Origin of the sequence: Ruegeria sp. HKCCD4884 (assembly GCF_013110855.1) — a bacterium.
Taxonomy (GTDB): domain Bacteria; phylum Pseudomonadota; class Alphaproteobacteria; order Rhodobacterales; family Rhodobacteraceae; genus Ruegeria.
In genome coordinates, this window is record NZ_WVRJ01000012.1 from 115,344 (window position 1) to 166,325 (window position 50,982).

The window sequence follows — 50,982 nt, forward strand, 5'->3', positions numbered from 1 at the left end:
TGTCTTGGCAAAAAGAAGCCTTTACAATCCCGCTAAACGGATACCGCCGACCTTAGTTGTTCTTTGCCAATTTGGCTTTTGGCACCACGTAAAAAAGGGGTACCTCGCTCAAGAACCAAGAATTCATCCCCTAATGAATAAGCAAACTCAAAAAACTGTTCGACCAAGATAATGGCCATTTCGCCCTGATCGCGTAGCAGGCCGATGACTTCCCCGATCTGTTTGATGATGTTCGGTTGAATACCTTCGGTCGGTTCGTCCAACAGCAAGACTTTTGGCTGTGTGATCAACGCGCGTGCAATTGCAAGCTGTTGCTGTTGACCACCGGACAAGTCGCCCCCGCGCCGGGAAAGAAACTCTTTCAGGATCGGAAAAAGCTCGAATATATAGTCTGGGATCGTGTGATCACTGCGGGGCAGGCAGGCAAAGCCGGTTTCGAGATTTTCCTGAACAGTCAAAAACGGAAAGATCTCGCGCCCTTGCGGTACGTAGGCCACGCCTTTTCTGGCAAGCTCAAAGGACGTCGCATTGCCGATCTGTTCGCCGTTCAGCAAATAGTCTCCACCGCTGCGTGGATGCGTACCGGATATCGCCTTTAATAGGCTTGTTTTACCAACGCCGTTTGTACCCATCACGCAGGTCACCTGACCCTTACGTGCGGTTATGTCGACGCTGTTCAGTATCTGACTGCCGCCGTAGTGCAGTGTCAAATTGGAGATTTCCAGAAGGTCAACGGCCAAGATAAACCTCGATTACCTTTTCATTCTTTGTGACGTGGTCCAACGAACCTTCGGCCAGAACTGACCCCTCGTGCAGCACGGTTACTTTGCAGTTAAGGCGGCGGACGAACTCCATATCGTGCTCCACAACGACCACGGCTCGGGTTTTGGCCGCCTCAACAAGGATGTCGGTCGTATGTTCGCGCTCTGCCGGGGTCATCCCAGCCGCAGGCTCGTCCACCAGCAGCAATTGCGGGTCTTGGGCCAGTAACATCCCGATCTCGAGCCATTGTTTTTGCCCATGGCTAAGTTCACCGGCCTTGCGATCCAAGGCGCTCTGCAGTCCGATTTCCTCAGCCAGCGTTGCGACTTTCTCATGATCTTCCTGACGCGCTCGGAACCGCAATACAGCCAGCGGCCCGCGTTTGTTTTTTAGGGCGAGCATCAGGTTTTCGCGAACGCTTTGATCTTCGAACACGGTCGGGCGCTGGAACTTTCGCCCTACTCCGGCCTGAGCGATTTGACTTTCGCTCATCGACAATAGTGAGACCGACTTTTCACCCCATAGTACATGACCATCGTCAGGCTTGGTCTTGCCTGTGATGATGTCCATGAACGTCGTTTTCCCTGCCCCGTTCGGGCCGATGACCGCGCGCATTTCGGCCGGGCCGATTTGGAACGTCAGGTTGTTGATGGCCTTGAAACCGTCGAAGGACACGGAAACGCCAGAGACTTCCAGAAGCGTGCTCATTCATTCGCCTCCTTCTCGCGCAGCGATCCAAGGTCTGGCCCCAAGTCGGCACCATGGCGATCAGGCGCGCGATGTTCTGTAAACTTGTCGATCAGCCCCCCTATGCCGCGGGGTGCGAACAGCGTGACCGCAACAAACGAGAGCCCAAGCAGGATGGTCCACCAGTCGACCCATTGGATCGTGTAGAACCCCAGCGAGATGTCGGGGGCTTGCCCACCGGTGAACCATGTCGACAGCAACGAGACAAAGGCTGCACCAATCACCGCTCCATAAAGTTTTCCACGGCCGCCAATCGCAACCCAGACGGCTAGATAGATTGATGCTATCGGCGCAATCTCAGCTGGGTTTATGATGCCGGCCTGCGGGTAATACAAAGCGCCCGCGATACCGCAGATCACGGCAGTCAGGGTGAAGATGAATAGCTTGTAGGCTTCGACCGAATAGCCAAGGAACCGAACGCGGCTTTCATCATCGCGGATGGCCCGAATGACCGATCCAAACTTGCCGGACACTATCCACGCGCAAACAACGTAGCCCAAACCAAGCGCCAAGGCGGATGCCCAGAAGAACAGGATCGAAACCGTTGATTGCGGAACCGAGTCCAAGCCCGGAAGGTTTTGTAAGCCCGACAAACCGTTGTTCCCACGTAACCCGCTGTCGTTTTGGAACAGGTACAGGGACAGCGCGAGCGTCATCGCCTGCGTTAGGATCGATAGGTAAACCCCGGTCACGCGGCTACGGAAAGCCAGCCAACCAAACACAAGGGCCAGCAGCCCGGGCACCAGAACGACGGCAGACAGTTGTAGCGGCAGGGAATGTGCGAAGGCCCAGATCGGAGGGAACTCGGATGCGCCCACCACGCCGAAAATCTGAGTGGCGATGCCGTCCGAGATCTCTTGCGCCGTTGGCGGCAAAGCAGAGGCTGAGAGGCTGTCGACCACGATAATCTCGGTACGGGCATACATCAGCCACATGCCTATGGCGTAGCCCCCAATACCAAAGAAGGCCATGTGCCCCAGCGACAGGATACCCGTGTATCCCCACACCAGATCCATCGCCAGCGCAGCAAGACACAGGCACAGTGTTTTGCCCAGCGTCTTGATAAAGCTGGTGGATATCAGTCCGATGCCAAAGCCTTCGCCCAGGACGGTGACGATCGCCGTAAACAGAGACAGGATGATCAGAAAGAGGGCGACAGAGGGATGGCGCAGCACCAGCGGCTTGCGTATCGGCTCGGCTGTAGAAGTCATGTCAACCATATCATGCTTCCGCAGCCCGACCTTTGAGCGCGATGATGCCGCGCGGTCGGAATTGAATGAACAGGATGATGAACAGGATCATGTAAGTCTGCGCCGCCAGAGTGTTGGACGGATTGAACCACTCGATCCCTTTTTGCAGCGTTCCGACCATCGTCGCGCCCAACAATGTTCCCCAGATGTTGCCAACGCCACCAACGACCACCGTCATAAAGCTTTGCACGATGTAGTCAGAACCCATCTCGGACGTGACTTTGGCGTAAAGCCCGATGGCCACGCCCGCGATGCCCGCGATGCCCGAACCTAAGCCGAACGTCAGCATGTTGATCCGGTCCGGGTTGATCCCCATTGAAGATGCCATGCGGGGGTTCTGAGTCACTGCCCGCACCTCAAGCCCCAGCCGGGTTCGCTTCATGACGATGAGGAACAGTGCCAGAAACAGCAGTGCTAGAACGAAGATCGCAATGCGGATGTAGCTGATCGAGACTATGTCGTTCAGCACCATCGACCCGTCCAACCACGCCGGAGCAGTCAAGGGTCGTGCCTGTGTTCCAAAGATGTTCTTGGCCAGTTGTTGCAAGGCAATGGAAACACCAAAGGTTGCCAGCAACGTCTCTAGCGGTCGGTGATACAGCCACCGAATGACCAGTCGCTCCAACAGGACACCGGCCCCGAAGGTCACCAGAAATGCGCAGGGAATTGCCACAAGGATCGAAAGCGTAAGGTCAGGAATGAACAGCTGCACCACATAGCCGGTGTATGCACCCATCATGATGAACTCACCATGCGCCATGTTGATTACGCCCATCACCCCGAATGTGATTGCAAGGCCGATCGCCGCAAGGAAATAGATCGAGGCCAGAGACAGCGCGTCCAACACCACATCGGCAGTCTGGTTCAAAGCAACTTGTGTTTCGATATTGTCCAAAGCCGCCTGTGCAGCAAGTGCGATCGGCAACGGGGCCGAGACGAAAACTCTGAAAAATTTATGTTTTTGAACGGCTTCGGCAATGTCGTCCTGCGTCACCAGCGGGGTCGCCAGACCTTGCTGCGCCAACACCTGATACGCGGATTCACGTGCTGCGTCCTCGTCAAGGCTCGCGACTTGTACACCTGCAACAGTGTCGCCGTTTATGTTGTCGATCAGAGTTTGCCTTATGGCTCCAGCATCAACCTTTTCCGGTGCCAACCCATTCGCGACAAGTAGGCTATAGGCCTGCTCTTGCGTTAGTTCATCTGTTCCTACTTCTATGCCAACAGCGCCATCCGGGATTTCAGCTGCGACCTTGATTTCGGATGAAAGCAACGGATTGAGCGTCGCTCGAACGTCAACACCAAGGTCACCGGCGAAGCTATCGATGGCAGAAAGCCTTGCGGCCTCATCCTGATCAAACCGGATCGTCAACAAACGTTCCAACCGGTCTTTGCGCGCCTTGAGATCGGCGTCTTGCTCCGCTTCGATGGAGGCCCGCAGGGCGGACAGGTGTGACGCTTCGGCGTCTCGCTCAATTGCTGTCAATGCGGCGTCGCGGGCTTTGGGATCGGGGTCGTTCAGCTGAAACTGCACCAGGGCAGAGGCGATCAATCCTCGAATGCCAGAATTAGGCTTGAGCTGCTTGTATTCTTTTTTCTCAACAATCCCGATCGCGGCCCCGTCAGATACGTCGAAGATTTGCAATCCGCCCTCAGCTTTTGAGGCAAAGACAAAAAGACCGGTTTCTTTGTTGAACCACATGTCCTTGGCTTGCCAACGTTCCAAGACGATTTGTGCTTCTGGCAGTCCACTCTGCGCCAACGCTTCAATTGCAGGGCCAATCGTCTTTCGAGATGATTTCTGGATCACGTCCGCATGGGACTGCAAAACCTGTTGCACAGGGGCGTCTGCGGATTGCGCTTGCAGTAGCGTAGGGGCCAATAGCACCAGCAGGGCAAGCACTGCCCGCCTGAACGGAAGCGTCATTTAGGAAGACCTTTGTATTGGATCTCGGGGCACAAGTCGCGCGCCCCGAGGAGTTCAGGTTAAGACCTTAGTAGTTGGACTTGATCTGCACGCAACTCTCGGTTTCGGTGTTGTACATACCGCAACCCAGCTCTTTCCAATCCGATGCGAGTACAGCGGATTCTGGCAGATAGTCGGTCCAGGCGTCGCCCGGAACTTCTTCGGTCTGGCTGATGATATCGAACTGACCGTCTTCCTGGATTTCACCGATCAGAACCGGTTTGGCCAGATGATGGTTCGGCAGCATCACCGCTGTACCGCCTGTCAGGTTCGGGAATTCCTGACCGTACATGGCTGTCCGGACAGCATCAACATCCGTGGTTTCGGCTTCCGTTGCCGCGTTCACCCACATGTTGAAGCCGATGTAGTGGGCCTCCATCGGGTCGTTGGTCACACGCTCGTCACCCATGCGGGCTTTCCATGCTTCGACCCACACTTCGTTTGCATCGCTTTCAGCCGATTGGAAATAGTTCCATGCCGCCAGATGACCAACCAGGTTGCTGGTATCTAGACCGGCCAGTTCTTCCTCACCGACCGAGAAGGCCACAACCGGAATATCGTCAGCCGAGATGCCCGCGGCAGCGAGCTCCTTATAAAAACCAACATTCGCGTCGCCGTTGATCGTCGAAATCACGCCAACTTTCTTGCCGTCCGCGCCAAGGGCAACCACGTCGGCCACGATCTTGGACCAGTCCGAATGACCAAAGGGCGTGTAGTTGACGAAGATATCCTCTTCCGCGATGCCCTTCTGCTTTAGATAGCTTTCAAGGATGTTGTTCGTGGTCCGCGGGTACACATAATCGGTCCCCAGCAGGGCAAATTTCTCGACTTCCAGCTCGTCCAGGAAGTAGTCGGTGGCAGGGATTGCTTGCTGGTTGGGCGCCGCACCCGTGTAGAACACGTTTTTCGAACTTTCTTCACCCTCGTACTGAACCGGATAGAACAGCAGACCGTTAAGTTCTTCGATCACGGGCAGGACGGACTTACGGGAAACCGACGTCCAGTTGCCAAAGATCACGTCAACTTCGTGCACGGTCAGCAATTCACGCGCCTTCTCGGCAAATAGCGGCCAGTCAGAGGCCGGATCTACGACGACAGCCTCAAGCTCACACCCCAGAAGACCACCGGCTTCGTTTTGTTGTTCGACAAGCATTTCCATCGTGTCTTTCAGGGTGGTTTCTGAAATGGCCATGGTGCCGGACAACGAATGAAGTACGCCAACCTTAATTGGGCAATCAGCCAGTGCAGGCAGAGAACTGGCCAACAGGACTGCGGCGGTAGTGGAAATAAGTTTGGTGTGCATCAGCATTTCCTTCTATGCGATGCGCAGCAGGGTTGTTCGGGACGCCGAAACGTCCCATATACCCCCCCACGCATAATTGCGGTGTGCGAGGGCGTCTTAAGGTTCCTAGGCCGGGCACCTTCGCACATTTTTCGAACCGTCTTGCGGCACTCCACATTGCTATGACAGCTCTCGGTCGCGTTCAGAGACTCATCGCCCGACTTCTTTGATTGATTCAGAGTATTGCTTAAACTTGCGGCGGTGCAGCATGATCCGCTCAAAAATGCGGCATTGCAGCGAAGCGGTTTGTCATGCGCCTCCCAGGATCAAAAGCTTGCAGTGATCCTGATGCTTCTTGGCAGCTCGACGTTCCGCGACTTCCTCGCCGAATTTGCGGTTAAAGCCGATGCACTTCCGCCGAGCCCTTGGCGAGATCCGGGAGGCTGGGACAAAAGATGCTGTCGTTACGCTGGACATCGGCGACGCCTGTCTGCAATCCGCTGACCGACGGGCGTACTAAAAACCCTTGCCGATTACCCTACTGGAGTTTGGCCTTGCGACGACCATTCGGCTTGACCGCCCGATAGTTGCAACTGTGGGTGAGCGGTGCCCGCAAGAAACGCGCCTTACACCAGTCGCATTCCGAGTTTTGTCCGGTTTGCGCCCGAGTTCACGAGCAGGGGGATCAACGGCAAAACATACACTGATACTCAAATGAAACAGTCGGTTAGTTCCGCTCGCCACAAGGCTTTACGGCATAATGAGATTGAGGCCGACTTAGGTATGGCCTATCGTTCCGAGAGATATCAAATTGCAGATTGATGGCACGGATAGTCATTGTCCCGTTCGTGGTGTAATCGTCGATTGTGGGAGTTTTCGAAGGGTCTGGGAGCTGAATTATGGAGCGCGCGGCGAAGTCAAAGCTGACCCCTCAGAACGAGGCGACGAACGCCAATGCTGGTGTTGGCCACGAAATCCGTGGGGTGCGCCGCGCGATGGGTATGACGCTGGCCGAGTGTGCTGAGGCGGCGTCTCTGTCGGTTGGGTTTCTGAGCCTTGTTGAGAGGGGTCAGAAGCAGCCATCTTTGGATGCGTTACAGCGGATCAGTTCGGCATTGGGTATTGAGATTGGCTGGCTGTTTCCGCCTTCGCCGAATGATGATCCGATTGAAAACAGATATGTTGTGCGCAAGGGGTTTCGGCGGCGTATTGACTATTCCCGTCTCTCTGGCACGGATTATTTGGGGGAAACGGACTATTTGCTGTCGCCGTCGATTGACGGTCAGTTGGCGATGTCTTTGATGCAATTTTCGCCGGGGGGGCATTCCGGTGACAACCCGTTGAACCATGAGGGGGAGGAGGTCGGCTATGTGCTGGCCGGGCAACTCACGCTGGAGGTCGATGGGCATGTGTTTGTGCTTGAGGAAGGCGACAGTTTTGGTTTTGCCGGAGACAAGCCCCATCGCTACATCAACAACGGGTCCGTTGAGTTGCAGATCATTCACACCAACACGCCCGTTATCATGACCGCGCGCTGACGAAAAAATCCCGAAGCCGGAGAGCTGGCTTAGGGTTGTTGTTTACTGGGGGTGTCCGGGCTCAGGTTGTCAGGTCTTCGCTATCCGCCATGAGTTCGATGATTTTGCGGGAATAGGCCAGTGTTGGTCCTTCCCAATGCGGTGACAGACGGCCGCCATCATATCCATAGCAGCGGCGGCCATTTTGAAGCCCTTTGAGGACCGATATGTCCTCGACGTTCAGATCGTCCCACATCTGGATCAGGTCTTCGCGTTCTTTGCGGTATGTGTCGCCGGTTGCGGCCTCATCCCCGATGACGAAAACGTGCAGTTCCTCGCGGCATCTGTCCGGCGCTTCGGGGTAGGCCACCAACACGGTGAACTGATCGGGGTACACCTCGACCGCGAAATGCGGCATGGTCAGGAACCACTGTCCCTGCATGCGGTCTTCCTCGGACAGGCCGGGATAGTGGGGCAGGCCCTGGCCGCGGCCTTCTTCCAGTTTTGGAAACCGGTAGCCGTTGACGAAGGTCGAACCGCGCCACTCGCCCGACCAGCGCACCTCCATTGGCGCAAAGTCGATCAGGCGGGGATGCAGGGCAAAAACGTGGTAGCCCTCCATGTAATTCTCGTAGACCAGTTTCCAGTTGGCCTCGACCGTGAAGTCGCGTTTCCCGGCCCAGCGGATGGCGGACAGATCATAGCCTTTGAGCTGATCCAGAACCGGGGCCATCCACACAACCAGCGGATCTGCGTCGCCCGAGACATTGACGAAGAGACAGCCAAAAAACTCTTCGACCCGGACCGGGATCAGGTCCAGCTTGTCGCCGCCGCCCTCTTTGAACGTGCCGCTGGAATTGGGCCCGTCGAAATGCGGCCGGGACCGTAGCTTGCCGTCCAGCCCATAGGCCCATCGGTGATAGGGGCAGGTCAGCGTGGCCTTTTTGCAGGGTTTGGTGACCAGTTGCATGCCGCGATGGCGGCAGACGTTCTGGAACCCCCGGATCACGCCGTCGCGGCCATGGACCAGAACGATCGGCGTGCCAGCGATGTCGATGGGCTTCATGTCGCCGGGTTCGGGGATTTCCGCGCGCGCGCCGCCGAACACCCAGGAGCGGCGAAAGATCAGTTCCTGCTCCATCTCGAACCATTCGGGCGACCAGTATGCCGCGTTTGGCAGGCCTGCGGCTTCGTCAATGTTGCGAAACAGCTGCGCGTACCCGTCTTCGCCCAGAATGCGCCGCATGCGATCCTGGTTGGATTCTCTTACGACTGCACCGTCCATTGTGGCCCTCCGAATCAAGTTATTGGCAAAAAGATATACTGCAGGAAAAAAATGTGGACAAAATTTTTCCGATGCGGAAGTGTCTCCGGCAGGAAACGCGGAGAACTGTAATGGAATCGGCTCGGGTCGTTGTAATCGGCGGTGGCAATATGGGTGCCAGCGTCCTGTATCATCTGGCTAAGGAAGGCTGGACAGATGTTGTTCTGGTTGAAAAGGCGGAACTGACGTCCGGGGCCACTTGGCATGCGGCGGGATTGGTCAGTCGCATGACGGCGGGCCATGCGTTGGGGATCTGTCACGATTATGCGGTGGATCTGTATAAAACCATTGAGGATGAGACCGAGCAGGGCGTCAGCTGGCACAATTGCGGGTCCTTGCGCGTGGCCGCAACCGAGGATCACCGTGCCTGGCTGATGCACACGCGTGACGCGGTTCTGGCCCGCGGGCAGGAGTGTCGCTGGGTTACCCCCGAAGAAATCGCCAAGCTGAACCCGATCTATGACACGTCGCATATCATCGGCGGGATTTATACGCCCGATGATGGCCATGTTGACCCATCCGGCACCTGTCAGGCGATGGCCAAGGGCGCGCGGATGCGGGGGGCCAAAGTGGTGCGCCGCAACCGGGTGACGGATGTGCAGCAGATGCCGTCGGGCGAATGGAAGGTGGTGACCGAGCAGGGCGACATCATCTGTGAGCATGTGGTCAATGCCGGTGGATACCATGCACGCCAGATCGGGGCCTTCAGCGGGCTGGACCTGCCGATTGTCCCGATGCAGCACCACTATGTGGTCACCGATGCGGTGCCCGAGTTCGAGGCGATGGGTCATGAAATCCCCGTCACCCGCGATGATTACTTTACCGGCTATCTGCGCCGCGAACAGGGTGAGGCGCTGATCGGGCTGTATGACACCCATGACGCGCTGGCCAAATGGCGCGAGGGCTGCCCCTGGGACAGCGAGAACGAACTGTTTGAACCCGACTATGACCGTATTATGCCGTGGTTGGAGAAGTGTTTTGAACGCTATCCTTGCCTGATGGAGCGCGGCATCAAACGCATCGTCAATGGCGCAATCACCTATACGCCGGACGGGCACCCGCTGGTCGGGCCTGCGCCGGGTTTGCGCAATCACTGGCTGGCCTGCGGTGCGACCGTGGGCATTGCCTGGGGGCCCGGACTGGGCCGGGCGCTGGCGCAATGGATGGTGCATGGCACGGCCGATATCTCGATGCGCGGCTTTGATCCGCGCCGGTTCCATAGCCGTGTGGACGAGGATTATACCTATCAGCGCTGCCGCGAGAACTACATGACGCGCCTGTCGCTGCCCTATCCGCAGCTGCAATATGAAACCTGCCGCGAAATCCGAAGCTCTGGCGTGCATGACCGGACCAAGGCGTTGCATGCCGTGTTCGAAGAGGCTGGCGGCTGGGAGCGTCCCCGCGTTTACGGCAAACCCGAATGGGGTGGCAAAGAGCCCGAGTCCTGGAAACGTGGCTCATCGTGGGAGGCCGCTCTGGCCGAGGCCCGCGCGGTACATGAATGCGTTGGCATCAGCGACTTCTCGGCCTTTTCCAAGTTCGAGATCACCGGCCCCGAGGCTGAGGCGTATCTGAACCGGCTTTGCGCCAACCGGATGCCCAAAAAGGTGGGCGGCACCTGCCTGACGCTGCTGTTGAACGAACAAGGCACGATCGAGGGCGAGGCAACCATTGCGCGGCTGGCCGAAGATCGCTTCTGGTTTGTGACCGGCGGCCCGTCCGAGCGCCGCGTCTGGGACTGGATCACCGTGCATCAGCGCGGGTCCGAGGATGTGAGTATCCGCAACCTGTCCGACGATTGGGGCATTCTGACCGTGGCGGGCCCCAAAGCCCGCGAGGTGCTGGCCCCGCTCAGCGATGCGTCGCTGGAAAACGCCGACTTCGGCTGGCTCAAGGCGCGTGAAATGTCGGTTGCAGGGGTCAACCTGATTGCGTTGCGCCTGTCCTTATCGGGCGAACTGGCATGGGAGCTGCACGCGCCCATGGATCAGCTTGGCGCTGTGTGGGACGCGATCTGGGACGCGGGCCAGCCCCATGGCATGGTGCCGTTTGGGTCAAAGGCGCTGGAAATGATGCGCATGGAAAAAGCCTATCGCGGTGGGCATGAGCTGGCCAATGACGCCAGCCCCGTGCACACCGACCAGATGCGCTTTGTGAAGTTCGACAAGGCGTTTGTCGGCAAAGAGGCGCTGGCCAAGCTGGCCGAGACCGGCAGTTCTTCGGTCATCGCCTATCTGGACATCCAGATGGAGGGCACCGATGTGCTGGGCGGTGAGGCTGTTTATCTGAACGGCGAAAAGGTCGGCTCGGTCTCGTCGGGCGGCTTTGGTCCGGTCACAGGGCGCAATCTGGCCTTTGCCTTCGTCAAACCACAGGCCGCGCAGCCGGGGACCGAACTTGAGGTGATCGTGTTTGGTGAAATGCACAAGGCCATCGTGCTGCCAGATGCGGTTCTTGACCCGCAAAATCTGCGTCTGCGTGACGTCGCAGCAGCTTTGGAAACAGCCTGATGATGGACCGTGAAACGCTTGGCGAATATTCTAAGGCCGTCCTGCCTGCACCGGACATCGACTGGATCAGGCTGATCGACAGCGACGATCTGCTGGAAAACCCCGAAGGTATCGTATCGGCCTGGTGCAAAGCCGTCGGTCTGGACTTCGTGCCCGAGGCCTTGTCATGGGAACCCGGCGCGCGGCCCGAAGTGGGGTGGTATGATAACGGGTCCTGGCATGACAGCCTGAGCGCGTCCAGCGGGCTCAAGCCCATGCCGCGCACCTATGGCTCGGTTGAAGATCAACCGGATCACGTCAAAGAGATCTATGCGCAAGCACTGCCGCATTACGAGCATCTTTTTAAGCACCGGCTAAAGGCAGACGAAACGGTAAACGCCCCTGCCTGACATCCGGTTTGAACCTGCAAAATGCAGCGGAACTCTTTCCAGAATTGGCAAGAGTTCTTGCCGAAAAAGCAATAGATTTGCGGCTGCGCTTTGTTTCAGGATGCACAAGCGGAGCTGCCTCGCACAGGATAGATGACACATGAACACTTTCACCAAACCTGAACGGTGGGAAAACCCAGAGCGTAAACTGTTTCCCTATCAGGTGGGGTTCACCTGCCCGCCTTTCGACTATTGCGCGGCTCCGTCGGACTTTATCCGCATGGCACCCGATACTGTCGGCGTACATGGGCGTATGCTGCATGTTCCAGGCTATCAGCACGGTCTGGATCAGCGGAAAAAGAACTTTGGCCTGCTTGATGAGTTCGTCGAGTGCATGGCGATCAACAATGCCGATGTGTGCGGGCAGGTCGGTTCGAACTGGGTGCATGCCAGCGGTTTGGGCGTTGAAGGCATCCGCCAGCATTGCGAGATGCTCAGCGACAAATACGAAACGCCCTTCCACATGGCGGGTTACGCCATGGTCGAGGCGCTGCGCGAGATCGGTGCCGAGAAGGTGGCGCTGAACGCCTGCTATCACACCAATTCCTGGTACATGGGCACGGTCGGGTTCCTGAAAGAGGCCGGGTTTGACGTGGTCTGGGCCGGGAATTTCTTTGATCAGGGCTGGTTTGCCACGCAGGAAGAGGTCGATGATTGCGTCTGGTGCTTTGATGAAGAGCTGATCTGGAAGAGCTTCGACTACACCGCTGAACAGGCCCCGAATGTGGATGCCTACCTGATCAACGGCATGTCGAACTATCGCCGCCCCTCGGACGGAGTAGCCCGCCGCCCGGTGCACCATACGGCCGAGCTTGAAAAACGGCTGGGGAAACCGGTCATTGGTCACGACACGGCGCTCTACTGGCGCCTATTCAAGACCTTGGGCCTTGCTCCAACATCTTACCACGGTCAGTTGATGGCGACTTTGGAGACATGATCCATGCATAAAATCATCGCGCTCTGGGCCATCCCCCGGTCCACCTCAACCGCGTTCGAACACATGATGAAACAACGCGGCGATCTGGATTGCCTGCATGAACCTTTTGGTGAGGCCTGGTATCACGGGGAAAACCCGATGTGGCCGCGTTTTCCCGAAGGAGGCGAGACCCGGCCCGGTCTTTCGCTGGAAAGTGTTTGGGAAGACATCAAAGCCCGTGCCGAAAAAGGCCCGGTCTTCATCAAGGATTTCCCGAACTACATCAACCACATGTGGGATGAAGAGTTTCTGTCGTACTTCACCCACGCCTTCCTGATCCGTGATCCGGCCAAAACAATCACGTCGATGTATGACAAATGGCCTGATTTCGACGAGCTTGAGATTGGGCTTCCCGAGCAGCGCGCGCTGTTCGACCTGCTGTCCGCAATACATGGCAAACGGCCATTTGTCATCGACAGCGATGATCTGCTGGAAAACCCGGGCGACGTCACGCGTGCGTTTTGTGAGGCGGTTGATATTCCCTTCATCAAAGAAGCGCTGAGCTGGGAAGCTGGTGGAGATCCTTCCGAGCACAGCTGGTGCGAAGGCGGCAAGTTTCATGCCAATCTGGCGCAATCCACCGGGCTGGTCCCGCAAAAGCGCAAGTATGTCGATCTCAGCAACACGCCACGACGCGTGCAGCGCATCCATTATCGCATGCAGCCGCATTACTTGCATATGCATCAATACCGTGTGCGTCTCTCTGAAACCGTATAGTGGAAGACCAGAAGAACAAACACTGCAACCGAAACGGGCATCCGGTACGCACGTGGTTAAAACGTCTGTAGCTCTTAAGAGCTAACACTACGCAGGGGATGAATAGCGTCCTGCAGGTCTTAGAGATTTGGAGGAGGAACCGAGGCCGTAGTAACCGCCCCGGTATCCAATTTCATGTGTTGACCTGATCATTCCGCCGGCGTGTACCAAATCGGAGATGAATAGGCGCGTTCCTGATGCGTAAGCACTGCGTCTTCCGGAAGCTCAGCGCCAAATCGCAGCTTATCGTACAGCACCCAGCGCGGGGTCGGGATTTCGATGGCGCGAACGTAATAAAACGCCCTCTCACTCGGATCAAAATCTGGGTCAGTCCAAACAGTCACAAGTTCGGCAGTGCCGATCGTGTTGCTCCAGCTGGCAGTTTCTACATCGACCGTATTTCCAACCGCAGGGATCTTACCGTTGTCATCGGCAACTCGGTTGTCCGACCATGCTACGTCGTAAACCTTTTCCTGCATGGCTCCTTCTGAATCCAGCCACCCTTTGACCACCTGCACGCGATCAAGGTTTGCACCAACCGGGTCGCGCAGAGCGGCAATCAGGAAAGAAGGCGCACCATCACCCTCGCGAGGGCGAAGGTCTGACCCCATTGGAACACCTTTGGTGTAGCCAACATTTGCAAGGAAACGGGTTTCAACATCCGCTTGATCGAAGTTCCACCCGCCAAAGAATCGCAGGCCAATACGTGGCCCAGTGGTCGCGTAGGTTTCACGCCGTTTGAATGCATCAAAGATCGCAGCGCGCGTGTTATCTGTAGCCCATACTGCGGTGTATCCGGAAGCAACAAGTAGGTCGCCGGGAATCTCTCCTAGATCATTGGCAATGAATGGATGTTGGATGCGCGAGGCCGAAGGCTCGACACTCACCGATTTCCCAAAGAAGTTATCTTCTTCGGCTGTGGCCAAAGAGGTATGGCTGTCCGTCGCGCCACCCATTCCGAACTTGTAGGGGTTCACGCCGAACTTTTCTTCCAGCATCAAACCACGTTTCAAGGCCTCTCGGGCGTATTCGCCGGCCAGCATATCGTCAGTCTTTAGCTCGGTAATGTCCAGATTGCCGACGTCCCAGTTCTCGTAATCCGCAAATTCGTCGTCGGGACTCAGGAAGGGGTGTGCTTCGCCGTCGCCCTTGATTTGAGTGACCTCATAATGGGGTTCCCATTTCGCGCGGGCTGCCACGTATTCCTCGTCGACCTTGCCGCCGTGATACGTGTCTTCGGTTGGGAACATCCATCCATTTGACAGATTGCCGTTATGTGCAAAAGCAACAGCGCGGCCCCCTGTCTTTTCCTGATACTCTTCCAGCCATGCGTAAAGGGATTTTGGATCCGTATCACCATAAGGCGGCTGCGTGACTGGCGGTACCATTTGCAAAGCTCGGATTGGCCCATCGCGCAGCATGACGTTCCGGTGCAGGTTGAAACCCTTGGGCACCGATGTCCACTCGAACCCGATGAAAGCCGTAAAGTTGCCGGGATCGTTGTGTTTTTCGGCGGCCAGGACAATGTGTTCCCAAGTGAAAGCAAATGCGTCGGCACCGGGGCTGTAAGATTCTAACAGAACCTCGGGCAATGTCATTTGCGAGAAGTTGGTGATGATGTCGAAGGCGGTTTTCCCAGCCTCTTCACCCCCTGCCTTGTAGCCCTCGTACCATTCCAATCCCTTTGGATCAGCCAATACGCCTGGCTTGCCCGCCTGAAGATCCGGCGCAAAACCCATCAGGTCGGTGTGATCCGTCAGTACCATCCAATCCAACGGACGGGCCAGCCGTACCGGTTGCCCCGTCGAAGAAATGACCTGCTCGCCTTTTGCGAAACGCCACGCTTCATCCGGCAGCAGAGTGTTTCCAAAAGCTCCTGCATCCAATGAGAGCCCAGTATGAAGATGCGTGTCGCCCCACAACGGGCGTTCAGGAAAAGAGCGCTCGGCATATGGGGAATACGGTTGATCTGAAAATAATCCTTCCGCCGCTTCTTTGCTGGGAACCGCGTCGGCAAAGACCGTCGTTGATGCCAGTATTAGCGAGATAGAACATCCAAACGTACGAAGCATTTTTGACCTCCCAAATCAAGATTGCCCGGTTGCGTCGTTAAATTGCACTGCAAGAAATCATATTCGTATCTCTCTATATCATATTGGTTTTCTTTTTTGCGGAAATAATCAGGCTGCGAGTTTTAGGACTGCGAGGCACGCAGAAAACGCCAAGAAATTCGAACAGCTCTTGAACACGCGCAGTAGAAAACGGCCTGCGTACTGGCAGCCCGTCAGTTCTGTTTCAGACCTCTAAGGTTCTGGGCGATGTATCCGCTGAAGGTCCAAACCAGGCGATCAAGGCAGGTCCACAAAAGTTTCGTTCGATCATTCCAACAGACACAGGAAACTGCAGCGCATACAGATGGCACCTTGTCAATTTTGAACTAAAAAGCTGTACAGATGTCCAGAAAATGTGTTTCACTTTTTGCGCGTCACCCGGATTCGAAGCCGTGACGCTGAGATTTTGGGAGGAAATCGTGAAGCAAGAAAAGCTTGAAAAACTGCAAAAATCCTTCAGTGCAGGGAACCTTTCGCGCCGCGCGTTTATGCGTCAGAGCGCCGCTTTGGGTGTGGCGGTCACTGCGCCATTGGCTTTGGGGGCGCGTCATGCCAAGGCACAATCCGCAGAAATATACGACTACATTGTGATCGGAGCAGGGGCGGCTGGATGCGCATTGGCGGCGCGACTTTCCGAAGATGCAGACAAAACTGTGTTGGTGTTAGAGGCCGGTCCTGCGGATGAAAACCAGTTCATCCATATTCCGGCAGCTTTCCCCAATCTGTTCCTGAGCGATCTTGATTGGGGCTACACCACGGTCCCGCAGGAACATTCAGACGGGAAGGTTTATTACAGCCCGCGCGGCAAGGTTTTTGGCGGTTCCACTTCTATCAATGCGATGATCTATAAACGGGGCAACCCTGCCTGTTTTGATGATTGGGGCAAGGACAATCCGGGCTGGAGTTATGCAGATCTTCTTCCGATCTTCAAAAGGTCAGAAAACAATGAACGTGGCGCAGACGAAAACCACGGCGTTGGCGGCGCCTGGAACGTAGCGGACCAGCGCGATCCGAATGTGCTGAGCCAGGCGATGGTAAAAGCGGCGCTCGAAGCGGGGTATGCTGAGCGTACAGATTTCAATGAGGGCACGGAACAGGAAGGGTTTGGTCTGTATCAGGTCACCCAGCAAGGCGGTTTCCGTAATTCGACTGCAGGCGCGTTTCTGCACCCAGCGCTGGAGCGCGACAACATCGTGATCCAGGCCGAAGCGCATGTTCAGAACCTGATCATCGAAGATGATCGCTGTACGGGCGTACGTTTCAAAGCTGGTGATGAGATACTTGAAGCAAAAGCTGGTTCAGAAGTGATCTTGTCGGCAGGTGCCTATGGGTCACCGCAAATCTTGCTTCTGTCCGGTATTGGCCCCAAGGCCGAGTTAGAAGCGATCGGCATAAACGTTGTGCATGACCTGCCTGGTGTCGGTAAGAACCTGCAGGATCATTACATGGCACCAGTGGCTTACGAGTGTACTCAGCCGGTGACACTGGCCCATGCGACAGACGAAGCTCAAGGCGCTTTGCTGATGGAGAAGGGGATGGGTCTTTTGACCTCGAACATCGGTGAAGCCGGAGGCTATTTAACGGTTATGGATGATGCCCCTGTACCGGACCTTCAATTCCACTTCGCGCCCACTTGGTTCATTTCAGATGGTGCTGGAAACCCCAGCGATGGATCTGAAGGTTTCACATTGCTTCCGGGGGTTGTGGGAACCCGCTCTGTCGGCGAACTGACATTGGCTTCCAGCGATCCGACGGACAAACCCAACATCAATCCAAACGCATTTGCAGACGAGAAAGACCTCGATGTAATGGTCGAAGGTGTGAAGATCGCTCGTAAGATATTGATGTCACCTGCCATGGATGAATTCCGCGGCGCAGAGCGCTTTCCTGGGGCTGCAGTGCAATCGGACGACGACATACGTGCCTGGATCCGAGGTAATGCACAGACGATCTATCACCCGGTGGGCACCTGCAAGATGGGCTCGGATGAAATGGCAGTTGTTGATGCCGAACTGAACGTGCACGGGATTTCCGGCCTGCGTGTTGCCGACGCCTCGATCATGCCGAAAATCACAAACGGCAATACCCAAGCGCCCTGTGTGATGATTGGTGAAAAAGCCTCGGATCTGATCCGCGCATAAACGGATTGGTCCACCCCAGCGGGTGGGCCTATGCCACGGAACGGCCAAGGTGGTTTGGGATGAATAAAGTAGAACCGATAAACAAGCTTGCGGACCGCAAAACCCATAAGGTCCGAAAGCGCGATGCGAAAAAACGCGAGATTGCCGAAAGCGCGATCAACGCGCTGAAAGTCTATGGCTATGCGCGCACCACGCTGCGCGACATCGCCGCGCATTCAGATATGTCGCTGGGTAGCCTGCACTACTATTTTGAAGACAAAGACGAATTGCTTGTTTTCTGTGTCCGTCAATACAAGCTCCACTTTGTGGAGTTGATGACCTCGGCCGTTAAAGGGATCGAAGCGCCGGACAAGGCGATGAAAGCGTTTTGCCATGCTCTCGCCGAGACGATCCAGCAAGAAGCTGAACTGCACAGGCTTTGGTACGACATCCGCAATCAAGCCATGTTTGACGACACTTTTGAGCCCGTTGTGACAGAAATCGAAGAGCTTTTGATCGGGATGATGGCACCTCTGGCAGTGGATCGAACAGATCAAGAGCGACTATATATGCGTCTGGACGGAGCCTTTCGGTTCCAGTTGCAGGGATACCTGAAAGGATCCCGGCCATCTGTCAAAGACATGCGATCCGTATTTGTTTCTGTTGCCGCCGGTTCAGTATTCTGAAGCCCGTGACATATTCCGGTTCGGCAATTCAGCCAAACCAGAATTCCGTTGCAGTGCCGCCTTCAGCCATCAATAGTATACTGGCAGCCATGTACTTGCGGATAAGCGAGCATCGGATGAAAAAAACGGCCCAGTTACTTAGTGTTCTGATCGCCCTTGGATTGGTGGGTCCCGCAGCTGCGCAATCTGACCCACCGGCGCCCAGCGTGGTGGTAGCTTCTGCAAAACTGGAGGAGCTGCAGAAGCAGGATAACTTCGTGGGTCGTGTGGTTGCTGGTCAGAGTGTCGATCTTCAGGCCAGGGTGGAAGGCGTTCTGCTTGAGGTCAACTTTATCGAAGGGGGGGCCGTTACAAAGGGCGACGTTCTGTTCCGCATTGAGAAAAGGAAATATGCGGCCAGTGTTGAAGGCGCGCAGGCTGCTTTGAAAAGTGCCCAGGCTTCTGCGCTCAGCGCCAAGACGGAACTCGACCGGCAGCAGAAGCTTTTTGAGAAAGGCGATGTTCCCCAGTCCGTTCTGGACACGGCCAAGGCCGCCTATGACGAGGGTCAGGCTTCGGTGGATGAGGCGCAGGCCAATTTGAAGATCGCACAGATCGCGCTGGACCTTACGGACATCATCAGCCCTTTGGACGGGCGGATCGGTTTGTCGTCGATTGACGCAGGGAATATCGTCAATACCGACAGCGGCGTTTTGGCGACCGTCACAAGTGTTGACCCCATTCTGGTCAGCTTTTTTGTCAGTGAGCCTGTATTGCTGCGCGAACGCCGCAATGGATCAATCTCCCCCCAAGGTATCAAGCTTGCGACGCGGATCACTTTGGCCGACGGTCAGGCCTACGAGACAGAAGGTAAGGTGACGTATGTGGGCGACAGTGTCAGTCAGGACACCGATACTATTGAGTTGAGGGCCACATTCTCAAATCCCGATGGGTTTCTTATTCCTGGACAGTTTGTCAACGTCACGCTCAGCGGATCGGACGACTCCAGGGTGTTGACTGTGCCGCGCAATGCGGTTCAGTTCGATAAGCAAGGCTACTTCGTGTTCTCTGTCGATAGCAAAGACACGGTTCATCGTATTGACATCGAAATTGGCTCTCAGACGGCAACCAGAACCCAGGTAAAATCCGGCCTGAAGGACGGAGATCGCGTGGTCGTGCAGGGGTTGCAGAAAATTCATGACGGCCTTCTCGTGAAACCGGTCGATAGTCAGAGTTAGGGCTTGGCTTGGTCTCTCACTATTTCATCAATCGCCCGCATTTTGCTGCAGTCATCGCGATTTTGATGGTTCTCTTCGGCGCGGTTTGTGTGCGTCTTTTGCCTATTTCGGAATATCCGAACATTACGCCACCGCAGATCTATGTGTCTGCAAAGTACCCCGGCGCGGATGCGCAGGTGATACAGGAATCCGTGGCCACTCCCATCGAGGAACGTGTGAACGGAATCGATGGCATGTTGTACATGAAGTCCAAAAGCTCGAACGATGGCAGCTATGTTCTGAGTGTTTCGTTTCAGTTGGGAACAGATCCCAATGTTGCTGCTGTTGAGGTGCAAAACCGCATCGCGCTGGCAAGCGCAGAACTGCCGACTGTTGTTCAGCAACAGGGCATCGAGGTCACCAAACAATCCGGCAACATGATCCTTGTGATCAACCTGACCTCGCCGGACGGTTCGCGTGATGAACTATATCTGAGTAATTATGCGGCCGATTTCCTGCATGATCCCTTACAGCGTCTGCAAGGTGTGGGTGGGGTCACGCAGTTCGGTCAACTGGAATACAGTATGCGGATCTGGATCAACCCGGTTCGTATGGCCGCGCTGAACGTCACCGCGTCAGAGATCGCCGATGCGATAAAAAACCAAAACGTTGTCGCAGCGGCCGGTCAGGTTGGCGCTCCGCCATTTGGCGATGCGCGCACGGATTTCCAGTTTAAACTGCGTGCAGAGGGCCTGTTGCGAAGCGCGGAAGAGTTCGGCCGGATCATCATTTCCACTGGCGATGACGGGTCGATAACCCGACTGGAGGACATAGCGCGGATCGAGCTCGGTTCGGCCACCTATAGCGGCTCTTCGCAACTCAATGGCAAGGACACGGCGGCCATTGCTGTGCATCAGGAGAGTACCGCCAACGCGCTTGAGATTTCAGACAGCGTCCACAACCTGATGGGTGAACTGTCAAAAAAGTTTCCCGAAGGAGTCTCGCATGAGATCACGTATGACGTCACTGACGCCGTGCGTGTTTCAATCGAAGATATTCTTAAAACTCTGGCGCTGACCGCAGGATTGGTGATCGCGGTCACGTTTCTCTTTTTGGCCAGTATCCGGGCGACCATTGTTCCCGCAATTGCAATTCCGGTCTCTCTGCTGGGCGCAATCGCTTTGATTTATGCGATCGGGTTCAGTGCAAACATGATCACGTTGTTTGCCTTGGTCCTCGCCATCACCCTTGTGGTCGATGACGCGATAATCATCATCGAGAACGCCGAACGGATCATGACCGAAGAAAGGCTTGAACCGCGCGAAGCTACGCTTAAGGCAATGTCACAAGTCAATCGCCCGATCATTGCAACCACTTTTGTGCTGGCGGCAGTCTTTGCACCGGTCTGTTTTTTCCCCGGCTTGACCGGAACGATCTATTACCAGTTCGCGGCGACTATTATCTTCGCTTTTGTACTGTCGGCGGTGAATGCACTGACCCTGGCCCCGGTGCTGTGCGCGATGGTCCTGAAATCAGGTATGCAACCGATTGGTCCATTGCGTTTTGTGCCGTTGGCGGTTTCATGGGGTAGGCGGCAGTACATGCGTTTGGTGTCGTGGATGTTAAGATACATCGCGGTGTCACTGCTTTTCTTCGCCGCCTGTATCGGGGCGACAATTTATCTGTTCAGAACGGTGCCAACCGGCCTTATCCCTCAAGAGGACAATGGTGTTCTGCTCTCGGCCATGACGCTTCCTGATGGTGCCTCGCTACAGCGTACACAGGCCTTTATGGCCAAAGCTGGCACGGTGATCGAAAAAGCACCCGGAGTGGACACTGTCACCACTGTGTCCGGGGCGAGCATGCTGGCAGGTGGCCGGTCGAATGTCGGTATGGCGATTGTTACTCTTAAGCCGTGGGACGAACGCACCAGCCCGGATCTGCACTGGGATGCGATTATGCGAGACCTGGACCAACAGCTGGCCACCCTGCCAGAGGCGGAAAGCTATGTGTTTCCGTTCCCAACAATCCACGGGCTAGGATCGGCGGGCGGAATTTCGGTCGAGCTTTTGGAGTATGAAAAAGGGGACGGTGTGCAACTGGATGCGGTGATGAACGCATTTGTGACCGCGTTGAATGCCGCACCCGAATTTACCCGCGCACATGGTAGTTTTTCGGGTCAGACACCACAGTATCATCTGTCAGTGGATCGGGACCGGGCCGAGACACTTGGCGTAAGCGTGTCTGACATATTCACGGCGCTACAAGCCAATCTCAGCTCGTTTTTTGTCGACAACTTTATCGTGTCCGATCGGGTCTATTGGGTCGTCCTTTCAGCTGATGCGCCATTCCGTCAAACACTGGAGGATGTGGACAACATCTATGTCAAAAACAGTTCGGGCGAGTCGCTGCCGTTGCGAAATTTTCTAAGCAGTGAGCCGGTACTCGCGCCAGACACGATCCCCCGGTACAACCTGTTCACTGCGGCGTCTATCAGCGCGCAATTGGCCGAAGGGGTCAGTTCGGGTGCGGGCATCAAAGCGATTCAAGAGATTGCAGACAAAACACTACCGGACGGCTTTGGGATCGAGTGGTCCGGTGTGACGCAGCAAGAAGTAGAATCTCATGGCATGGTGCCATTTATCATGTTGTCTGCCTTGATACTGGCCTACTTGTTTCTGGTGGTTCTGTATGAAAGCTGGATATTGCCCTTGTCGATCATCACGTCGGCCGTCTTTGCATTGCTGGGCGCGCTTATTCCGTTGGCGCTGTTTCCGTTTTTGACAAGCAACATATTCGCGCAGATTGGAATGGTGTTGCTCATCGGGCTGGCGGCCAAAAAGGCCATCATGGTTGTTGAGTTCGCCAATCAGGAAAGGCGTTCCGGCACCAATATTCACGAGGCGGCGATCAAAGCTGCCGAAATCCGGTTTCGTCCTGTGACGATGACGGGTCTGTGTTTCATCGTCGGAGTTCTGCCGTTGGTATTGTCCAGCGGTGCCGGTGCAGAGGCGCGCGTGTCCATCGGTTACCCGGTACTATTTGGCATGGTGGTGGATAGCACATTGGGCCTCCTGATGATCCCCGTACTCTATGCTGCGTTTCAGACGCTAAGGGAAAGGCTGATACAGACCGTTTGGGTGCGCTAGTTTGTTCGTTTCGTTGGCGGGTGGACGCTTCGACGAGGCAGAACTCAATGTGTTCTGAGTCGAGGTTGCGGAATTGCGCATCGTGTTTTTAGAACGACAAGAGTTCACGGACACAAATTTTGAAACATGCGAAAGGCGAACAAAGTGCATTGCGAAGGCCGATCACGTCACTTTCTTAAGTGAGCTGCGGAAGCAAAAGGCAGAGTTCCGGTTCGTTTACGTACCTTCAGACATCACAATCGGCTGTATGTGTATCACGTCGGAACCGTATGGCGCTGCGTTGTCGATGACCTGGAACATGGTGTCCACCATGGCGGTGACATCCTGGCGAACCGAGAACAGGTTTTGTGCCATATATTGCGCAAATGGATCCCAGTCGAAACTTCCAAAGAGAATTGTGTCCAGCGCGGCTCTGTCATTCTGTGCCAACCACTCGAAGACACCTTCCAATGAAATCGTAGAGTTTACGAACATAGCCGTCGGCATGCGGCCCGAAGCTTTCACTTTTGCCGAAAATGCAGCTTTGGATTTCGACGCCGCGTAGCCGCAAGCCAGGATGTTGTCTTCTATCGGACGCGCGCCAGCACGATTAAACGCATCTTTAAAGCCACGTATCCGTTCACTTGTGTTGTGGTCAGTCGGACGTCCCCCAACGAACAGAAACTCATCTTGCCAGTTGAGCCCTTTCGCATCAGCGCGTTCGATCAATGCCTCGGTCAGCTTATATGCGCCGCTGTAATTGTCGGATATTATTGAAGGTGCAGCAGTTCCCGGCAGATCAAGGTTGATCGTTGGCACGTTCTGTGCACGGCAAATCTCGGCAATACCATCAGGATCGGATGCGCCGGTGCACACAATGTGATCCACGTTATAGGACAGCATTTGCCTGACGGTGGCCAATTCCAGTTCGGGTTCGCGATGCGTGCACGAGGTCATCGGTAGCAGGCCCCTGGCGCGCGAGGCTGTTTCAAAGCGCTCTGCGATAGCTCCGAAATAGCGGTTATCATACATTGGGATGATCATACCGATCATGCTTGATCTGACACTGCGCAGCGCACGCGCCTGCATATTTGGTGCATACCCCATCTCGCTTGCCAGTTTTCGGATGGTATTTGCACGCTCTTCGCTAATGCGTCGGTTGCGCCAGGATCCGTTTAATACTGCCCCGACTGTGCTTGCCGAAGTGCCTGCGCGGTCCGCGATATCATAGATCGTGACCTGCTTATTTGTATCAGTTTTCGCCAAAAATATATCCCTTTGACAAAATTAGCGGTTTCAATATAGCCTATGCACCATCGATTGCGCAACAAAGAACAACCGATGGTGCAATTATTTATAGGCCGGGTGCTGCTGTTTGGCGCTGGCCAATTAGGGAGGAAGTTATGAAGACAAAAATGATACTCGCAGCTTCTGTCTGCACACTTGCCCTAACGGCGACTTCGGCTGTCGCCGAGACCACGATGGGAATCGTGGTAAAGATCGGAGGGATTCCCTGGTTCAACGCGATGGAAGAAGGCATCAAAGAGCGCGCCGGTGAGTTGGGTGTCAGTGCCGAAATGATTGGTCCGACGTCTGCCGACCCAGCCCTTCAGGTCCGTGCAATCGAAGATCTGATCGCAAAGGGCGTTGATGTGATCGGGGTGGTGCCAAATGATGAGGCCGCGCTTGAACCCGTATTGCAAAAAGCCATGGATGCCGGGATCAAGGTGATTGCACATGAAGGTCCGGGCCTTAACAATGTGGACTGGAACTTCGAGCTGGCCTCAGCAGATGGGTTTGGAGAGGCACATGCCAAATTGCTGTGCGAGAAAACCGAAGAGCCCGGCACTTACGCGGTTTACGTTGGGTCGCTGACTGTGCCGCTTCACAATGCGTGGGCGGATGCAGGTATCGCCTGGCTGGCAGAAAACTGTTCTGACAAGTTGCAGCCGGTGGGTGATCGCTATGGCGTAGCAGAAAGTGTTGATGACAGCCGTTCCACCGCACTTGATCTGATCGCAGCCAATCCAGATCTGCGCGGGTTCCTTGCCTTTGGAAGTCAGGGTCCGATTGGGGCAGGGCGCGCGATTGAAGAACGTCGTCTGGGTGGCAAAGTCCATGTGCTTGGTCCGTTCTCGCCGGGTCAGGGTCAGAAACTGTTGAAAGATGATGTCATATCCGGCGGGTTTATGTGGAATCCAGCCGAAGCGGGCCGTGTTTTTGTCACCTTGGGTGATATGCTTGTGAGTGGAGAGGAAATCACCGAAGGCACCGAGATTGAAGGTTTGGGTGTTGTTAGCCCGGATGAAGCGACCCGCAACATCATCACGGACAACCTATTGGAGATCAACAAAAGCACAGTCGACGAGTTGGCTGCGAAAGGTCTCTGAGGTCGTGTTTCGACGGTTTGGAGACCTGCGACACGTGGGTCTCCACTAAGGCATAGAACACAATGAAAACTGATCCTGATACGGCCCCGGCGTTGAGGCTGCGAAACGTCTCGAAAACCTTCGGCGGGGTAAAAGCGCTGAAATCCGTCGATTTCGAAGTGCGGCCGGGCGAGGTGCATTGCCTTGCCGGAGAAAACGGCTGCGGAAAGTCAACGCTGATCAAGATCGTTACAGGGGTTTATACAGCTGATCCCGGTGCTGAATTGGAATTGTTCGGCCACAGTTTCACTACGATTTCTCCAACAAAAGCGCGGGCGTTGGGGATTGCCGTCATATGGCAGGATCTTGCGCTGTTTCCGCATATGACAGTGGCGGAAAACATCGCTTTTGATGAGATGGTCGGGCTGATGCCGCGCCTGACTTTTGGAAGCCACTACAGACGCCATGTCCAATCGGTTCTTGATCGATTGCATGTACCATTGAACCTTGATACCCGTCTGGGAGACCTACCGATCGCGCAACGCCAGATTGTTGCCATTGCCCGTGCATTGATGGGTGAAGCCCGGCTGGTGTTCATGGATGAACCGACGGCTTCGCTGACCCAAACCGAAACAGATGCATTGTTAGAGGTGGTGCGCACGCTATCCTCACAAGGGATCGCTGTTGTTTTTGTCAGTCACCGTCTGGCCGAAGTTATCGACGTTTCTGAGCGGGTCACAGTTCTGCGCGACGGTAAGCTCGTCGGCGTGTATTCTACGGAAAACATGACACAATCCCGTCTTGGTGAACTGATGACCGGGGCGCTGTTGGAACACACAGTCAATGCGCAGGACCGCGCACAGGCGGAACCCGTGCTGGAAGTTCAGGGGATGTGTCGGCACGGCGAATTCCAGAATGTCTCCCTGACCATCCGACGCGGAGAGGTGCTTGGCCTTACCGGCTTGATCGGAGCTGGCCGAACAGAACTTGCCCATGCACTGATCGGAATGAACCCGTTGGATGTGGGCGAAATCCGGTTGGAGGGTACTCCGGTCCGCTTTGCCTCAATTCGCGAGGCCATCGCACGCGGTGTTGCCTATGTATCCGAAGACCGCCTGTCTTTAGGACTTATCCAGCCGCAATCCATTGCGGACAATACCGCTATTTCTGTGCTTGACCGCATTCTCAATGGCCTTGGCTTGTTGTCTCCCAAACGCCAATCCGACCTTGTGGGGCACTGGATCAGAGAACTTGCCGTGAAAATTGGAAGACCAGAAGACGCGGTCTCGACACTATCAGGAGGCAACCAGCAAAGAGTTGTTTTGGCAAAATGGCTGGCAACCGAACCACGGCTTTTGATCCTGGACAGTCCGACTGTCGGTGTGGATGTCGGGGCGCGGGCCGGCATATTTAAGATCGTGCGTCAGTTGGCCGATGAGGGACTGGCGATCCTTCTGATCTCGGACGAAGTGACCGAAGCGATGTTCAATTCGGATCGTGTTCTTCACATGGCGGATGGGCAGATTGTGGGCGAATACGATCCACGCACCACCAGCGTGTCTGAACTAGAGGCACGTATCTATGCGTGACCACTTTCGAACACACCCCGTCGAAGCGCGCCTCAGCGTCGTTCTGCTTTTGATGATCTTCGGTTTGTCGCTTGGCACCGACACATTCCTGACAATGGGAAATGTCACGTCGCTGTTGAACAATAACGCAGTCAATCTGATCTGGGCGGTCGGCTTGCTGGTTGTCCTAATTGCTGGCGGTATCGATATTTCCTTCGCGGTGGCTGCTTCGGTTGTTCAATATGTGGCAGCTCAGGTTTTCATGAGCATTGGCGGCGGCAATTGGGCGATTGGTTTTTTCGTTGCAGCTCTGCTCGGGATCGGTCTCGGACTGGTCAACGCGCTTTTGATCCACGGATTTCGGGTGATTTCCATCGTTATCACCATCGCCACCTTCAATGCGTTCTTTGGATTGCTGATGTTCTTCACCAAAGGCCGAAACATCTACAACCTGCCGGATTGGTGGACCGACCGCATCTTCATCTTCGAACGGCAGGCGGCGGACGGGACCTGGTCAGAACTGAATCTCTCGGTTGCTGTCATGATTGTCTGTGTGGTCGCGACTTGGGGTCTCATTCGCCTGACTACGCTTGGTCGCCAGCTTTATGCTTTTGGCGATAATCCCGAGGGCGCTCGGCGTGCGGGTGTGAATATCTGGCAAATGCAGATCGTCGCCTTTGGATGGTGCGGAATGATGGCCGGGATCGGTGGGTTGATGCAGGTAAACATTGCGCAAGAGGTGGTGCCAAATGCGCTTTACGGTCGCGAGTTGGACGTGTTGGCCGCGGTAGTGCTTGGCGGTGCCCGGTTGGGCGGCGGTCGTGGCACCGTCTTTGGATGCATTCTGGGGGTTATGTTTGTCGCGATCACGCAAAACGGTCTGAACCTTCTGGGGATCTCTCCCTTTGCGTTCCAGATGATTATCGGCGCTGCGATCCTGTTGGCGATTTCGTCATCGAACCTGAGCTTTGGTTGGCGTCCGCGTGCTGCCACTAGTATTGCAAAGGCAGAAACGGGATGAACCTGCGCGAACGGTTACATGCGGCACTTGGGGCCGAAACCTTACCATTGCTTGTCTTTCTCGGCTTGGTCTTTCTGGCGTTTTCCCTGGCAACACCATTGTTTCTGACGGGCGCTAATTTACGCTCAATGGCCTTTCAAATGCCGGTATTGGGTCTGCTGACATTGGCCATGCTTGTGCCGATCCTGTCGGGCGGATTGAACCTTGCGATCATCTTTCAGGCCAACATCTCGGGGCTCGCATTGGCGTGGGTTCTCATCGCGTTCGGAGGGGCCGAAGCGGGGCCAGGGGCTTTCGTTCTTGGAGCAGCGCTTGCCTTGCTGGCTGGGGCTGCTTCTGGTGCTGTTATGGGGGTCGTGGTGGCCTATGTGGGCGCGCACCCCATTCTGGTTTCGCTGGCCATGATGATTTTCCTGCGTGGTTTGGGTGAATTTCTGACGCGCGGCGGCGATATTTCGGGTTTCCCGGAATATATGAATGTACTGGGTCACGGCAGTTTTCTGGGCATTCCGGTTCCGATGATCATCTTCCTGCTGGCCGCGTTTGTTTGGCACATCATGCTCAAACGCACGCGGCACGGGTTCTCGGTCTACATGATCGGTTCGAACATTCAGGCGTCTGAGTATTCCGGGCTGCCGACACGTCGTACCCTTGTGTTGATTTATGCCATTTCAGGCATGATCTGCGCTGTGGCGGGCATCCTGATGGCCGCGCGCTTCAATTCAGTCCGTGTCGGCCATGGTGAGGCGTTGCTTTTGGTAACTGTTCTGGCGTGTTTTCTAGGCGGGATCGATCCGTTCGGAGGGTTCGGGCGCGTGCTGCCAGTGGTTCTGGCCCTGATTATTCTGCAGGCTCTTTCATCAGGTCTGAACCTGATCGGTGCCAACCAGCATCTGTCTACGGCTGTCTGGGGTTTGTTTCTGATTGGCGTGATGGCGTTGCGGTGGGTTGGCGCGCGATGGCAATTAAAACGACGAAGAGGGACATGATCATGGAAGGTTTCGGCGTACATACCAGCATGTGGACGATGCACTGGGATCGCGATGGGGCCGAGCGGACAATACCCGCCGCGGCCGCCTATCAGATGGACTTCATCGAGATTGCCCTGCTGGATACAGGCGTTGTCGATGCAGCCCATACGCGTGACTTGCTTGAAAAACACGAGATGCGGGCCGTCTGTTCGCTGGGACTGCCCGAACAAAACTGGGCCTCGGTCAATCCCGATGGCGCAATCGGGCACCTGATCAACGCTATGGACAAAGTCAAAGAGATGGGCGCAGAAGCCCTGTCCGGTGTCACGTATGGTGGCATTGGAGAACGCACAGGTGTGCCGCCCACTCAGGCCGAGTATGACAATATCGCACGCGCCTTGGAGGGCGCCGCGAAACACGCAAAAACGCTGGGCATCGCCTTTGGTATCGAGCCCGTGAACCGCTATGAGAACCACTTGATCAATACGGGTTGGCAGGCGGTCGAGATGATCGAGAAAGTAGGTGCCGATAATATTTTCATCCATCTCGACACTTATCACATGAATATCGAAGAGAAGGGCGCAGGCAACGGTATCCTCGATGCACGCGAACACTTGCGTTACATTCATTTGTCGGAAAGCGACCGCGGCACACCGGGTGAGGGGACCTGCGATTGGGACGAGATCTACGCCACATTGGCGGCGATTGGGTTCAAGGGCGGGCTCGCAATGGAGAGTTTCATCAATATGCCGCCACAGATCGGGTACGGACTGGCGATTTGGCGACCCGTTGCCCCTTCTTTCAAGGATGTTATGGACAAGGGTTTGCCGTTCCTCAGGAACAAGGCCGCCCAATACCGGCTCATATGACTGCGGTGCAAGGTTCACCCGGACATGAGAGAGGCCGTCCCACAACCCCCGTGGTAAGACGTTGACGGGCAAGGGTGATATCGCGGTTCTTGACGTTGGTAAAACCAATGTCGAACTTTGGGTCGCCAGCGAAGATGGCACTTTGCTGGAGAATTGGTCGACCCCCAACACTGTGCTGGATGGCCAGATTTGGCGGTTTCACGACCTGGATGGTATCGCAGCCTGGCTTATCGGTACGCTTTCCGAGCTCTGCCAACGGCACCCAATTCGGACGATTGTTCCTGTTGGTCACGGTTCGGGCGGTGTGCTTGTGAGTTCCGATCCGGATAGCACCGGCGCCGGATGCGTCTTGCCCATGATCGACTATGAACAGGCATGTCCACCCGAAATTGATGTGGAATATCGCAGAAAGGCGGGAACGTTCGAGGACCGTGGCAGTCCGATAATGATGGCCTCCACTCACTCCGCCCGACAGTTGCTGTGGATGGAACGCGCCTGCCCAACTGAGTTCGGAAAGGCCCGATATTTTCTGAATATTGCGCAATTCTGGGGATGGTGGCTGACCGGTGTTGCGGCTTCGGAATACTCTGCGATGGGCGCGCAGTCGCATCTGTGGAACGTCCCACGCCGCCGCTGGACACCAATAGTTCAAGACCATGGCTGGCAGAGATTGATCCCAGAGTTTCGGGCGGCCTGGGAACCGCTTGGACCGGTTCGCAACACTCTGGTGCAGCGTTTCGGGATGCCTCAAAACATGGTTGTACTGACTGGCGCGCATGACTCTTCCGCGAATTTCTTCCGGTATCTGGCTGCTCAGATTGCTGACTTTACACTTGTTTCCACGGGTACTTGGGTGGTTGCATTGTCGCGCGAAGCAGACATCGCAAGTCTTGATCAAACGCGCGGAACAACAATCAACGCCGATATGGATGGCGACCCGGTCGGAGGTGCATTGACGATGGGTGGGCGCGAATTCTCGGCCATAGCAGGACCAGACCCCGATAAACAGGCTGCCGATCGCAAGGTCTTGGAGCGAATGATTACACGCGGGACCATGGCGATACCAAGTTTTGGAGAAAACGAAGGGCAGTTTCCCGGGTCGGCAAAGCAAGGGCACTTCGTTGGGGCGCGTCCGGCAGGCGAGGTAGAACGCAAAGCGCAGGCAGTGCTTCATTCGGCGTTGCTGACAGTGACCTGTTCTGATGTGTTGAACGGTGGGGACAGGCTTATTCTGGATGGGACCTTTCTGAATGAGCCGCTTTATGCGCCCATTGTTGCTGCTCTGCGCCCGGAACGTCGGACCGAAGCGTCACATGAAACGCATGGTGTTGTCGCCGGTGCGTTGCAACTGGCTTGCAAACACTCTGGATCTTCACCGCCACCTCTGGCGCTTGATCCGGTAACCCCTATTGTGATGCCTGGTCTGGCAGAATACGCGAAGCAGTGGCGCAAGGCTGCAAACGGACAAGGAGCCCGCCTCAATGACTGAACGAGAATTGCGCGAGCGCATGGTCGAGACATGCCTAAAGATGAATGCCACCGGAATTAATCAGGGTACGGCAGGCAATTTGTCGGCCCGTTTCGAGCGCGGGTTCCTGATCACGCCATCATCTCTGCCGTATGACAAGATGAAACCCGAAGATCTGGTCGAGATGGATTTCGAGGGCACCTATGTCGGGCGCAGGCCATCGTCGGAATGGCGGTTCCACCGTGATATTTTGCAAAAGCGCACGGATATCGATGTGGTGCTGCACTGTCACTCGGTCTACGCAACCACGCTTGCCTGTCACCATCGTCAGATTCCGGCGTTTCACTACATGGTCGGTGTGGCCGGGGGCACAACGATTCCTTGCGCAGAATACGCAACCTTTGGGACTCAGGATTTGTCTGACGCGGTGCTGACTGCGCTTGAGGACCGAACCGCGTGTCTATTGGCCCAACATGGGCAGATCGCGATTGGCAAGACTTTGGACGAAGCTCTTTGGCTGGCGACTGAAGTCGAGACCTTGTCGCGCCTTTACGTGCAGGCGTTGCCGTTGGGGGAACCACCGGTATTGTCGGACGATGAAATGTCACGTGTTATCGATCAGATGCAGCGTATGAAGTATGGTTTTGGCCCTGAGTCCGAGGGCAGCAACGATGTTGCGAGGCCACGCAACTAACAACGCCAGAGAAAGCGGAAGAGACGGGTACAATGCGATTTTTCTTGGGGGTTGATGTCGGGACCGGCAGTGCGCGCGCAGGAATATTCGATTCAGAAGGTCACCTGCAAGGCTGCGGCGTGTATGAACTTGCGCTGTTTCAAGAAGGCGCGGATATTGTCGAACAATCCTCGACGCAAGCTTGGTCCGCAGTCTGCAAGGCTGTGCAAGCAGCAGTGACCCAGAGCAACGTCGACCCGAAGGATGTTGCCGGCATCGGGTTCGATGCCACATGTTCTCTCGTCGTTGTAGGTAAAAACGGGGCACCGTTACCCGTCGGATCCAGCGGGGACGCAGCGCGGGACATCATCGTCTGGATGGATCATCGTGCCATGGCAGAGGCGGATGAAATAAACGCAACGAAGCATGCTGTTCTGGCTTATGTGGGCGGAGCTGTTTCACCCGAAATGCAGTCGCCGAAGCTTCTTTGGCTCAAACGCCACATGCCCGATACATTTACTGCTGCCGAGCATTTCTTTGACCTGACGGATTTCCTGACATGGAAGGCCACAGGATCTACGGCGCGGTCAAGTTGCACGGTGACATGCAAATGGACCTATGTCGCGCGAAGCGGCGGTTGGGATGAAAGCTTTTTCGAACAAACAGGTTTACGCGAACTGGCGGAAGAAGGCTTTCGTCGCATTGGCAATGAAATTGTCGACCCAGGGCAGCCTTTGGCGAATGGACTTACTGCCGATGCGGCCAAATCGCTTGGTCTTGTCGCGGGTACCCCTGTGGCCGCCGGGTTGATCGACGCTCATGCTGGCGGTGTCGGAACGGTGGGCGCAAAGGGGCTTGGTCCTGCGATCGAAAACATGGCGTATGTGTTCGGGACATCTTCCTGTACAATGACTACAACCGCCGATCCTACTTTTGTTCCTGGTGTCTGGGGTCCGTACTACTCGGCAATGCTGCCGGGCATGTGGCTGAATGAAGGTGGTCAGTCCGCTGCTGGCGCTGGAATAGAACGGCTGATTGCGATGCACCCCGCAGCCCAGCAAGCGGCAGATCACGCCAAAAATGCCGGCCTTTCCGTTCCCAACTGGCTGATGACGAAGGCAACGGAAATGGTCGACAGCTCTGGCCATCTTGTTGACCTCGCCCGTGACCTGCATGTTGTTCCCGAGTTCCTCGGCAACCGCGCACCGTTTGCCGACCCGCGCACACGCGCGGTGATTGCAGGGCTGGACATGGACACATCGCTGGACAGTCTTGTCAGCCTCTATATCGCAGGTCTCTGTGGGTTGGGCTACGGGCTGCGGCAGATCATCGAAACGCAGGCGGAACACAGTGCCAAAATCTCGAACATAGTTGTCTCCGGAGGGGCCAGCCGACAAGAGGCCGTGCGGCAACTTTTGGCGGATACAACGGGCATCTCAATTTCTGGCCCGGAAACTGAAGAGCCGGTTCTTTTAGGCGCGGCGATCCTTGGGGCCTGCGCAGCCGGACAGCACGGTGCGAGTTTGTCCAAATGTATGTCAGAGATGTCACGCGTTTCTGATGTTTATCGGCCCTCGGGCGGACGGATTTCAGATCTTCATCAAAGACGGTTTCAAACCCATCAAGCCTTTCAAACTGCAGCACGCGAAGCTGCTGCTTTGACGTAGGGTTTGTTTTTGCAATTTTTCCCGTTGGCCAATTGTATTGCCAAGTTCTGACCACTTTACTGATGAAATGGTGCTGAAATCGAAACCGATACCCCAAAACACGGCTGCCGGTTCGCCTTAAGTGACCGGATCAATCATGCGATGTATCGAGCTATAGCTGCCCGGCTCCCATTCTGCCAAATCGCGTTCAGCCACACGGCAAAGACTTCGGCAAATCGCGTTCCGCGCCCAAGGTCGCCGTAATACTGACGCTGTTCGAGCCATGCTTCCGGATCGGCTTTAGAGGCCAAAGCAGCTTTGTGAAGAGTGTCCCATTGCGGATCGTTGGGCTCAATCTCCGAGCCGTCTTCACGAATACCCGCACACATCCGGCACCAGAAAGCTTCTGCAAGTGCAAGCCCGTTTGCGAAAGACCCAGATGCTGTCGCATCGCGCAGCGATGGAAGCAGAAAACCCGGATGCCGAGCCGATCCGTCGAACGCAACCCTGCGCGTCGTGTCATGAACTGCGGTGTTTGCAAACCGCTTCTCAACCAACTCTAGGTATTCTTTCGGGGTCGTTCCGGGAACGGCTTGGACAAACGGCAAAATATCATCTGCTTGAACTTTCCGAAAAAATGCCAGGATGTCCGGGTCTGACATACAATCGGATATTGTCGAAACATTTAGAATTTCACCGACATTCGCAAGCAGTTGGTGACCGCCGTTCAATATGCGCAGTTTCATTGTTTCGTAGCTATGGACATCGCGGGTCAGCGTTACCCCAACCTTTTCGAGTGGCGGTCGTCCTGCGCAGAAATCATCTTCGACCACCCATTGACGGAAGTTTTCATGAGAGACCGGCGCGCGGTCGTCGACGCCAAGCGCGCGGCACTGCGATATCACTTGGTCTGTGGTTGCCGGAACGATGCAATCCACCATGGAATTGGGGAACGCGCCGTTTCGGTCAATCCACTCGGCCAGATCAGTGTCAGACAGGCGCGCCAGCCCGACAACGCATTCTCGCAGGATTGCGCCATTGCCCTGAAGGTTGTCGCAGCTTAACGCGGTGAATGGTCTGAGGCCTGTGTCCCGGCGTTTTTTCAAGGCCGAAACGATTGCGCCAAAAACCGTACGGGGTTGATCCGGGTTTTTCGCATCATACCGAATATCTTCGTGATCAAGGCCGAGCGTACCGGTGTTGGCGTTCAGAAAATACCCGCCTTCCGTTACCGTCATTGACACGATTTTCGTGGATGGCTCGGCCATGCATTGGATCAAAGTGCCATTGCCGGGTTCAATCGGCAGGTAATCAATCATCGAACCAATTACCTCTGCTGTTATCCCGTTGGGATCCAGCTCGATCAACGTTGTCAGGCAGTCCTGTTCCAGCAGGCGTTCTCGCATCTTGGCGTCATAGTTTCGTACACCGGCACCTATGATCGCCCAGTCATATGCCAGACCTTGCTGCATCAGTTGGTGAATGTACCAAGCCTGATGCGCACGATGAAAGTTACCAAGTCCGATGTGAACGATGCCCGGCGCAAGGTCAGCGCGGTCATACGCGGGCGTCCCAACGGTTTCTGGCAGGTCTGACAGGGTGTTGCGCTGTAGCCTGACCGGGAGATTTGCGTTCGCCAGAGGGTCCATCAGCTCATCCAGTTTCCGCCGTCGACGTTGTAGGTTTGTGCGACAATGTATTCGGCCTCATTCGAGGCTAGAAACACCGCCATCCCGGTCAGATCGTCGGCGCGACCCATCCGGCCGTACGGAACGGCTGCCGCCACTTCGCGTTTCTTTTGACCAAGCGGTTTGCCTTCATGTTTTGCGAAGAAAGCATCGACACCGTCCCAATGCTCGCCGTCGACGACACCTGGGGCAATGGCATTCACGTTGATCCCATGAGAGATCAGGTTCAGTCCCGCAGATTGCGTGAGGGAGATGATGGCGGCTTTGCTGGCACAGTAAACAGCGACCATAGGTTCGCCCCTGCGCCCGGCCTGCGATGCCATGTTTATGATCCGACCCTTGGTTCCATGCTCGATCATATGGCGCGCAACGGCTTGCATTGTGAACAGAACACCTGCGACGTTTATTTCGAAAACACGGTTGTAATCTGAGCGCTCGATTTCGACGATGGGTGCCGCTGAGAAGATGGCTGCGTTATTGATCAATATGTCGATGGGGCCGAGAAGTGAGGCCGTCTTGGCAACGGCTGCGTCTATGCTCTGTTGGCTGGTTACGTCCATTTCGATAGCAAAGGCGGCCTCGCCTATCCCGGCGGCTGCGTCCTGCGCACGCTTAATTTCAATGTCGGCTATAGCTACGCGGGCGCCCTCTGCCACATATGCTTTGGCAAACGCCAATCCAATGCCGCGCGCGCCCCCGGTGATCAGGGCGGTTTTGCCTGCCAGCCGTTTCATTCGATCCGCAGACCTTTCGCGTCAAACCGGTGAATGACGTCATCACGTGGTGTCAGGTGGATGCGATCTCCGTGGCGGAACCCGACCTCGCCATCCGCACGGACGGTTATCGTTTCCGCCAATCCGGTTTCGTGAACGTGGAAAAAGGTGTCTGATCCAAGGTGCTCTGAAACACTTACAACCCCAGACCATTCACCTTCGGTCTCTGAGACAGCAATATGCTCTGGCCGGATACCTATGGTTTGAGCGCCGTGTTTTGCCGCTTCTGGCCCTTCGATAAAGTTCATCTTGGGCGAGCCGATGAAGCCAGCCACGAACAGATTGCGTGGTGTGCGGTATAGCTCCAGCGGGCTGCCGACTTGCTCGATCACTCCGGCCTGTAGAACAACGATTTTGTCGGCCATGGTCATGGCTTCGACCTGATCGTGGGTCACGTAGATCATCGTGGTCGCCAACCGTTCGTGCAACTCGCTGATCTCCAGCCGCATGCCGACCCGTAGAGCCGCGTCGAGGTTCGACAACGGTTCATCGAACAGGAACGCCGCAGGCTCGCGCACAATAGCGCGGCCAATGGCCACCCGCTGGCGCTGACCACCGGACAGTTGGCCGGGGCGGCGGTCCAGATAGTCGGTCAGGTTCAAAACGCTTGCAGCGCCTTCGACGCGTTTGTCGATCTCGGCCTGATCCAGCTTGGCCATGCGCAAGGGAAAAGCGATGTTCTTGCGCACTGTCATATGCGGGTAGAGCGCGTAGGACTGGAACACCATCGCCAATCCACGTTTGGCGGGCGGCACGTCTGTGGCGTCCGAACCGTCAATGTCGATAGAGCCTGAGGTGATGTCTTCCAACCCCGCGATCAGGCGCAAAAGGGTGGACTTACCGCAGCCCGAGGGGCCGACGAAGACGGTGAACTCGCCATCTTCGATGGTTAGGTCCAGCGGCGGGATGACCTGCACGTCGCCGAAGCTTTTGGTCACGGACTTGAGTTGAATGCGTCCCATGTGTCGTGTTCCTTATTTCACAGCGCCGAAGGTCAGGCCGCGGACAAGTTGTTTCTGGCTGAACCAGCCAAGGATCAGGATCGGTGCGATTGCCATGGTCGACGCCGCGCTGAGCTTGGCGAAGAACAGGCCCTCGGGGCTGGAGTAGCTGGCGATGAAAGCCGTAAGCGGTGCCGCATCAACGGCCGTCAGATTGAGCGTCCAGAACGCCTCGTTCCACGCGAGGATGAAGTTCAGCAGCACCGTTGAGGCGATGCCGGGGATAGCCATGGGTGTCAGGACGTAGAGGATTTCTTCTTTCAGTGTCGCGCCATCCATCCGCGCGGCTTCCAGAATCTCTCCCGGAATTTCGCGGAAGTATGTGTAGAGCATCCAGACGATGATCGGGAGGTTGATCAGCATCAAGACGACGACCAACCCTCCACGCGTGTCCAGCAGGCCCAACCGGATGAACAGCAGGTAAATCGGGTACAGCACGCCGACGGCAGGCAGCATCTTGGTGGACAACATCCACAGCAGGATGTCCTTGGTGCGCTTGGACGGCACGAAGGCCATGGCCCATGCGGCGGGGACGGCGATGATCACACCCAGTATGGTCGAGCCACCCGCGATGATGACCGAATTCCACAGGAACCGCATATAATCAGATCGTTCCTGCACGATGGCATAGTTCTCAAGCGTCCAGTTGAAGTTCAGAAAAATCGGTGGGCTGGCAATTGCCTGCGCCTCGGTCTTGAAGCTGGTCAGGATGGTCCAGAGGATCGGGAAAAAGATCAGCAGTCCGACGGCCCAGGCAAGGGCAGTGTTCAGCGATTTGCGGCGGGTTGTGACGGCGCGGGCCATGGTCTTACCTCCTCACGCGTCCAGGTTTTTGCCGACGATGCGCATCAGGAAGATCGCAACGATATTGGCAAGGATGATGGCGTAGACACCTCCGGCGGATCCGAGGCCGACATTCTGGCTTTCCAGCACGCGCTGGAAGATCAGGTAGGTGAGCGTGCGGGTGCCGAATGCGCCGCCAGTGGTCACGAATATCTCGGCGAATATCGACAGCAGGAAAATCGTCTGGATCAGGATCACGATGGTGATCGCGCGACTCAGATGCGGTAGGATGATGTGGTAAAAGCGTTTCAGGACCGGTGCGCCGTCCATCTCTGCCGCTTCCAACTGCTCACTGTCCAGCGACTGGATCGCGGTCAACAGGATCAACGTTGCAAAGGGCAGCCACTGCCAAGAGACGATCATGATGATCGAGGTCATCGACGCCTCAGACAGCCATGAGATCGGCTCGGCCCCAAAGAAACGCCACAGATGCGCCAGCAGACCGTTCACCGGGTCCATGAACATGTTCTTCCAGACCAGCGCCGACACGGTGGGCATGACAAAGAAAGGTGCGATCACGAGGATGCGGACAACCCCTTGGCCCCACATCGGTTGATCCAGAAGCATCGCCAGAAGGATGCCCAGAACAACGGTGATGACCAGAACACCGCCGACGATCATCAGCGTTGCCTGAACCGCAGGCCAAAACGAACTGGACGAGACAAAGCGGACGTAGTTGTCGAACCCGACCCATCCCAGATCACCGCCACGCAGGGGCAGGTACTTCTTGAAGGAAAAATACAGCGTCATCGTCAGAGGCACCAGCATCCAGCCAAGCAGCAGGACCACTGCAGGTGCCATCATCAGGCGAGCAACGGATCGGGAATGTTGAGTAGCCATGACGCAAGACCTCTCTGTTCAGGCGTAACTTAGCCTGCGAGAAAAACGCGGGTTGTGGAAGGGTTGAGGCGGGGGGCAGAGCGCTGCCCACCCGCGGGGAGAAGACGTCAGTACCCTGCGGCTTCCATTTCTTCAGCGGTGAAGGCCTGCGCTTTTTCAAGCGCCTCGTCCACTGTCTGTTGTCCGGCATAGACTGCCGAGAACTCCTGGCTCACCTGCGTGGCGATGCCTGCGAATTCCGGGATCGCGACGAACTGGATGCCAACATAGGGCGTCGGTTGCGCACAGCAGTTGTCCGGGTCGGCCGCAAGGATCGAATCCAGCGTCATCTTGGCGAATGGAACCTTCTGGTATTCCGGATTCTCATACAGCGAGGTCCGTGCACCCGGAGGCACATTGGCCCAGCCTTCATTTTCGGCCACCAACTCTATGTAGTCTTTCGAAGTTGCCCACTCGATGAACTGCTTGGCGGCATCTTCCTGCTGCGTGCCCGCAGGGATGGCCAATGCCCAAGCCCACAGCCAGTTGGCACGTTTGTCGACACCCTCCGAGTTTGGTGCAAGCGCAAAGCCAACCTGGTCAGCAACCGTCGAGTCATTCGGGTTGGTCACAAAGGATGCCGCAACGGTGGCGTCGATCCACATGCCGCACTTGCCTTGCTGGAACAGCGAGAGGTTTTCGTTGAACCCGTTGGTCGCATATCCCGCTGGGCCAGACTCATTCATCATATCGACGAAGAAAGTCAGCGCTTCTTTCCACTCGGGCTGATCGAACTGAGGTTTCCAGTTCTCATCGAACCAGCGGGCACCGAAGGAATTCCCGGTCACGGTGATAAACGCGCCGCCCTCACCCCAACCGGCCTTGCCGCGCAGGCAGATGCCGTTGATGTCGTTGTCGCGGTCGGTCATGGCTGCCGCAGCTTCACGGATGAACTGCCACGTCGGCGCATCAGGCATCTCCAGCCCGGCCTGTTCCATCAGGTCGGTGCGATACATCACCATCGAGCTTTCACCGTAGAACGGGGCTGCATACAGTGTGCCGTCGTTGCTGAGGCCGTTACGCATCGCGGGCAGAATATCGTCCACGTCATATTCGGCGGACATGCCTTCCAACGGGACCAGCCAGCCATTCGCGCCCCAGATTGGCGTTTCGTACATGCCGATGGTCATGATGTCGAACTGGCCGCCCTTGGTGGTGATGTCGGTGGTCACGCGCTGACGCAGCACGTTTTCTTCCAGTGTCACCCATTCCACATCAATGCCGGTCGCTTCGGTAAATTTGTCGGTATAGCCCTGCATCCGGATCATGTCGCCGTTGTTCACAGTGGCGATGGTAATGGATTGCGCGTGGGCCGCTGCCGTGGCGACGAAAGTCAATGCAGTCGCCGCACGAAGTGCGTGCTTCAGATACATCCCTGTCCTCCCTGAGCTTGGATGTCGTGCAGGGAGCCTAGATCGTAAATTGTCGCGCCGTCAATAAAAACTTTACGCGCGTTAAAATAATTCGCTTATGCAGAATCCCTCAGAACCAGCCTTGCGGGAAAAAGGGTTTCACTGCGTGTTTCAAATTCTCCACCATTTTCAATAAGTTCGAACAAAGTCTCTACGCTGCGCCCCGCAACGTTGTCGTAGTCATGTGCAGCAGTCGTCAGAGACGGGCACGTAAACTTTGCAAAGGGGTGATCGTCATTCGAAGCCACGCGCAGCGTGCAATCATCTTTGCGCCCCACCCGAATCCCCTGTTCAAAACAGGCCGCAAGAAAGCCTATGGCCAGCCGGTCATTGCTGCACAATACCGAGTTTGTCTTCAGCCCACGCTCTGCCAGAACTTTCAAAGCGCCCCGATGCCCAATCTCTTCAAAAGCCCAGCCTTTGCCATCGACTTTGATGATATGAGGCTCGAACCCCTGGCGTTCCATAACCTCAATATAGGCTTTCCGTCGCTTATTTGCGTTTGGGTTTGCAGGTGTGCGCATTTCAAAGAATGAAGGCGGCTCGCCTGTCCGTGTCATGTATTCAACGGTCTGCGAAACAAAGCTGAAATTGTCCGAACCAACAAAAGCTGCCCCCAGACCATCAAGGTTACTGTCGAACAGGACGGTTGGCACATTGGCACAGAATTTTTCGACTGCGGATCGGTCCGAGATGCGCCCCAATGGTGCCAGCAAAACCCCTGCGGGTTTCATGGATTGCAGCCCGTCCAGAATTTCGTTTTCCAGTTTTTGTTCCCCGTGTGAGCTGAACAGGGACGGTCGATAGCCCGCCGCAATGCAGGATTGTTCCAGATACCTGGCAATTTCAGCGAAGAACGGATCGGCAAGATAGGGCACGACGATGCCAATGTTCTTGGTCAGTTTCCGGTTCTGGTTCACAGCATAGATATTCGGGCGGTAGTCAAACCGTTCCAGCGCCTCTTCGATGCGCGCTCTTGTTGTCGGGCGTACGCTGTCGGGGTCGTGGAAATACTTAGACACCGTGGGTCGCGAGATCCCGCTGAGGGCCGCGAACTCTTCCATGTTTTTTATCTTGGTCATTCCAGTCTGCCTGCGGATTCCAGCCGCCTTGATCTTATCATATTTTTACATATTCTTTGCGCGCGACAAAAAATCAATAGCCAGACATGAGCGGTGCAAGAGGTCTGAATGTATCTCGGGATTGATATCGGAACATCAGCAGTCAAACTTGTCTGCACGGATACCGACCGGATTCTCGCCACGTCCTCGGTAGGGATCGACACGTCCTCGCCGCAGCCCGGATGGTCCGAGCAGCACCCGGATCTGTGGTGGGATGCAACACGCGACGCATTGAACCAACTTTCCGGACAAGCCATGCTGTCGGGCGTGAAAGCCATCGGTTTGTCTGGTCAGATGCATGGGGCTGTGTTGCTGGACCACGATCTGCGTCCGATCCGCCCGGCAATCCTTTGGAATGACAGCAGATCAGCGCGAGAATGCGACGAACTGCGCGCGGTCCAGTCGAAAATTGGGCAGATCGCAGGTGTTCTTCCGCTGCCAGGGTTTACAGCGCCCAAGATTTCGTGGCTGAAACAGAATGAACCCGAACACTATTCGCGTCTCGCTCATATGCTGCTGCCCAAGGATTATATCGGCTTGTGCCTGCATGGAGAATTGGCAACCGATACCTCAGATGCTGCGGGAACACTTTGGCTGGATCAGGCCGCGCGCAACTGGCATGTCGGTATTGCTGAGGCCACTGGCGTCTTACCCAGCTGGTTGCCACCGATTTTTGACGGCACCGACGTTATAGGAAGTGTAACAGCACAAGCTGCCGCGATAACCGGGTTGAAGGCGGGTGTTCCTGTGGTGGCCGGAGGAGGTGACGCGGCAACAGGTGCTGTATCTCTGGGGGCTACCGAACCGGGACGTGGGTTTATCTCACTGGGAACATCCGGCCAACTGTTCGTGGCAGATCGCGAATACAAACCCAACCCTGAACGTTATGTACACGCATTTGCGCACACGTTGCCGGGCCGTTGGTATCAAATGGCCGCAATGCTAAACGGTGCGCGGCCAATTTCGTGGATAGGTGGGCAGCTGGGGCTTTCCGCTGCCGAGGTTGTTGCCCTTGCCGAAACGGCCAGCGGAGAGCGTTTGCCGATCTTCCTGCCTTACCTGACTGGCGAGCGAAGTCCCTTAGGAGATCCCCATATCCGCGCGAGCTTCTTTGGTCTTGAGGATTCGACAACACGCGCTGAAATCTGTCGTTCTGTGGTAGAAGCAATTGCATTTTGCTTTGCTGACGCGGCACAGAGTTTCGGCGATACAATTGACAGCTTGCCAGAATTGGCCGCTATCGGAGGGGGCAGCCAGTCAGATCTGTTATTGCGCCTGATCGCCACGGTCACGGGGAAACCCATCGTGCGCTCACTAGGGTCCGATTCAGGTCCAGCCTTTGGCGCTGCCCGTCTTGCGGCCTGCGGTGTTGGTGCTTTGCAAGAGGCCGATCTTGCAGTTCAGCCGTCGACACCTGACAGGTTTGAACCTGACGAGATGGCCGCTTTGTCTGAACGATTGCAACGATTTCGCCGGTTGTACAAAGCTGTCAGCGTTGTCGATTGATCGCCATGCGCAAACGGTCGGCATTGACCCCTCGGGTCAATAGCATTCCTGCGAGCAGCCATGAATACGATCAGGCGTTCTGACAACAGTCATAGCTAGCCCTGAGGATACGGAGCCGGTGCGATGCCGCGAACGTGTCAGACAGGAATTCCACCGACCACATATGATCGTTCCTCTACGCTCTAGCATTACCCCGATCCGAGGCAACCAACTTGACGAACAACCCCAGCTGGTTCACATCGGCTGGGGGTTTTTTCGGTCGCGATTTGAAGCATGACCGATTTGGTCCGATGCAAGGTCTTGGCCGGAGTTTCGGTCCTGAAGTCCAATTGCTTTGCCGCGCCCTGCACCGGGCGGTAACGTGGTGTAAATTACAGTTTCTGGGGGCTGCGGGGGTCTATCCCCAGATTAATTGCTTTCTCATTTCCTACGGCCCTAAAAATCATACCGCGATCGGAGCAAAATCGGACTAAAACCCTTGCATCAGCATGTCGACCGCGACGGTGATTTGCTCAAAATCGTCGTTCAGATTGCACACCTGCGACTTTAGTAGCCCAACGGGAACAGCCGCCATGAATTGGGTTACCATCACGACAGGCATACCTTCGATTTCAAAAACCGGATTTAACCGCGTCGCTGGTTTGGGCGCGATCGATTTGGGCAACAGTGGCACCACAACGCGAGTATTCAAGTCGCTGAGTAGATCTGCTTGAATATCCAAAAGAAACCCATCCCCTGAAGGGCTCGGGAAAACATCGTATTTCGGCATCAGAATTGCCTGAAGCTTTCCAGAGGAAGGCCGTTCTGCTCAACATAAGAATTTGAGCTTCTCAGCGCAGCCGCGTTTTCTGATTTCCATAGTTCAGACTTTGCCGTGGCAACAGCAGCGCGCACGCCTTCCTCGGCTGCACGGGACAGGTTTACTTTCAGCGCTTTTGCCTCTGCAAGTAACGCACTATCAAGCGACAGATTTGTTGGCTTTCGCGTCTGCGCGTTCATCTTTGGGCCTCCGTATACGCGAAAATACTTCTATGAAGTATGCGTGTCAAACATGCGCATACAAAGGCAGGCTTTCCATGAGGGACCGTTAAGCCGGTTCGACTGCATTTGTCGGTTGCGTTGCATCGATGGCAATGGACCTTACTTGTCCGACCAAACGTTTTTTGAGCAGTACTCCCGGTTATGAAGCGCGAGCCTCATAGGCAGCTGCGCGCTTGATCATCACTTGTGATGCCATGTCGCCGCCGCGCAATGTGTCAGCAGTCTGAAATGCGGTGATGGCCTCTGGGAAACGACTGGCCCTAAAATGCGACAGCCCGGTCTCATAGGCATCAATCCAGTCGCACGATCCTTTGAAACTGTCCGCCATAGCGATCAACTCATACACCACCAGCACTTCAGAACGGCCTTGTATCTCAACTGTGTCCAGCTCGCGTACGACAATGGCATTACCTGCTTCTTGCCGTGTTTCGGGGCCAATGATGATCGCACTGCCGTAGGTTTTGTTTGTCCCTTCAAGACGGCTGGCGACGTTCACCACGTCGCCGATTGCGGTGTAGTTCAGCCGCTGTTCGGAACCGATATTTCCAACCAGCGCTTCTCCGCTGTTCAACCCGATCCTGACATGCAGCGCGTTGTCGGATTGGCTCTGCAAACTGGAGGATTCGACCACATCCACCAGTTCGAGTGCTGCGCGGCAGGCATGTTCGGCATGGTCTGGATTTTGTCGCGGCGCACCCCAGAATGCCATAACCGCATCACCGATGAATTTGTCGATGGTTCCGTCGTGACGCTCGATGGTTGTTGTCGCGGCACTGAAGAATGGCTCCATAAGTTCGACAATCTTGGGGCCATGCTTTTCGGTCAGACCTGTGAACCCCGATACATCGCAAAACAGAACCGAGATTTGTTTGGTCTCGCCGCCGGGTTGGGTTTTGATACCTTCCGCCACAAGCATGCGGACCAGATCGGTTGGTACGTATTTGCGGAATGCCGACAGGCCCGCGGCCATACTGGCCGTTGCCGCGGACAGGTTTTCAAGCTCTTTCAGCCGCGAGGGCCTGCGCGAAACCTGTTCGACATCAAAACGTTCGATCCGACTGAGGTCTTCGGCCACGCGGGACAGTGGGTTTGCAACGACCCGGCGGACGAACCAGATGGCCAGGCCAATTGCCACGACGACGACGCCAAGCAGGATGTAAACCAGGTTTAGCAGGGTCTTGTCGATGCCCGACAGAAAGGCTGATTCCGGGATCACAGTGGCGACCCGCCAGCCATAGAACCCAAGAGGCGTCAACGCCACCGCATAGGGCACATCCTCAAAAACGATCCGTTTCGTCACCGGCCCGGGCGTTTTGTTTTCTGCATCGGCCATCAGCTTCTCACCCGAGATTTTGGCAACCTCATAGAGCTCCCCTTCGCCCATCCGAGCCGGTGTGATTTCGTCCGCCTCGGGGTCCGGGATGGCAATCACTTTGCCGTCTGCGTTGATGATAAAGGCCGCGCCGAACTCTCCGGGGCGCAGCGATCCCAGAAAGCGGGAAAGGCGGTCGGTATCAATTGCTACCGTCAACACGCCTTGCCGTTGGCGGCGTACGTCGATGGGACCTGCAAAGGCATATAGGGTCTTGTCGCTTCCCGGCAGATCCCTGACCTCGATCCAATCCGGTGTATCGCGGTCGATGAAGTTGCGATACCAGGCGTGTTCGCGTGGGTCGAAATCTGTGTCAGTGAAGGTCCGCTCTTCGAACTGAATGTCACCAGGGATAAAGATATAACGGTCGTTGCGAAGCATCCGGTTGCGAATGTTCTCATCGATTTCCATCATCTCCAGACCGCTGTCACCCAGGCGATGTGCGGCGAAGAAGTTGCCGTCAGGCCAGCCGAAGGTGATCCACGAGATGTTGGGCTGCGCCTGTATTTGCGACAGGAACACAAACTCGCGCTTGTCGGCCTGGCGCGTCTGGATAACGTCTTGGATGAAAATCGTGCGGACGGCCGCCCAGGCTGCCTCGGCCGACCTGAGGGTCAGCCCAACTTCGATGCGTACGGTATTGGCGATCTGTCCGTTGATTTCAGCCGCCAGCATGCGGCTGTTTTCTCGCGCCGTTGTCCACCACAAAGAATGCACGACAAAGGTCGACACGCCGATCGACAAGGCAACAAGTATAGATACGGCGATCCCTACACTGACACGCATTCCAGCTCCACAACGACCCAAAATAGCAGACGGTTCAATCGGTTTTTCTGAAGGGTCGATTTGAGCTTAGTGGGTGCCCTGGCTTGTTTCCAGTCGGTTGAGTGGAATATGCCAACTTGTTTACTTGACGTTGAGCGCTCGTCTGCTTCGGATCTGCCAGACGCCGCGTTGCCGCCAGCTCAGCAATCAGAAATTTGGGCCGGTTGGGTCGGGGTCCTCTCTTTAGAAACGACCCCTGCACATTGAGCATCCGCTGACTGAAGGAAAATGTAGGTTGCCGTTTCACAAATCAACACTCGACCGGCAAACCGGCCGAGTGCGTTTTGAGTTCTTCTTCAGGCTATGGACATTCCCAATGCTTCCAGCTGGTTCACCAGCGCGCTGTTAACCTCGTCGATAGAGTTCCAGTCATCAGCGGTGAGGTTGCCGAGGTTCAGGTCCTCCGCCTGAATATCCCGGAGCGTCACGGTATGGCCTCCGTTACCAACAACCTCAAACACCAGATCATCGCCGATTTCGCTTACCGTGACATCTGCTGCACCCAGAGAGTTGAAGTCCAGAACATCCTCACTGGTGTCGAAACCGTTGATCTCTGTCTGAACACCCCAATTCCAGGTTAGCTCGGCCACATCGGCACCTGCACCGAATGTGACAGCGCCTGCTGTCTCGCCATTGTCGGTGTCCGTGGTTCCGTCATCTGTACCACCACCATTGTATGTGCCAGAGGAGCCTCCGGTGAGATCGCCGGTTCTGGTCTGATGGCCATCTGTCGTGGCACCGGCGGGCGCTTCGGGTGTCAGCAACATGGTGCGATCAACCAGAGTTACATCGTCTTGGTCGAAGCCAAATGGCACCTCCAGGTTGTCCTCCATCACCTGATCGTAGTGAAACTCCACCATTCCGGGGATCAGGTCCGCCTTGGTGACCCCTGTCAGCGTGACGCTCTGCCCGCTTGGCAAAGAGGATATGACCAGACCTTCGCTCGTGTCCTTGACACTCAGTCGTTCGCGCGTGCCGAAATACAGAAAACTGATCTTCATGGTGGTCGGATCGAAACCGTCAATCACTTCGTGGACGCCATATTCGTGGCTACGCACATAGACCGCGTTAGCGTCACGTGGACCAACACCTTGTTCCCAACTGACAACACCCCCCATGTCTTGACGGAAGTGTTCGTTTCCAACCACGCCGAAATCGTCGATGGTGACATCCTGATAGGTGACGCCCTGTACAATTTGCGCTGCGTCCGACCACGGGCTGTCGATCACAATCTCGCCCGACGGTGACTTGGTGACGATCATCCCATGCACCGAGGTTCCGCCAAAATCCAACTGATCCGTGCCGGGGCGGAACCCGGTAATGTCATCGGCGTTGCTATCGGCCCTGTACTTGATGCCACCCGTGGCTGTTGCTCCTGTCGAGGCAGGGGGGTTCGACCCATCAGAATCGTAACTCAGATCATAGCCTTCTCCCGCACCCGGGGTGACGACGATTTGACCCAACGCCGAGGAGACCTCGTTCAGAACCGCCTGATCCGGGATCGAAAAGTTGCTGATGTCCAGATCCGACAAACCAAATCCGGTGAAAATGATCTGTTTGGTCGTTTGGCCAACGGTCAATTCGATGCGGACGGTCTGACCCAGAGCATCTCCGCTTTCTTCAAATATGGCAAAGCTTTCGGCCGTTACGTCCTGGCCCAGCTCGATAACATCGCCCATCCCCGGCATAAAACCTTCAATCACCTGCGTGTCGGATGCCAAATCGAGCGTAACATGCATGTGTTGATGTTCATGGCCACCTTCACTTCCATGCCCGTCATGGCCGGGGTTTATGTCATCCGACCCCACCAGACCCAGCACTTCGGTTGCTGCGGTGCTGTCCAGAATGGTGAAGTTTGCAGGGCTCAAATCTGCAAGAGTTACGCCGCTCAACGTGGTGGATTGGTTGTTGGACGGGATGGCAAACACGACCGATCCGGTAACCTCGCTTACGTCCAACGCATCGGCACCCACCCACGAGATGAATATCGTATCCGTCGCCGGGTCGAAGTCCGGAATTGTGACATCCGTGCCCCACGCCCATGTTATGACCACATCCGCCGCGCTTTCGTCGGTATTTGCAGTGCCGTTCCCGGCGGGGTCGGTCGGCGCTGGTGGTTCGGAGGGAGGAGAGACATCTCCGCCGTCCGTTCCACCTCCGGTTTCTGTGGGCAAAATGCCATCGGTATAGGCCTGGATGGCCTCTTCAAGCGAAGGGGCGTCATAGCCGCCGAACTGGTCGATATAGCGCAGAATGGATGTGCCATATTCATCGACAGAGACATCCCCGCCTTGTAGCAGAGAAAGGGTTCCCCACGCGCCGCGTAAGTGCGCAGCTGCCATTATACCCGTCATGGTCAGTGTGACGGTCACTTCCTGGCCGTTGTCGATGTAAGTCCGCGTGGTCCCGATGTAGTCGTCTAGGCTCTCGCCCTGATAGCCCAAACCGGTTTCGATCACCTGAAGGTTATACCCGAACGCCTCTTGGATCGCGCGCTCCTGTGCGGCCTCTGTCATAAAGTCCTCAAGCGAGTTCACGCCGTTCTTGCCGGTCCAGTTTCCATCCCATGTATTCGAAGCTGCGCCGTTCCCGTAATAGACGTCGTCTGTGTAATACCCGAGGTCGATTAACAGCGCCTCACCGAACTGATACCCCACAAAACCCAGTGAGTTCATGGATCGGTAGGACATGGCATCCCATTCTTCGGCGGTCAGGTCCGACCAACTGGAGTAGCTTGGATAAAAGTCGGTGACTTCGCCCCCGGCCCATTGGTTCAATTGCCAGTCCTGAATGTTCCCGGAGTCATAGCGTTCGCGGTCCCAACCGGATTCAAACGCACGTAAATCATCGCGAAACCCTCCGTATGTTCCATTGCTCATTTTCAAAGACTCCCATCTTGTCTTTTTGGCCAAAGTGCTGCGGCTCAGTTCGCCCGGTGGTGTCGGGCCTAACTTGCGTAACAACTCAGATGTTCGGAAAACGTTAAGAGTTTGTTAACGGGTTGTTCTGCGCGGATAAGAGCCCAGATCAGCGCATGGCTACGCAAAAAATCGCCATAGGTCAGTGGGTTAATTGATGTTTTGAGCAACCAACCGTTTCAGTTGCGCGACTCTTCGCCAAATTTAGATTTACACAATTTTTAATTTTAGCGCCGGGCAGAGTCCCTCCGGATCCAGCGCGCGCAGTTCAAGTTGAGCTCTTTTCAGCTAAGAGTATTCTTGTGTGGATTTTGATAACTGGTTGGGATGTAGCGGTTTGGCAATATTGGATTTCGAGAGTTCTGTTTGGTTTGACGCCTTGGGTCCGCCGCTTGGAGGCATTCCGGATGTTTTGATCCTTGAGGGCACTTGGTGGCGGGCGTCGGCCAGTAAATCCAGATTGGATCACTTGACGACGGTGAAGGAACTGCCGTTCCCGGATATATTCACAGGTCGGTTCAATGGCGCTCATGTCGCCTATTGTTGTGCCTATGGGGCGATGCCCTCTCGACGGCACAGCTTCGCAATGCTGTCCTCGCCCTTCAGACCGTCCTGCACGATCCTGATCTTCTCTTCAGCTGTATATTGCTTGCGCGCAGCGCGGCGGATGTTTTTGACAACTTTATCGCCGTGGCTCTGCTTGGTTCCGGGTTTCTTTCTCATCGCCACTCCTTGGCAGTTACGATGAGCCAGAAACCCTCTCTTATCAAATCGAGCTAAATTGTCCCATTGGTGCTGACGTCAGACAGACCGGAACAAAGAAGCCTGAACGGCTGGTTGTCTTAAGCAACGGCGTTACAGAAGCGCCTGTTCCAGCCAGTCGCCATCAAAACTTCTTAATCCGCAAAAAGCTGCGAACTTTAGTGGAACACAAGCCGAAATACCTGACATCGGATCGGGAACGCCAAATTCGCGCGGTTCAATATTCTGAACCCGTGGTAAAAAAGCTGTTCGTCTAGGTCAGCTCTGTCAGGTGATCAGCCGGAAGCTTTCGGCCAGCCAAGCCCTGCTTTGGGTCTGCCGGGAAATGGCGTGCTCGGTGATCAGAGCTCGCATCTTGCCATCTACCAGTTCCAGCAACGACCGGGAACAATCAGGTGTCGCAACAATGGACAAACTGCGCGAAAAACTCTTGCCGGGAAAGCGATGCATGCTGAGTTTTTTCTGAAACCGTTTGGCGCGGGAAAACAGCAATGGCGTTGTGATGGTCCATCCCGCCCCGGCTGCGACCATTGCCATTAACGTCTGGTTGTTGCTGCATTCGAAATTGGACGCAGGGGATAAGCCAAGACGGCGCATCTGCGACTCGATTTGCCGTGCAATGATCAGATTTCCCGAGAATCTCAGAAAGGGTAGGGTGGTTTGGCCCTTTACGATTTTGTCTACAGCTGCGTCGCACCCTCGTGGCAGAACGACTACAAACGGATCGCGCAGCAAAGGCCGTTCCTGCAGGTCGCGCATACGCTCATTCGAAGAGGTTGTGATCCCCAGATCAAGATGCCGGTCACGCAACATGTCTGCTATCGTGTGACTTGAATCCGTCAGATACATGAAGTTGCAGCTTGGCATGTGCTGCGACAGGAACACGGCCAGTTCAGGCATTATGTCACTGTCGAAATCCTCGACCGACCCGACGCGCAACAGGCTTGCTTCAGCAATGCTTCCGGCTGACGCCTCGGCCTTGGCTTTTCGAATTGCGTAGAGAGCCTGGTCAATATTGCGTAGAAAAACCTCTCCCTTCGGTGTCAACACCATAGGCCTGCGAGAGTGGTTAAACAGCTCGACACCCAGATGGTCTTCGAGGTTGCGCAAATGATGCGAAACGGTACTTATAGTCAGACCGGTTTCCTTGGCCGCCGCCTGCAACGACCCCTTATGCGCGCAGATCTGAAACAGTTCCAGCCAACGCAGGCTCAGGTCTTTAACTGCAGACTGTCGACGCATTTTTGTCGTTCCTTCCTACCGAAATTCGAAAACTCTTAGTTCGATCGCGTAAAAGTAATAGTACCATTTTTTCGAAATAGAAGATTTGTTTTCGAGCGCCGCCAGAATCTGTGAAACCTTTTGATCCGTAGAGCCCAAACGGCCATCAAGCGCTGGGGCGTGACCAACTAGGGAGATTTTGAATGAACTTTAAGCTGCTCGCGGCGAGTGCTGCGGTATCCATGGGCGTAGCTGGTGCGGCGCAGGCTGAGTGTG

Annotated in this window: 38 protein-coding genes and 1 pseudogene; 18 read left to right on the top strand and 21 right to left on the bottom strand. The window is 55.6% G+C overall.

All coding sequences use genetic code 11. The features are described 5' to 3' along the window. Positions 1 to 32: 32 nt before the first annotated feature. The 5 genes from urtE to urtA all read right to left on the bottom strand — a co-directional run bounded on the left by urtE (position 33) and on the right by urtA (position 6,028). Positions 33 to 740 (bottom strand): urea ABC transporter ATP-binding subunit UrtE, encoded by a 708-nt coding sequence (urtE, locus tag GS636_RS17200; protein ID WP_171671007.1) that lies wholly within the window; start codon positions 738 to 740, stop codon positions 33 to 35. After that, positions 730 to 1,470 carry an urea ABC transporter ATP-binding protein UrtD gene (gene urtD / locus GS636_RS17205; protein WP_171671010.1) on the bottom strand — a complete coding sequence of 247 codons (741 nt, stop codon included), beginning with the start codon at positions 1,468 to 1,470 and terminating at the stop codon, positions 730 to 732. Before urtD ends, urtE begins: the two co-directional genes overlap by 11 nt. Continuing rightward, a complete protein-coding gene (urtC, locus tag GS636_RS17210; protein WP_216602942.1) occupies positions 1,467 to 2,720 on the bottom strand; it encodes an urea ABC transporter permease subunit UrtC in 1,254 nt (417 codons plus the stop codon). The genes urtD and urtC overlap by 4 nt, the downstream gene beginning before the upstream one ends. 10 nt (positions 2,721 to 2,730) lie before the next feature. After that, complete coding sequence (urtB, locus tag GS636_RS17215; protein WP_171671012.1) at positions 2,731 to 4,686, bottom strand: urea ABC transporter permease subunit UrtB; 1,956 nt, start codon at positions 4,684 to 4,686, stop codon at positions 2,731 to 2,733. 67 nt (positions 4,687 to 4,753) lie between these two features. Further along, positions 4,754 to 6,028: an urea ABC transporter substrate-binding protein gene (gene urtA / locus GS636_RS17220; protein ID WP_171671015.1), complete on the bottom strand. Its 1,275-nt coding sequence runs from the start codon at positions 6,026 to 6,028 to the stop codon at positions 4,754 to 4,756. Between the two features lie 878 nt (positions 6,029 to 6,906). Here urtA and GS636_RS17225 point away from each other — a divergent pair. After that, positions 6,907 to 7,545: a cupin domain-containing protein gene (locus GS636_RS17225; protein ID WP_171671017.1), complete on the top strand. Its 639-nt coding sequence runs from the start codon at positions 6,907 to 6,909 to the stop codon at positions 7,543 to 7,545. A 61-nt stretch (positions 7,546 to 7,606) separates the two neighbouring features. Here GS636_RS17225 and GS636_RS17230 read toward each other — a convergent pair whose 3' ends face one another. Next, positions 7,607 to 8,809: an aromatic ring-hydroxylating dioxygenase subunit alpha gene (locus tag GS636_RS17230; RefSeq protein ID WP_171671020.1), complete on the bottom strand. Its 1,203-nt coding sequence runs from the start codon at positions 8,807 to 8,809 to the stop codon at positions 7,607 to 7,609. A gap of 110 nt (positions 8,810 to 8,919) precedes the next feature. Here GS636_RS17230 and GS636_RS17235 point away from each other — a divergent pair, with 110 nt between their 5' ends. The 4 genes from GS636_RS17235 (at position 8,920) to GS636_RS17250 (ending at position 13,479) form a co-directional block, all read left to right on the top strand. Beyond that, the gene (locus GS636_RS17235; RefSeq protein WP_171671022.1) at positions 8,920 to 11,358 is read left to right on the top strand and encodes an FAD-dependent oxidoreductase; all 2,439 of its coding nucleotides are present in this window, start codon (positions 8,920 to 8,922) and stop codon (positions 11,356 to 11,358) included. Beyond that, positions 11,358 to 11,747 carry a hypothetical protein gene (locus GS636_RS17240; RefSeq protein ID WP_171671025.1) on the top strand — a complete coding sequence of 130 codons (390 nt, stop codon included), beginning with the start codon at positions 11,358 to 11,360 and terminating at the stop codon, positions 11,745 to 11,747. The genes GS636_RS17235 and GS636_RS17240 overlap by 1 nt, the downstream gene beginning before the upstream one ends. 139 nt (positions 11,748 to 11,886) lie before the next feature. Beyond that, the gene (locus GS636_RS17245; RefSeq protein ID WP_171671027.1) at positions 11,887 to 12,723 is read left to right on the top strand and encodes a hypothetical protein; all 837 of its coding nucleotides are present in this window, start codon (positions 11,887 to 11,889) and stop codon (positions 12,721 to 12,723) included. A 3-nt stretch (positions 12,724 to 12,726) separates the two neighbouring features. Continuing rightward, a complete protein-coding gene (locus GS636_RS17250) occupies positions 12,727 to 13,479 on the top strand; it encodes a sulfotransferase family protein (RefSeq protein ID WP_171671029.1) in 753 nt (250 codons plus the stop codon). Between the two features lie 188 nt (positions 13,480 to 13,667). Here the strand turns inward: GS636_RS17250 and GS636_RS17255 are convergent, their stop codons facing one another. Beyond that, positions 13,668 to 15,590: a DUF3604 domain-containing protein gene (locus tag GS636_RS17255; RefSeq protein WP_171671032.1), complete on the bottom strand. Its 1,923-nt coding sequence runs from the start codon at positions 15,588 to 15,590 to the stop codon at positions 13,668 to 13,670. Between the two features lie 458 nt (positions 15,591 to 16,048). On the opposite strand from GS636_RS17255, the gene GS636_RS17260 reads away from it, so the two are divergent. From GS636_RS17260 to GS636_RS17275, 4 genes are all read left to right on the top strand, one after another. Further along, the gene (locus GS636_RS17260) at positions 16,049 to 17,770 is read left to right on the top strand and encodes a GMC family oxidoreductase (RefSeq protein ID WP_371808742.1); all 1,722 of its coding nucleotides are present in this window, start codon (positions 16,049 to 16,051) and stop codon (positions 17,768 to 17,770) included. A gap of 59 nt (positions 17,771 to 17,829) precedes the next feature. Then, positions 17,830 to 18,435, top strand: coding sequence for a TetR/AcrR family transcriptional regulator (locus tag GS636_RS17265; protein ID WP_171671034.1), 606 nt, complete (start codon positions 17,830 to 17,832; stop codon positions 18,433 to 18,435). A gap of 116 nt (positions 18,436 to 18,551) precedes the next feature. After that, on the top strand, positions 18,552 to 19,652 hold the full coding sequence (locus GS636_RS17270) for an efflux RND transporter periplasmic adaptor subunit (protein WP_171671037.1): 1,101 nt from the start codon (positions 18,552 to 18,554) through the stop codon (positions 19,650 to 19,652). A gap of 8 nt (positions 19,653 to 19,660) precedes the next feature. Further along, positions 19,661 to 22,780 carry an efflux RND transporter permease subunit gene (locus GS636_RS17275; protein ID WP_171671039.1) on the top strand — a complete coding sequence of 1,040 codons (3,120 nt, stop codon included), beginning with the start codon at positions 19,661 to 19,663 and terminating at the stop codon, positions 22,778 to 22,780. A 216-nt stretch (positions 22,781 to 22,996) separates the two neighbouring features. On the opposite strand, the gene GS636_RS17280 is transcribed toward GS636_RS17275, so the two are convergent. After that, positions 22,997 to 24,025: a substrate-binding domain-containing protein gene (locus tag GS636_RS17280; RefSeq protein ID WP_171671041.1), complete on the bottom strand. Its 1,029-nt coding sequence runs from the start codon at positions 24,023 to 24,025 to the stop codon at positions 22,997 to 22,999. Between the two features lie 137 nt (positions 24,026 to 24,162). Between GS636_RS17280 and GS636_RS17285 the strand changes: the two genes are divergently transcribed. From GS636_RS17285 to GS636_RS17320, 8 genes are all read left to right on the top strand, one after another. Further along, a complete protein-coding gene (locus tag GS636_RS17285; RefSeq protein WP_171671043.1) occupies positions 24,163 to 25,149 on the top strand; it encodes a substrate-binding domain-containing protein in 987 nt (328 codons plus the stop codon). Positions 25,150 to 25,211: 62 nt separating this feature from the next. Further along, complete coding sequence (locus tag GS636_RS17290; protein ID WP_171671046.1) at positions 25,212 to 26,717, top strand: sugar ABC transporter ATP-binding protein; 1,506 nt, start codon at positions 25,212 to 25,214, stop codon at positions 26,715 to 26,717. After that, positions 26,710 to 27,717, top strand: a complete 1,008-nt coding sequence (locus tag GS636_RS17295) for an ABC transporter permease (protein WP_171187362.1) — start codon at positions 26,710 to 26,712, stop codon at positions 27,715 to 27,717. The genes GS636_RS17290 and GS636_RS17295 overlap by 8 nt, the downstream gene beginning before the upstream one ends. Beyond that, positions 27,714 to 28,706, top strand: a complete 993-nt coding sequence (locus GS636_RS17300; RefSeq protein WP_171671048.1) for an ABC transporter permease — start codon at positions 27,714 to 27,716, stop codon at positions 28,704 to 28,706. The genes GS636_RS17295 and GS636_RS17300 overlap by 4 nt, the downstream gene beginning before the upstream one ends. A gap of 2 nt (positions 28,707 to 28,708) precedes the next feature. After that, a complete protein-coding gene (locus GS636_RS17305; protein ID WP_216602944.1) occupies positions 28,709 to 29,557 on the top strand; it encodes a sugar phosphate isomerase/epimerase in 849 nt (282 codons plus the stop codon). A gap of 61 nt (positions 29,558 to 29,618) precedes the next feature. Further along, complete coding sequence (locus GS636_RS17310) at positions 29,619 to 31,046, top strand: FGGY family carbohydrate kinase (protein ID WP_216602945.1); 1,428 nt, start codon at positions 29,619 to 29,621, stop codon at positions 31,044 to 31,046. Next, entirely contained in the window at positions 31,039 to 31,719 is a 681-nt protein-coding gene (locus GS636_RS17315) for a class II aldolase/adducin family protein (protein ID WP_171671053.1), read from the top strand. The genes GS636_RS17310 and GS636_RS17315 overlap by 8 nt, the downstream gene beginning before the upstream one ends. 32 nt (positions 31,720 to 31,751) lie before the next feature. Then, a complete protein-coding gene (locus GS636_RS17320; RefSeq protein ID WP_171671056.1) occupies positions 31,752 to 33,365 on the top strand; it encodes an FGGY-family carbohydrate kinase in 1,614 nt (537 codons plus the stop codon). Between the two features lie 134 nt (positions 33,366 to 33,499). Here the strand turns inward: GS636_RS17320 and GS636_RS17325 are convergent, their stop codons facing one another. The 7 genes from GS636_RS17325 to GS636_RS17355 form a co-directional block, all read right to left on the bottom strand. Continuing rightward, a complete protein-coding gene (locus GS636_RS17325; RefSeq protein ID WP_171671059.1) occupies positions 33,500 to 34,993 on the bottom strand; it encodes a mannitol dehydrogenase family protein in 1,494 nt (497 codons plus the stop codon). After that, positions 34,993 to 35,766 (bottom strand): L-iditol 2-dehydrogenase, encoded by a 774-nt coding sequence (locus tag GS636_RS17330; protein ID WP_171671062.1) that lies wholly within the window; start codon positions 35,764 to 35,766, stop codon positions 34,993 to 34,995. The genes GS636_RS17325 and GS636_RS17330 overlap by 1 nt, the downstream gene beginning before the upstream one ends. Beyond that, on the bottom strand, positions 35,763 to 36,767 hold the full coding sequence (locus GS636_RS17335) for an ABC transporter ATP-binding protein (protein WP_171647907.1): 1,005 nt from the start codon (positions 36,765 to 36,767) through the stop codon (positions 35,763 to 35,765). Before GS636_RS17335 ends, GS636_RS17330 begins: the two co-directional genes overlap by 4 nt. Positions 36,768 to 36,779: 12 nt before the next feature. Next, on the bottom strand, positions 36,780 to 37,610 hold the full coding sequence (locus tag GS636_RS17340; protein ID WP_171671064.1) for a carbohydrate ABC transporter permease: 831 nt from the start codon (positions 37,608 to 37,610) through the stop codon (positions 36,780 to 36,782). Positions 37,611 to 37,622: 12 nt separating this feature from the next. Then, complete coding sequence (locus GS636_RS17345; RefSeq protein WP_170534370.1) at positions 37,623 to 38,489, bottom strand: carbohydrate ABC transporter permease; 867 nt, start codon at positions 38,487 to 38,489, stop codon at positions 37,623 to 37,625. Positions 38,490 to 38,596: 107 nt separating this feature from the next. Continuing rightward, on the bottom strand, positions 38,597 to 39,901 hold the full coding sequence (locus GS636_RS17350; protein WP_171671066.1) for a sugar ABC transporter substrate-binding protein: 1,305 nt from the start codon (positions 39,899 to 39,901) through the stop codon (positions 38,597 to 38,599). Positions 39,902 to 39,996: 95 nt separating this feature from the next. Then, positions 39,997 to 41,022: a LacI family DNA-binding transcriptional regulator gene (locus GS636_RS17355; protein ID WP_171671069.1), complete on the bottom strand. Its 1,026-nt coding sequence runs from the start codon at positions 41,020 to 41,022 to the stop codon at positions 39,997 to 39,999. A gap of 108 nt (positions 41,023 to 41,130) precedes the next feature. On the opposite strand from GS636_RS17355, the gene xylB reads away from it, so the two are divergent. Beyond that, positions 41,131 to 42,567: a xylulokinase gene (gene xylB, locus GS636_RS17360; RefSeq protein ID WP_171671071.1), complete on the top strand. Its 1,437-nt coding sequence runs from the start codon at positions 41,131 to 41,133 to the stop codon at positions 42,565 to 42,567. Positions 42,568 to 43,036: 469 nt separating this feature from the next. On the opposite strand, the gene GS636_RS17365 is transcribed toward xylB, so the two are convergent. The 6 genes and pseudogenes from GS636_RS17365 to GS636_RS17390 form a co-directional block, all read right to left on the bottom strand. After that, positions 43,037 to 43,336 carry a CcdB family protein gene (locus tag GS636_RS17365; protein ID WP_171671073.1) on the bottom strand — a complete coding sequence of 100 codons (300 nt, stop codon included), beginning with the start codon at positions 43,334 to 43,336 and terminating at the stop codon, positions 43,037 to 43,039. Next, a complete protein-coding gene (locus GS636_RS17370) occupies positions 43,336 to 43,566 on the bottom strand; it encodes a type II toxin-antitoxin system CcdA family antitoxin (RefSeq protein ID WP_171187382.1) in 231 nt (76 codons plus the stop codon). The genes GS636_RS17365 and GS636_RS17370 overlap by 1 nt, the downstream gene beginning before the upstream one ends. A gap of 181 nt (positions 43,567 to 43,747) precedes the next feature. Next, complete coding sequence (locus GS636_RS17375; protein WP_171671076.1) at positions 43,748 to 45,766, bottom strand: adenylate/guanylate cyclase domain-containing protein; 2,019 nt, start codon at positions 45,764 to 45,766, stop codon at positions 43,748 to 43,750. Positions 45,767 to 46,101: 335 nt separating this feature from the next. Then, a complete protein-coding gene (locus GS636_RS17380; protein ID WP_171671078.1) occupies positions 46,102 to 48,684 on the bottom strand; it encodes a hypothetical protein in 2,583 nt (860 codons plus the stop codon). A gap of 594 nt (positions 48,685 to 49,278) precedes the next feature. Continuing rightward, a pseudogene (locus tag GS636_RS17385) lies at positions 49,279 to 49,446 on the bottom strand (IS3 family transposase); the annotation flags it as partial. Positions 49,447 to 49,752: 306 nt separating this feature from the next. Continuing rightward, on the bottom strand, positions 49,753 to 50,727 hold the full coding sequence (locus GS636_RS17390) for a LysR family transcriptional regulator (RefSeq protein ID WP_171187389.1): 975 nt from the start codon (positions 50,725 to 50,727) through the stop codon (positions 49,753 to 49,755). Positions 50,728 to 50,982 lie beyond the last annotated feature (255 nt).

What these genes read in the sequence shown, in the direction of transcription:
- GS636_RS17345 (WP_170534370.1), bottom strand. Translation starts at nt 38,489, where the DNA reads ATGGCTACTCAACATTCCCGATCCGTTGCTCGCCTGATGATGGCACCT.
- urtD (WP_171671010.1), bottom strand. Translation starts at nt 1,470, where the DNA reads ATGAGCACGCTTCTGGAAGTCTCTGGCGTTTCCGTGTCCTTCGACGGT.
- GS636_RS17330 (WP_171671062.1), bottom strand. Translation starts at nt 35,766, where the DNA reads ATGAAACGGCTGGCAGGCAAAACCGCCCTGATCACCGGGGGCGCGCGC.
- urtA (WP_171671015.1), bottom strand. Translation starts at nt 6,028, where the DNA reads ATGCACACCAAACTTATTTCCACTACCGCCGCAGTCCTGTTGGCCAGT.
- GS636_RS17240 (WP_171671025.1), top strand. Translation starts at nt 11,358, where the DNA reads ATGATGGACCGTGAAACGCTTGGCGAATATTCTAAGGCCGTCCTGCCT.
- GS636_RS17285 (WP_171671043.1), top strand. Translation starts at nt 24,163, where the DNA reads ATGAAGACAAAAATGATACTCGCAGCTTCTGTCTGCACACTTGCCCTA.
- GS636_RS17370 (WP_171187382.1), bottom strand. Translation starts at nt 43,566, where the DNA reads ATGAACGCGCAGACGCGAAAGCCAACAAATCTGTCGCTTGATAGTGCG.
- GS636_RS17265 (WP_171671034.1), top strand. Translation starts at nt 17,830, where the DNA reads ATGAATAAAGTAGAACCGATAAACAAGCTTGCGGACCGCAAAACCCAT.
- GS636_RS17305 (WP_216602944.1), top strand. Translation starts at nt 28,709, where the DNA reads ATGGAAGGTTTCGGCGTACATACCAGCATGTGGACGATGCACTGGGAT.
- GS636_RS17325 (WP_171671059.1), bottom strand. Translation starts at nt 34,993, where the DNA reads ATGGACCCTCTGGCGAACGCAAATCTCCCGGTCAGGCTACAGCGCAAC.
- xylB (WP_171671071.1), top strand. Translation starts at nt 41,131, where the DNA reads ATGTATCTCGGGATTGATATCGGAACATCAGCAGTCAAACTTGTCTGC.
- GS636_RS17320 (WP_171671056.1), top strand. Translation starts at nt 31,752, where the DNA reads ATGCGATTTTTCTTGGGGGTTGATGTCGGGACCGGCAGTGCGCGCGCA.
- GS636_RS17300 (WP_171671048.1), top strand. Translation starts at nt 27,714, where the DNA reads ATGAACCTGCGCGAACGGTTACATGCGGCACTTGGGGCCGAAACCTTA.
- GS636_RS17315 (WP_171671053.1), top strand. Translation starts at nt 31,039, where the DNA reads ATGACTGAACGAGAATTGCGCGAGCGCATGGTCGAGACATGCCTAAAG.
- GS636_RS17225 (WP_171671017.1), top strand. Translation starts at nt 6,907, where the DNA reads ATGGAGCGCGCGGCGAAGTCAAAGCTGACCCCTCAGAACGAGGCGACG.
- GS636_RS17335 (WP_171647907.1), bottom strand. Translation starts at nt 36,767, where the DNA reads ATGGGACGCATTCAACTCAAGTCCGTGACCAAAAGCTTCGGCGACGTG.
- GS636_RS17235 (WP_171671022.1), top strand. Translation starts at nt 8,920, where the DNA reads ATGGAATCGGCTCGGGTCGTTGTAATCGGCGGTGGCAATATGGGTGCC.
- GS636_RS17290 (WP_171671046.1), top strand. Translation starts at nt 25,212, where the DNA reads ATGAAAACTGATCCTGATACGGCCCCGGCGTTGAGGCTGCGAAACGTC.
- GS636_RS17270 (WP_171671037.1), top strand. Translation starts at nt 18,552, where the DNA reads ATGAAAAAAACGGCCCAGTTACTTAGTGTTCTGATCGCCCTTGGATTG.
- GS636_RS17355 (WP_171671069.1), bottom strand. Translation starts at nt 41,022, where the DNA reads ATGACCAAGATAAAAAACATGGAAGAGTTCGCGGCCCTCAGCGGGATC.
- GS636_RS17365 (WP_171671073.1), bottom strand. Translation starts at nt 43,336, where the DNA reads ATGCCGAAATACGATGTTTTCCCGAGCCCTTCAGGGGATGGGTTTCTT.
- GS636_RS17380 (WP_171671078.1), bottom strand. Translation starts at nt 48,684, where the DNA reads ATGAGCAATGGAACATACGGAGGGTTTCGCGATGATTTACGTGCGTTT.
- GS636_RS17230 (WP_171671020.1), bottom strand. Translation starts at nt 8,809, where the DNA reads ATGGACGGTGCAGTCGTAAGAGAATCCAACCAGGATCGCATGCGGCGC.
- GS636_RS17390 (WP_171187389.1), bottom strand. Translation starts at nt 50,727, where the DNA reads ATGCGTCGACAGTCTGCAGTTAAAGACCTGAGCCTGCGTTGGCTGGAA.
- GS636_RS17250 (WP_171671029.1), top strand. Translation starts at nt 12,727, where the DNA reads ATGCATAAAATCATCGCGCTCTGGGCCATCCCCCGGTCCACCTCAACC.
- urtC (WP_216602942.1), bottom strand. Translation starts at nt 2,720, where the DNA reads ATGACTTCTACAGCCGAGCCGATACGCAAGCCGCTGGTGCTGCGCCAT.
- GS636_RS17245 (WP_171671027.1), top strand. Translation starts at nt 11,887, where the DNA reads ATGAACACTTTCACCAAACCTGAACGGTGGGAAAACCCAGAGCGTAAA.
- GS636_RS17375 (WP_171671076.1), bottom strand. Translation starts at nt 45,766, where the DNA reads ATGCGTGTCAGTGTAGGGATCGCCGTATCTATACTTGTTGCCTTGTCG.
- GS636_RS17350 (WP_171671066.1), bottom strand. Translation starts at nt 39,901, where the DNA reads ATGTATCTGAAGCACGCACTTCGTGCGGCGACTGCATTGACTTTCGTC.
- GS636_RS17295 (WP_171187362.1), top strand. Translation starts at nt 26,710, where the DNA reads ATGCGTGACCACTTTCGAACACACCCCGTCGAAGCGCGCCTCAGCGTC.
- GS636_RS17255 (WP_171671032.1), bottom strand. Translation starts at nt 15,590, where the DNA reads ATGCTTCGTACGTTTGGATGTTCTATCTCGCTAATACTGGCATCAACG.
- GS636_RS17340 (WP_171671064.1), bottom strand. Translation starts at nt 37,610, where the DNA reads ATGGCCCGCGCCGTCACAACCCGCCGCAAATCGCTGAACACTGCCCTT.
- urtB (WP_171671012.1), bottom strand. Translation starts at nt 4,686, where the DNA reads ATGACGCTTCCGTTCAGGCGGGCAGTGCTTGCCCTGCTGGTGCTATTG.